Below are 49,938 nucleotides of genomic sequence, written 5' to 3'. Positions count from 1 at the left end.
CATAACCCAAAGGTCGCAGGTTCAAATCCTGCCCCCGCAACCAAATGGTCCCGTGGTGTAGCGGTTAACATGCCTGCCTGTCACGCAGGAGATCGCCGGTTCGATCCCGGTCGGGACCGCCATTTTTACTTAACAAAGTGGGTCAGTAGCTCAGTCGGTAGAGCATTAGATTGAAGCTCTAAGTGTCGGCGGTTCGATTCCGTCCTGACCCACCATTTTTTATTAATATTTGTGCCGGAGTAGCTCAGTTGGTAGAGCAACTGACTTGTAATCAGTAGGTCGAGGGTTCGACTCCTTTCTCCGGCACCACTAGGTGGGGTAGCGAAGTGGCTAAACGCGGCGGACTGTAAATCCGCTCCTTCGGGTTCGGCAGTTCGAATCTGCCCCCCACCACCAGTTTTTAGGGGCATAGTTTAACGGTAGAACAGAGGTCTCCAACACCTCCGATGTGGGTTCGATTCCTACTGCCCCTGCCAATTTTTAATTTTATGATGGCGGTCGTGGCGAAGTGGTTAACGCACCGGATTGTGATTCCGGCACTCGGGGGTTCAATTCCCCTCGTCCGCCCCATGTTTTCATTTCATTAAGTGAACTTATAAATAATAAAGTGGCGGTCGTGGCGAAGTGGTTAACGCACCGGATTGTGATTCCGGCACTCGGGGGTTCAATTCCCCTCGTCCGCCCCATCTTTTACTAGTGGGGTATAGCCAAGCGGTAAGGCAACGGGTTTTGATCCCGTCATGCCCTGGTTCGAATCCAGGTACCCCAGCTTTAAGCGGAAGTAGTTCAGTGGTAGAACGCCACCTTGCCAAGGTGGAGGTCGCGAGTTCGAACCTCGTCTTCCGCTCCAATATTTGGCGGCATAGCCAAGTGGTAAGGCATGGGTCTGCAACACCCTTATCACCGGTTCGAGTCCGGTTGCCGCCTCCATAATATTTTGCCGGCGTGGCGGAATTGGCAGACGCGCGGGACTCAAAATCCCGTTCCTTCACGGGAGTGTCGGTTCGACCCCGACCGCCGGTATCACGAAAGAGCCTGCCTGCTCTTTCAAAAACCTCTTAACTGTGAGAAATCATAGTTAAGAGGTTTTTTTATTGAGTTTAGGTTAAACTGAAAATTCCGGTTTATTAAGAATTTGTAAATTGATTATATAGATAGTGTTAATATCTCGAGAAATAAGCTATTATAATTTAGCTGAGAAATTATGTTGCGAAAATAGTGGAGGTAGAGAGAATGGCTTTCAAAAAGAAAGATAAGTTTGCATTGCAGTTGAGTGACATTGCGTTGAATTTAAAAGAAAGTGCAGCTTATTTTGCTGAGTATAAATTAAAAGCTAGTAATGACTTGATCATTTTTTCAAACACTATGAAGGATTATGAAACAAAAGGAGATTCTTTTGTACATTCCATAATCCAAGATCTTAACAACGCATTTATTACGCCAATTGAACGAGAAGATATATTGGCTTTAGCAATGAGTATGGATGATGTATTAGATGGTTTAGAACACACAGCTGCACGATTTGATATGTATTCAATAGTAGAAGCAGATGAATACATGCTTGAATTTGTTGAAGCAATTCGATTGAGCACGATTGAGATAGAAATGGCAGTCGAACTAATGGTTTCTAAGAAGCTGCCTCAGATGAGATCTCATGCCATTAAAATTAAAGATTACGAATCTAAATGTGATGCCGTTCTGCGTCGATCCATAAAAAATCTGTTTCAAACTGAAAAAGATCCGATTCGAATTATTCAATACAAGGACATATATGAAGAGTTAGAAGAAATTGCTGATCATTGTCAGCAAGTCGCGAATACATTCGAATCAATTATTATGAAAAACGCCTAAGGAGCAAAATGACTAATGGATATGGTATTGCTGTTAACAGTTTTGATTGTCATTTTTGCTATAATATTTGACTTTATCAATGGGTTTCATGATACGGCAAATTCGATAGCTACTGCGGTTTCTACAAAAGCACTAACACCGAGACGTGCAATTATGCTTGCGGCCATTATGAATTTTGTCGGTGCTATGGCTTTTACGGGTGTTGCTAAAACAATAACCAAGGATATCGTCGATCCTTTTGCGCTCGATAATGGCTCTGTCGTTATTCTAGCAGCTTTATTAGCGGCTATTACGTGGAATTTGTTGACTTGGTACTATGGAATTCCAAGTAGCTCCTCACACGCGCTAATTGGTTCAATAGCTGGAGCAGCTATTGCAGGGGCTGGCTTTGCAGCTCTTAATTACAGTGGCTTTCTAGCAATTTTGCAAGCTTTAATCTTTTCACCAATTCTTGCTTTGGTCGTGGGCTATCTCATGTATAGTGTTTTTAAAATAGTATTCAAAGATCATAATTTAACAAAAACAAATAAGAATTTTAGATTAATTCAAATTGCCACTGCTGCATTGCAGTCATTTTCCCATGGGACGAATGATGCGCAAAAAGCGATGGGGATTATTACGTTGGCATTGATTGTGAATAATTATCAAAGCTCTGATGATATCCAATTATGGGTACAAGCTACATGTGCCCTAGCGATGGCGTTAGGGACTTCGGTTGGCGGTTGGCGAATTATTAAAACGGTGGGCGGGAAAATCATGAAAATTCGTCCAGTTAATGGTGTAGCAGCTGATTTGACAGGTGCAGCAGTAATTTTTGGTGCTACTCTGATTCACTTGCCAGTTAGTACAACTCACGTTATTTCGTCTTCTATAATGGGAGTTGGGGCAGCGCATCGTGTTAAAGGCGTTCAGTGGGGTACAGCCAAGACTATGTTAATCACTTGGGTGATTACAATGCCAATATCGGCGATGTTAGCCGCTGTCTTCTACTTTCTTCTTAATCTGGTTTTGTAAAAAAGATAAACACCTATTTTTGCAAAATTATTTGTTATACGAATAAAGTATTGGCGAGCGAAATGAGATGTGCTATAATAATTCTTGTCCGCTAAAGAAATACTTGCCGGCGTGGCGGAATTGGCAGACGCGCGGGACTCAAAATCCCGTTCCTTCACCGGAGTGTCGGTTCGACCCCGACCGCCGGTATACCGCAAGATTAGATGACAGGCCCTAACATTATTGTTGGGCTTTTCTTTTTGGAATTTTTAAGATGGATTGCTGAGGATAAGTAGCAGTAAATAGATTCTTAAAGAACTAGTAAAAAGACCACCGCAAAAGCTAAAGCTTTTGCGGTGGTCTTTTGGTTAACGTTAAATAATTCCTTGAAATCGAAGGATAATTTCCGCGATGACTGCTGAGCCAAGAAATGTTCCGAGCAGAACCACCATGCCAATTACGATAGTTTTCCAACCTAATTGCATAAAGTCGAACCATGAACGGCCAATGGATACGCCGGCATAAGCTAAGATAGGCGTAGCAATTGCTAATAAAGTAACTTCTGTCGTGTAAGTGACAATTTGTGCTGCTCCCGGCATACCCGGAATTGTCAATATTAGACCGATAATGCCGATGTAAGCGATGCTAGGCAACTTGAATGGTAGTAGGCGGTGAATAACCAATCCGGCCAGGCTAATGCCTATTAGGATGGCTATTCCGGGAAGCGCATCCCAAGGAAGTATATCATAGCCAATCCAATTACCAATCAGCATGATCACACCAATAATCATAAAGACCAGTATCCATTCTTTAAGACTTTTTATCATAATCTACGCTTCCTTTCGCTGCTTTTTTCTCTTTGTTTTTAGAGAGAATCTCATACAGTTTAACCGTTAAGGGCAAACCAATAAAAATACTCATGTATAGACCTGTTACTGAGGAAATTAAGTTGCTGACTCCTGAAAAGGCAGTCAAGGTTTCACTCATCTCAGGAAATGCGGCAATTAAAGGACCTAGAGAAGCCGCTGCCATACTGCCGCTGCCCACACCTGTCGCCATGGCGAAAGAAATCGGATGCAGGGGCGTCACGGTAGCTAAAAAGCCTGATATCAACCCAATAAAAATCGATCCGAAGACGGTACCAAAAATATACATAGCCATAACGCCGCGTCCTTCGGGAGAGGATAAACCATATTTATCGGTAATCAGAGCAAGGTTGGCTTCTCGTCCGATAGAATGCGTCATACCGATGCTTTCTCTCTTGAGTCCTAGAAATACAGCTAAAGGAAGAGCTAATAAGATCGTGCCAAGGTTACCAAATTCCTGTAACAATAGAGCAGGACCGGCTTCGATGATTTGAGGCAGAGCGGGTCCTGCTTGGACACCGAATTTAGCTATCAGTACAGAAACTGAGAGAAATACTAAAGGTTCTGCGTTAATCGATTGTTTATCGGTTACCAGTGGAGTGAAATACAATCCGAGACCAATCACAACTGCATAAAGCATCGGCAACAATAGAATGGTCCCAGGTCCAACTGGAATAGCGAATGTACCAATCGACTCAGTCACGGCTACAATCGCTAAAACGATGACATGTAGCCGCCAATCTTTCCACAATTTAAAAGCTTGTTCGCCCATGTAACATCTACTCCTTTTATGTGGGAGAACTGGCTCTCCGTTAGTGATTAGCTTGCGTTAATAGCAGACTGGTATTTTTTCGCATAGTTAAGTGCCGCTGTGCCTAATGCTTTTGCGGCTATCAGCAAAGAACGTTCATCAATATCAAATTTTGGATGGTGATGTGGGTAAGCATCAGTGTTGTCTGGGCTCTGTGCACCTGTAAAAAAGAACGTTCCTTTTATATGTTGAAGGTAATACGAGAAATCTTCGCCACCCATGACAGGTGGTGTTTCTCTAACTTCTTCTACTCCAGGGACAGAGGATGCGAGAGCTGCTAGAAAATTTGTTTCCTCTTCGTGATTGACTGTTGTTGGATAACCGCGTGTATAGGTATATTCATAGTCTGCTCCTGAAACGAGACAAGTTCCTGCAATGACGCGTTCAATTTCTTCTTCGATAAAACTACGAATGTCTTCTTTGAATGTCCGTACAGTTCCAGTCATTTCAGCCGTGTCCGCGATAACATTATAGGGATTTTTAGCTTCGAAATTACAAATTGAGATAACAGCAGATTCCAATGGATTGATTCGGCGGCTGACGATTTGTTGCAAGTTATTAATCAGTTGTCCCCCAATGACAATGCTGTCTTTTGTATCGTGAGGGCTTGCAGCATGCCCACCTCTTCCAAGGATTTTAATGTCAAAGCGATCTGGAGCGGCTTGAAGAGGACCTGAGCGATAACCAATTTCTCCAAGAGGCATTTGTGCTTGTAAATGCGTACCAAAAATAACATCGACGCCATCGAGACAGCCGTCTTCAATCATGGCGATGGCTCCGCCGGGTGGTAGTTCTTCTGCGTGCTGATGCAAAAAGACAATGGTACCTTCAATTTCTGATTGCATACTATTTAATGCTTTCGCTAGACCGAGTAGACTCGCCGTATGGCCATCATGGCCACAAGCATGCATGACACCGTCATTTTTAGATTTAAAAGGCACGTCTGTTTGTTCTTGAATCGGTAGGGCGTCAAAGTCCGCGCGCAAAGCAACAGTTGGACCAGGTTTGTCACCTTTTAAGTAGGCCAGCACACCGTTACCACCAACATTTCTGCGGACTTCGTGACCTAATTTTTCGTGGAAAAGAGCAATATATTCGGCTGTTTCCACCTCCTCAAAAGATAGTTCTGGGTATTCATGAAGATGGCGCCGAATATCGACAATCTCGTCGTACAGTTTATCGAGCTTAGTGAATAGTTGATCCAAAAAAAACCCTCCTTTAGAATAATAGTCTTATCCTATCATAATTTTCAGTGAATTTTAAGGTGCTTTTGCGGAAAATAAAAAGTATTCAGTTATATTAACTTCCATTCTTGGTGTAAAAAGTATATTTAGGATTAATAAGGACTATCTATGAGAACGACTGTTGAATATGTTAGTAGTATAACTATAAAGAATACTTGGATTGATGTGTTTATGCAGTTGAAATAGCAAAATCAACTGGATAAACAAAATGAAGAGTAGAAAGAGTAAGTTGCTTTACTTAATAATAAGGATCGAATTTAATAAGGAATTATTTCTTTAATTTAAGAACAACTTTTCAAACGCTGCTTTTGAGTTTTTTATCGTAAATGTGTATGCTAAAACCTAATCAGTGATTCTGCACTACAAAGGAGAATTTGATGAAATCTATACATAGTAACATTTTAGAATTTAGAGGAAGTCATTACGATTTTGGATTCAAGCAAGGAGAGCTGTTAAAGAATAGTATAATATTGGAGAATCGACAAAAGCAGTGGAAAGCAAAAAGACCACGATTTAAAATAGATGTGGCAGAAACGGCAGAAGCTTATTGTAAATTTGCTCCTCGGATCTGGCATGAGTTAGTGGGTCTGCAGGAAAGTCTCGGCTTGCCGATGGAGGAAGTGCTGCGCGATTTTGGTGGATACCGAATCGATGCCATGCCATCTGGCTGTTCGATCGTGACAGGCACAGATTTTATGGTTCGAAATTATGATTTTCACCCGCAGACCTATGAAGGACGTTTTAGTTTGTTTCAACCAACTGATGGTGGATTTGCGACGATTGGTCCAACATCACGAATTATCGGACGGATGGACGGCATGAATGAAAAAGGACTTGCCATGGGCTATAATTTTACACACCGAAAAAAGCCAGGAGACGGCTTTGTGTGTTATTTAATCGGGCGGATTATTCTAGAAACTTGTGCAACAATTGAAGAAGCGGTGGAACTGTTAAAACAGCTTCCTCACCGTGGGTCGTTCAGCTATATTGTCACAGATACAAGCGGAAGAACACGCATCATCGAAGCAAGCCCTCGCTCGGTTGATGTCCGCATCAGTAACGCATGCACCAATCATTTTGAAATTCAGCAGCACGAAAACCGCAATTATTTAAAGGATTCGTTTGACCGTTTAGAAGTTATTCAAAGTCAGCAAAGCCAAACGGCAGACGCATTGAAAGCATTTCGTTTATTTAACGACACAGGCAAAGGTGTATTTTCGAAGCTTTACAAGAGCTGGGCGGGGACGATTCACACATCTCTTTATTTGCCAAAAGACAAAGAAGTTTGGTTTGCACTCGGTGGAAATCAACAGCCAACCGTTTTTGATTTTGCAGGCTGGCTACGCGGAGAAAATTTGAACATTCAGCAAATCCATGGAGTAGTAGATACGGATATTGGCTTTGCACATGTCGACAAACAATTCAGCTAAACAAAACAGGCGCCAGCAATTTAGTTGCTGGCACCTGTTTTTTATAGTTCTGCCATATGAGCAAATGGAAAATGTGTGTCAATATTCCCATTGATCCGTTTGGCGTATAGTCGCTCACCTTGTAACCATTTATCGAAATCGAGCATCAGTGGCAAACGGTCAGGACCAATGGCAAATCCAATTTCGAGACTATGCGGAAAGTAAGAAGCGGTATGCAAGGTTCCTGAAGCGGTGCTGTACTTTGTTGAAAAGACACCTTGATTCGAGTCGTTTAATAGACGAAATGCACTATAGGCATCGATTTTATTTTGTTGTTGCTTTAACATAGCGTCTTCTCTTCTGCGAGAATCATCAATTTGGTACCGATTTTCTTCTACGAGCAATTCAAAATGATTGGTCGATACAGCGGAGTCACGAACGACGACAAAACGAGGCGATGCTTCAACGACCACTGATCTTCCTGTACGATCAAGTAAGACATAACTAAACGAACGACGATGAGGCAGTTCTTCTAATAACTCGACTGCATCATCAATGGTAGCGCAATTTTCCAAAATCAACCGGCCAATCATATTGCAAATAAAACCATCTTCAGAGTTGCGTCGATTGATAAAGTTATACCCCATAACAAGCCCTTTTTCATTCATACCATCCGTGCGACCGGTTATTTGCATCGTCGGGCCAATCGTGGCAAATCCACCATCAGTTGGTTGATACAAAGCAAGTCGACCTTCATAGCCTTGTGGGGAACTATCGTAATTGCGAACCATAAAGTCGGATTCGGTATAAATCGAACAGCCACTTCGTGTGTATTCTAAATAATAGCCGCCGAATTCTCGAATGGCATCATGCAACGACCAATTTAACGCATCAGCAAGGCCGTTAATTTCTTCCCACACACGTGGTGCTAACGTTTGCAAGATGTTTTTAGCGCGTTGTTCATCTATAATCAAATGGCGACTGGAAGCTGTTCGTTGTTTTTGGCGGTTGGCAAGAATTACGGACTTTTTCAATAATTCTCCTTGCATTTGACCAAAATCGTAATGGCTTCCACGAAACTGAACGATGTCACTGTGTACTCGTTTCACGTATTGACCCCTCTTTTACTAATTAATGTAAGAAGAGTTTACTGCATTTATAGGCAAATAGAAAAGAATATGCCTATGGACTACTAGTTGTGTTGTACTAGTTGTCAATGAGTGATCTCGTCGTGCAGTTAACTTATCTGTAGGAAAGACTTTTTTACAATAAAAAAATAACTAGGCTTAGTTTGTTATATATTGTATGATATTCCAGTAGGTAAAAGTAATCATTAAAAAGGGGGTTAATATGAGTAAAAAAACAGGGGTTCTATTATTTTTATCAGGTCTTTTAGCTTTGACGGTATCAACGGAAACAACATTTGCAAATACACAATATTCACAGGCAGTTAAACAATTATCAACCTTTCAAAAGAAATTGCCTGTTGAACAAAAACTACTGAAATCTTCGACTATTCAGTAACTAGAATCACAGCTACAAAAAGAGTTGTTGATTCAGAAACACTCGGTTCCACAAGCTAATACATCTACAGTTAACCGCGCAGCTTCAGATTACCTGATAGAGCAAGAACCAAATGATGACTTTGATTTCGCTAATCAATTATCTTATTCAAAACCCACGGTAGGACAATTACTACCTGATTATGATTTGGATTTTTACAAAGTGATCGTTCCAAGCGACGGTATGTTGGCTGTTGGTGGGGGAACAACGTCTTATGAAATCGACCTTTTGTTCATGGCAACTGAAAAAGATTTTAAAGACACGGGAAAGCTTAGCTATTTAGCTAGTGATTATGACGGTAATGTAGAAATTCAAGTTTATCAAGCTAAGGCAGGCACTTATTATATTCCAGTAATTGATGCAGATGATTACAGCAATGGCTCATCAGATCTATATATTATGGCTACATCCTTTATAGATAACGTTGCCCCATCTAAACCGACTGTTAACGCAATTGACAATAACGATTTGGTTATTACTGGGAAAGCTGAAGCAAATTCCACAGTTACAATAAAAAATGGCAGTAAGGTTATAGCTACAACAAAAGCTACAACAAAAGGCGTATTTTCCTCTAAAATAGCTGCTCAAAAAGCTGGTGTGAAATTGAATATTACAGCGGAAGACAGTGCAAAAAACAAAAGTTCAAATGCAACAGTAACGGTAGCAGATAAGACAGCCCCAGCAAAACCAATAATCAATAAAATTACTAGTAAGGACTTAAAAATAACCGGTAAAGTAGAAGCAAATGCTACAGTTACAGCAAAAGTAGGGAAAACAGTGTTAGGTTCAGTGAAAGCTGATGCAAAGGGTAATTATTCTGTGAAGATAAAAGCGCAGAAAACAGGTACAACAATTGAAGTAACGGCAAAAGATAAAGCCGGGAACATTAGCAATAAGACTACAAAAGTAGTTGTTAAAAAATAAGTAGAATAAGAAAAAGACCGACAACTTTCAAAATTGAAAGTGTCGGTCTTTTGTATTTTTACTAGATAACATAAAACTCGGCATTTCCGCCGTTAATACCGGTAAACATATTCGAAGCGGCGGTAAGCAGCTGCAAAGCCGTATCTTTTTGCATAGAAGGACGCAGATAAAAAATATGTACTGCATTTTTTGTCTGTTCTGTAACAGCCGTCCGTTTAGAATCGACATAAGGGCTACCGAAAGCGCCTTCGTCGTCTTTGGATACGAGAATACCAGTCAATGTATTGGTGCGGTTATTTAAGCCTTCATAGCGGTCTGTGCTGGTTCCAACCGTAATTTCAATATCGCCTGAAATTTTATCAGCATCGTAAAGACCTAGTGGAATTTCGTATTGGAGCGACAAAAAGCTATTCATGTCGACAGCAGAATCGACGACTGATAAATAATTTTGCTTTTTAATACGACGGTATAATGCTTCAGCAGACGGTCGGTAACGACTTGGATCGGCTCCTAATGCTTTCCATATTAGTTGCCATTCGAGCAAACCAGGAAAATCGGTAAAGTCTTTATCTTCTAACTCGAAATACAATTGCTCTTGAAAAAGTTGCAAACGGCCTTTTAACATTTGAGGTGAATCGGAAACGGTGATATTGTTATAAAGAATGATGCCAATTTTAAAATCGCCTAGAATCTCGTTTATTTGAGGATCGATTGTCAGCTTCATTGCAATCTTCCTTTCGCGTATGGGTTTTTATTATCGTATCATAGAATTGAGTGAGGGGTTACGACATGAATCTTGATCAATTTCAAAAAGAGCTTGTTGCGTATGCCTCGGACATCGGAATTGATAAAATCGGCTTTGCATCGGCAGAACCTTTTTATAGCTTAAAGCATCAATTGATTCGTCAGCAGCAGTTAAATTACCAGTCAGGCTTTGAAGAATCAGATGTGGAAAAACGTACGAGGCCGGAGCTGTTGCTAAATGAAGCCGTTAGTATTGTTGCGATTGCCATTGCTTATCCATCAAAGATGGAAGATGCACCGCAAGGAGTAAAAGGCGCAAGGCGAGGCATGTTTTCTCGTTCCTCTTGGGGCAAGGATTACCATGCCGCTCTCAGAGAGCGGCTGACGCTGTTAGAAGCGTTCATTGCGTCGCGTTACCCAGAAGCACGAATGCGATCGATGGTGGACACAGGAGAACTATCTGACCGGGCAGTAGCAGAACGAGCTGGCATTGGCTGGAGTGCTAAAAACACGAACATTATCACGCCAGAATTTGGTTCGTACGTGTATCTGGGTGAGATGATTACCAATATCCCGTTTCGTTTTGATGAGCCAATGGAAGATCAATGCGGGGACTGTCGGTTGTGTATCGACACGTGCCCAACAGGAGCGATTGTCGAAGGCGGCCAATTAAACGCTCAGCGTTGCATTTCGTTTTTGACGCAAACAAAAGGATTTTTACCGGATGAGTTTCGTAGCAAAATTGGCAATCGGCTATATGGCTGTGACACGTGTCAGACGGTATGTCCGAAAAACAAGCGAAAAGCCAATCAAATTCATGCAGAGTTTGAGCCAGATCCAGAAATTGCGAAACCCTTATTGCTGCCATTATTAACAATTTCTAATCGTGAGTTTAAAGATAAGTTTGGTTATGTGTCCGGATCGTGGCGAGGCAAAAAACCGATTCAGCGAAATGCTATTTTGGCGTTAGCACATTTTAAAGAAACAGCTGCTATACCTGTTTTGATTCAATTGCTCGACAGTGATGAGCGACCGGTCATTCGAGGAACTGCGGCTTGGGCAATTGGTAAAATTGGCACTGATGAAGGATTAGAAGCATTAAAGCGCGTGCAACAGCTAGAAAAAGATGGTGAAGTGCAAGAAGAAATTCAAAAAGGATTGGCATTTTTTGCTGAAAGATTGAAAGGATAAGTGACAGATTTGGCTATTCATATTGTGTTGTACCAACCGCTGATTCCAGCAAATACAGGGAATATCGCGCGTTCATGCGCCGGGACAGGAGTTAAGTTGCATTTAATCCGGCCGCTCGGTTTCTCGACAGACGATAAAATGCTTAAACGCGCCGGGCTGGACTACTGGGAACATGTCGATATTTATTATTATGACGGGTTGCAGGAGTTGTTTGACAGTTACCAAGACGGGGTGTTCTACTATATTACGAAGTTCGGCGCAAAGCCGCATACTTCATACGATTTTTCCGATAGAGGAAAAGATCATTTCTTCGTTTTTGGACAAGAAACTAAAGGATTGCCGAAAGAACTGATCGAGCAAAACCCAGATCATTGCTTGCGAATTCCAATGAACGATCATATTCGTTCACTTAATTTGTCGAATACGGCAGCGATACTCATGTACGAAGCGTTGCGTCAACAAGATTATCCAGGCTTAGAATAAAAAAAGGACAGCGAATTTCGCTGTCCTTTTACACTATTCTCTTTCGTTTGTTCCAGGTTTGTCATCGTATCCAGCAGTAAAAATAGCTACTAAGAACGAAACACAAATACCTAAAATAAGGATTAAGTTCATAAGAATGACCTCCTTGAAATGTGCATCTTTGTTTAGTATAGCTTACAAGCGGGAAAAATGAAATATACAACATCGTTTGAAATGTGGATAATTTCTGACGGTCTCGTAAATAATGAAACCTTAGCTGTTATCGTTCGTATAAAGAAGATAGCAACTTTTATAGAAGGGATGAAGATATATGAAAATGAAGATTTCTGTTGCGTTACTTTGGATTACAGGCTTAGCTGAAGCCTTTCTAGCAATCCCGTTAATTGGCGGAGGCTTTGTCATCAGCACAGGTTACTCAGCGTTAGGTGTTATGTTCGTACTTCACGCGATTACTTTATTCTTCAGCTTCCGTGAATATTCACCAAAAGCAGGTTCGATTCTCGGAATCATTACAAGCATAATCGCATGGATTCCAGGTGTCGGTTGGGTATTCCACTTGATTACTGCAGCTGTGTTATTATTGTCAGCAACATTCACCAGAAATAGAATCTAAAAAACCGCCAATTTGGCGGTTTTTTTACATCTATCATCAATGAGGTGCGATTAATAGTTGAATCGTGAACAAAATCGCAAAGACGTAAAGAATTGGATGAACCGACTTGCCTTTGCCTTTGAAGATTTTCATTAACGGATAAGAAATAAACCCAAAAGCAATCCCCGTTGCAATACTCGATGTTAACGGCATAGCGAGTACAATCAAAAAGGCAGGGAAAGCTTCATCGAATTTTTCCCACTCAATTTGTTTGACTGCACCAATCATTAAACTGCCAACGATAATTAATGCAGGAGCTGTAATGGCAGCAACACTTGATAAAGAGCCGACTAACGGTCCAAAAAACGCTGCGAGTATGAAAAGAACGGCAACTGTTAAACTTGTAAGACCGGTGCGACCACCCGCTGCAACACCTGCCGTAGATTCAACATACGCGGTAGTTGGACTGGTTCCAACCATAGCACCGGCAGTAGCTGCGAACGAATCTGCTAGCAACGCTTGGCGCATTCTAGGCATTTTATTGTCTTTTAGTAAGCCAGCTTGTTTGGCGACACCAATCATTGTGCCAGTCGTATCAAACAACGTCACGAGTAAGAAAGAAAAGACAACGCCATAAAGACCATATTCAATGACCAATTGAAGAGCTTCTAACGGATTCCAAATCAGAATCCCTTCGGGCAATGACGGTAATTTTATAAATCCTGTTTCAAATTTTAATTGACCAGTGAAAAAGGCAACCATTCCTGTGACAATCATACCGTAAAAAATACCACCACTAATATTTAATGACATAAAGATGACAGTAATTAGTAAGCCGAGCAACGTTAAGGCGACAGGAGGAGACGTTAAATCACCTAAGCCGACCAAATTCGCCTCGTTTGCAACAATCAAGCCGCTCAGTCTCATACCGATAAACGCGATAAACAAACCAATTCCAGCAGTAATAGCATGCTTTAAGTTTTCAGGAATAGCTTGAATCAGCACTTTTCTCAAAGAAGTCAATGACAATAAAATAAAAATAAGACCCGCTACAAATACAGCTGCAAAGGCAGTTACGTAATCGATGGCCCCATTTGATCCGAGTATCATAGAAGTGAAATAAGCATTCAATCCCATGCCGGGTGCAATGGCAATGGGGTAATTAGCGGCTAAGGCCATCCATAAAGTTCCGATGGCGGCGGCGATAATCGTAGCTAAAAATACTTGATCAAACGGCACACCTGCAGCACCTAAGATGACTGGATTGACAATGACGATATAGGCCATGGTTAGGAAAGTCGTCATTCCAGCAGTCACTTCAGTCTTTATCGTCGTATTGTTTTCTTTTATATGAAACATAAAAAACTCCTCCTAAAACACGAACAATTTTACACAACATGATATATATTATTCGTTTTAATCGGAGAGTGCAAGAGCTTGCACCGAAATCCTAAAAGTCGAATTAATCTAATATTATTTGTACAATAGAAAGATGAAAGGATGATGATAGATGGAGTTAACAATCAACTCAACAAAACAATTACATAATGGTGTAGAAATGCCCCGCTTCGGCCTCGGTGTCTACAAAATGACCGACAAAGAAGCAGCAGTAGAAGCGATGATTACGGCAATTGGAGCAGGCTATACAGCAATCGATACAGCGACCATTTACGACAACGAAGCAGAAGTAGGCGAAGCGGTACGGAATTCGGGTGTTAAACGCGAGAACTTGTTTATCACTTCGAAAGTTTGGAACACGGACCAAGGCTATGATGAAACTTTGCGTGCATTTGAAGCATCGCTAAAACGTCTGGATTTTGATTATTTGGATCTGTATTTGACACATTGGGCGATTGAAGGGAAATACGTAGACACGTATCGTGCCATCCAACGTCTTTACGACGAAAAGCTCGTTCGTTCCATTGGTGTTTCAAATCACCAAGAGCATCATTTGGAGAAAATTATGGCTACGGCCAATACAAAACCAATGGTCAATCAAATTGAATTGCATCCACAACTGACACAAGTGCCATTGCGAAACTATTGCGACGCAAATGACATTGTAGTAACATCGTGGTCGCCACTTGCAAGAGGTCGTTTGCTAGAGGATCCTGTGTTAGTGGAAATCGCAAAACAGCATAATAAATCAATTGCACAGGTCATTATCCGTTGGCATTTGCAGAATGATTTAGTCGTTATTCCAAAGTCAGTAACACCCTCACGCATTCAAGAAAACGCGCAAGTATTTGATTTCGCGTTGACTCCAGAAGAAATGGGTATAATCGATGGGTTAAACCAAGATTGGCGTAGCGGAACACATCCAGATGACATTAAGGTTTAAAAGATCCTCTACTTAAGTAGAGAAAATTAAAAAGAACGAAGAAAAGGACATCCTTTTCTTCGTTCTTTTTATTGTTTTTAAAATCGCTGATTGAAATGGAAGCGTCGACGCAAGCCCACGAGAAAGCGTCCGCTGCAATGGAAATTAGTCACTACTTTTTTGTTATCTCGCAGTATCTTCAACCACTACTTTTTCATTTGTAAACGGGTGGATAAACGACATGCGGAAAGCATGAAGGTGATAAGCGCCGTCTTGAGTTGGTGGTCCGTCGTATAATGTATCTCCAACAATCGGGTGACCGATATGAGAAAGGTGTGTACGGATTTGGTGCGTGCGACCTGTTTCAAGTGTTAAATGAAGCAAAGATTTGCCTTCCATTAATTTTAACACGCGGTAATGAGTAACAGCACTTTGACCAGTTTGTGAAACCATGCGACGCGTTGGGTGATGGCGATCGCGACCAATTGCGAAATCGATTGTGCCGGATTTATTGTGAACTTTGCCTTTCACGACAGCTTCGTAATCACGAACCAATTGTTTTTGTTCTAACATACGGTCCAGCACGTTTTTAGCAACAGGGTGTTTAGCAACCATTAACAAACCGGAAGTTCCTTGATCTAAGCGGTGTACATGCTCCCCGTATGATCCGCCGTTACGAATGATGTGACCAAGAATGGCGTTAATGAACGTATCTGTTTGGCCAACTTCGTTCGGGTGAGTCGCCATACCTTTTGGTTTACGAGCCACGATAAAGTGATCGTCTTCAAAAAGTACAGGTAACTCAACATCGTGTTTTGGTTCGTAAGGTGAGTCTGCGGGAGGCAAGTCAAATTGCAAGACAGTTCCTTTTGGTAAGGGTTCTTTCCAAACTACTTCTTGGAATTTGTCATTTTTTACGCTTTTGGCCATACGCATTTGGTGAACGACTTTTTTTCCAAGGCCCCATTCGGTTCTTAGTAATTCTTCTACGGTCATACCGTCATCTTTGATTTCATAACTCCAAGTCATGTGGTTTCCTCCATTAAAAAAGGACCATGCGCCAGACACATGATCCTTTTGTCAGTTATTTTTTAACTACATCAGTGAAAAATTGTTCAATATTCTCTTTTGGCTGTGCACCGACCCAACGCGAAACTTCTTTACCCTCTTCGAAATGGATCAATGTTGGTGTGGCTTCGATCAAGTATTGTTGCCAACCTTGATCATATTCTAACAGATTGTACTGCAAAACGTCTATACTCATATCTTCAGCAACCGGCATCAAAACAGGTGTAGTCTGCTGACAGTAGCTACAAGTTGGGCTGTAAAAATAAACCGTAGTTGGCTCTCCGCTAGCAATTTGCTTTTCTAAATCAGCCGGTAAGACAATGTTCTGATAATTTTCATCGTCTAATTGATCAATAGTTGCCTGCTCTAGATCCTCTGTATCGTATGGGTTATCCGCTAATTTCTCATCATTTGCCTGATTCGTTAAAAAGATGATTCCGGCAAAAATAATAACAACAATTCCTGCGATGATTAATAACTTTTTCATGTTACTTTTCCTCCTTAAGGGACTTTAATAAATAGATACTCATTCCAGCAATTAGAATAAATGCAGTAAGCGCTAAAAAGGGAATGGTGATAAATCCGAGGAGATTGATATACTCACCGTTACATGGAACAAGTCCACAAGATGGTGCAGAATCTGCCAGGAAATCGAGCTTCTGTAAACCGTAATGATAAAGAGAAATTCCTCCTCCTATAATGGAGAACACAAGCGCAGTAGCTGCAATTCGAACATTTTTCTGTACGTAAGCAACTCCGATGACAATAACAAGCGGATACATAAAGATACGTTGAATCCAGCATAGTTCACACGGAGCAAAGTCACGAATTTCAGAAAAATAAAGCGAACCAGCCGTGGCGATAAGGGCTACAACCCACATGAAAAGCAAAACATTCTCCTGGCGTTTCGTCATTTGAGATTCCCTCTTTTCAAAAAATGATTCCATAGAATTATAATTGTTATCGGGAGACAAGTAAAATAATATCAACCTGAGCGACTATCCGATATAATAAAGTATGAAACTTTTGTGAAGGAGAGCTGTGCTGTGTCAGAACAATTTGATTTATCCCATTTTGAAAAAAGCATGATCATTCGCGAGATGACTTATGCAGATATAGATGCCATCCTGGCAATGCAGCGTCTATGCTTCCCGGGAATGGATCCTTGGAAAGAAGAACAGTTAAGAAGTCATTTGGGTGTTTTCCCACAAGGTCAGCTTATAGCTGAGTTAGATGGAACAGTCATTGGCTCCTGTTCAAGTTTATTAATCAACTTTGATGAATATGATGACCGTCATACGTGGGACGATGTAACCGACGCGGGATACATTACCAATCATAATCCAGATGGTTACAATATGTACGGCATTGAAGTGATGGTACACCCAGAATACCGCCGGATGAAAGTAGGCCAGCGTTTATATGAAGCCCGCAAAGAATTAGCCCGCGAATTAAATTTAAAATCAATTATCATCGGAGGACGTATTCCAAATTACCACAAACACGCGGATGAAATGTCACCACGTGAATATGTAGATTCGGTTTCACGTCATAAAATTTACGACCCGGTTTTGACGTTCCAATTGATGAACAACTTCCAATTAATGCGCATCAATCCGAACTACTTGCAAGACGACGTAGCTTCAGGTAAATACGCAACGTTGATGGAATGGAATAACGTCGATTACAAACCTGTTTCTAAACGTCATTTCAAAACAAGTTTGCCGGTCCGTATTTGTGTTGTCCAGTATTTGATGCGCGCCATCGAATCGTTTGATGATTTAGCGAACCAAGTAGAATATTTTGTAGATGTAGCGTCAGATGCCCATTCAGATTTTGTGGTATTCCCTGAAATCTTCACGACGCAGCTCATGTCGTTCTTAAATGAGCCATCGCCGAGCCAAGCAGTACGTAAGTTAACGGAATATACACCTCAATATATTGAATTGTTTACAGACCTTGCTGTTCGTTACAATGTCAACATTATCGGAGGATCGCATTTCGTTAAAGAAGAAGACGATGAAATTTACAATATTGCTTACTTGTTCCGCCGTGACGGATCGATCGACAAGCAATACAAAATCCATATCACACCAAACGAACGCAAATGGTGGGGAATTTCTGCAGGAGATTCGGTTCGTGTCTTCGATACGGATTGTGGGAAAATCGCTATCCAAATTTGCTACGATATTGAATTCCCAGAACTGGCGCGTATTGCGACAGATATGGGTGCCAATATTATTTTCACCCCGTTCTGTACAGAAGATCGCCAAGGCTACTTGCGCGTTCGTTATTGTGCACAAGCGCGTGCTGTAGAAAACCAAATCTACACGGTCATTTCCGGTACGGTCGGTAACTTGCCGCAAACCGAAAACATGGACATTCAATATGCACAATCGGGTATTTTTGCGCCATCCGATTTTGAGTTTGCACGTGACGGCATTGTCGGCGAAACCAATGCAAACCTTGAAATGGTGTTGATTGGAGATGTCGATTTGGAAATTTTACGTCGTCAACGTCAAAATGGAACAGTCAAGCAGTTAAAAGACCGTCGTCATGATGTCTACCGTGTAGAATACAAAAAAGACTGAACACCGCCGCTTCCGAAATGGGAGCGGCTTTTTTTTGAGATGTTTGATAAACTGGAGATTCAGCGAAAAATTTTTTAACTGATGTGCTTACTTAGTGAGGAGCTCTCGCAGGAAAGCGCAACTGGTTTGTAGAATATCTACATATAAGACTGTTTAATTTAACTCAATTTCAATATGGATGGAGGAATTTCTATGTCATGGAAAGAACGCATGAAGCGTTGGTTAGACAATGAATCACTTGATGAAGAAACGCGCCAATCATTAACTGTCTTAAAAGACGATGAAAAATTAGCAGAAGATGCGTTTTATCAAGATCTGGTTTTTGGTACCGGAGGCATGCGCGGTGAAATTGGTCCAGGGACAAACCGCATGAACGTTTATACGGTCCGTAAAGCCTCTCAAGGAATCGCGGATTACATGAAGGAAAATGGGGAACTTGCTATGGCACGGGGGATGGTCATTGCATATGACAGCCGCCGCATGTCACCTGAATTTGCAGAAGAAGCAGCACGTACATTTGCAGCAAACGGTATTCATACGTATTTGTACAGTAGCCCTAGAACGACACCTCAGTTATCGTTTAGTGTTCGATACTTGAATGCATTTATGGGAATTGTTATTACGGCGAGTCACAATCCGCCGGAATACAATGGCTATAAAGTGTACGGAGAAGATGGCGCTCAATTAAATCTAGAAGATGCCGACCGTGTCATTGACTATGTTAGCCGTGTAGAAGATGAGCTATCTATCGTCAACGAAGGATTTGACGAGTCATTACTAATCCGAATTGACGAAAAATTGGATGAAGCGTATCTTACCAATGCGTTAACTGTACAAGAACATTCAGCGAGTCCGATCCAAGCCGTTTTTACGCCACTTCACGGAGCATCGGGGGCAACGGTTAAGCGGTTATTAGATCGAGCAGGCTATGATCAAATTACTTACGTAACCGAACAGATGCAACCAGACGGTGAATTTCCAACTGTTACTTCTCCGAATCCAGAAGAAGGATCTGCATTTGAATTGGCAAAAGAATACGGCAAGAAATCCGGAGCTGATTTACTGATTGCCGTCGATCCAGACGGAGACCGTGTCGGAATTGCCGTTTGGAGCGGTAGCCAGTACGAACTACTGAGCGGCAACCAAACCGGCGCTATTTTGATTGAGTATTTGCTGAGTCAAAAACAAGCAAAAGGCACGTTACCCAAAAACGGTCGTATTTTTAAAACCATTGTCACATCAGAATTTGGTCGCGTCGTAGCAGAATCATATGGTGTCAGTTCGGAAGATGTTTTAACTGGTTTTAAATTCATCGGTGAAAAATTAAAGCACAACGATGAGAATCCGAAATTCGAATTTTTATTCGGCTACGAAGAAAGTTATGGTTATTTAATTCGTGATTTTGCAAGAGACAAAGACGCTGTCCAGTCTGTTTTATTGCTCGTTGAAGCAGCTGCTTTTTATAAAAAACAAGGGAAGAATCTTCATGACGTGTTGATCGAATTGTATAATGAGTTTGGTTGGTACCGTGAATCACTAGTATCTGTTACGAAAAAAGGCATTGATGGGGCCCGTGAAATTACTGCATTGCTGGAAGGTTTGCGTAAACACCCAGTACAGGCGATTGCCGGCATTCCTGTTGTTTCGATTGAAGATTATGAAACGCAAAACCGCATTTTTGTCAATTTGGGCACCAATGAAAAAATTGAACTGCCTCAATCTAATGTCTTGAAGTACTTCTTAGAAGATGGTTCGTGGGTATGTGTGCGTCCAAGCGGCACAGAACCGAAAGTGAAATATTATTTCGGCATCACCGCAAAAACACAGCAAGAAAGCGATGAAAAAATGGAATTGCTAAAAGAATCATTCATAGAAGAAGTAAATAGCCGCTAACGACTAAGCCCCCCTAAAAAAGGGGGCTTTTATTGTCTAACTCTGTATACACATGTGCCTTTCTAAGACAAAAGTATGAGTGAGTTGGATTGCGATCACGTATATGATAAAAGTGAGGTGATTAATGTTGGCAGAACCTTCAAATGTAACGCTGTTAAAAGAAATTGCTGAACTGTTAAATGAAGAAATGGATATGACGTGTATGTTAGATGGGGCTATTCGTAAATTGTTGAACGGCTCTGCTTTTGAAACGGCTTGGATATTTTTTATTAATGAAAAAGGCAAGCATCAATTAGTGGCTCAGGCTAATTTGCCGGCCGCTTTAGAAGAAAACAGTTGCCGTCATTTACAAAAAGGTGGCTGTTGGTGCGTTAAGCGCTATCACGATGGCGATCTTGAAAAAGCATCGAATATTATCGCTTGTCAACGTATCGAAAATGCCATGCCAGAAAATTCGCGGCTACAAGGCAGTATCACTCATCATGCGACGGTTCCTTTGCAGTCAGGAGAAGAGAAATTTGGCTTGCTGAACATTGCTGCACCCGACACTGTCGGGTTTTCAAAAGACGAATTGGCTCTGTTGGAATCAGTGGCTTTTCAAATTGGCTCTGCAATCAAACGAATTGGCTTAACAAAGCAAGAACAGGAATTGGCTCTTGTGAAAGAACGAAATCGCTTAGCGCGCGACCTCCATGATTCTGTTAACCAATTGCTGTTTTCAGTGACGTTAACTGCTCGCGGTGGTGTCGAGATGTCAGAGGATCCTGTTGTTCAAGAAACTTTTCGCGATATTCAACATTTGACGCAGGAAGCATTGAATGAAATGAGAGCGTTAATTTGGCAATTGCGGCCAAAAGGGTTAGAGAGTGGATTGCTTGATGCCATCAAAGGTTACGGAGAAATGCTCGGAATTGCAGTTGAAACAAAAGTAATGGGTGTTATTCAATTGCCATCGCGAATTGAAGAAACGTTATTCCGGATTGCGCAGGAATCGTTGAACAATGTCCGAAAACACGCGGAAGTTAATAAAGTCGAATTGTATTTATCGGTCACGGCAACGGATGTTTTGTTCGTGCTAAAAGATGAAGGGCGCGGATTCGCATTTGATCATAGAGTCCACTTGCCATCTATCGGTATTCAAAGCATACGTGAACGTGCCAAAGCAGAAGGTGGCACAGCTGATTGGTCAAGTGAGATTGGCAAGGGAACGGAAATCTTAGTGCGGATTCCGTATGGATAAGGAGTTGAAAACGTGATGAAAGTTTTAATAGCCGATGACCATCATGTGGTCCGACGAGGATTGTTATTCTTTTTGAAAACACAAAAGGATATTGAAGTGGTAGGAGAAGCGGTAAATGGCAAAGAGGCTGTAGAAATGGCTGCAGCACTTCAGCCGGATATTGTGTTAATGGATTTGGTAATGCCCATTATGGACGGCATTCAAGCAACGCGAATGATCAAAGAACAATTCCCCACTATCATCGTTTTAATGCTAACTAGTTTTTCAGATCAAGATCACGTGGTGCCTGCGATTGAAGCGGGAGCAGCAGGCTATCAATTGAAAGATATTGAACCGGATGAACTGGTTGCTTCTTTGCGCAGTTTGATGCGAGGTGAAAACACACTGCATCCAAAAGCTTCTTCTGAACTGATGAAAGCGCCAGCGGAACCGGCACCTCATACCATCAACCAGCTGACACCAAGAGAACAGGAAGTGCTGGCTGAATTGACTAAAGGCAAAAGCAATCGCGAAATCGCTTCTGCGTTATTTGTTACCGAAAAAACAGTGAAAACACATATTTCCAACATCTTTATCAAACTAATTGTTCAAGACCGGACGCAGGCGGCACTTTATGCCGTGAAGCATGGTCTGACTGAACCAGAGATAAGATAAACAGAGAGGGTTGTACTCAAAAGGTCATGAAAAACGACTTTTTTGAGTATAGCCCTTTTTTTATGCGACAAAATAGGTGGATGCATTTGCACGTACGATCTGTAATCAATGACTTTTTATATTCTCAGAAGCAATTCAAAAAAACAGGTGGAGAAAAAGAGTTTCTTTTTCTCCACCTGTTTTATGTTAGAGACTTACGGGATAGCCTCCTCTATTCTAGCGTTTTTTAACGGGTCGTTTGCGATTGTCTTTGGTTAGTTGTTTCCATTTGTTACGCTCGGCTTTTTGAGCAGCGGCATCGCTTTTTCGCTCCATATGAGCAAGCTCACGCTTTAGCTTTAAATAACTCTGGTAACGTCCGGCATCCAATTTACCATTTCGAAGTGCCTCCTGAACGCAACAACCAGGCTCGTCATGATGAGCGCAATCACGGAATCGACAGTGGAGTGCCAAATCTTCGACATCGCTAAATCCTGCTGTTACGCCTTCTGAATAGTCACCCAGCTGAAATTCACGCATGCCAGGTGTATCAATCATTAATCCGCCTGCAGGCAATAAGATCATTTCTCTGTGTGTAGTCGTATGTCGCCCTTTGCTGTCATCTTCTCGGATATCTTGAACCACCATTTGTTCATTGCCAGACAAGGCATTGATCAAAGAAGATTTCCCGACACCGGAAGAACCGAGTAAAGCTCCAGTTTTTGAATCCGTTAACTGCTTCTGTAATTCTTCGATTCCTTCACTGGTATGTGCGGATACGGCAAAAATCGGAACGCCGAACGCTACATTTTCTACTTCACGTAAATAAGGGGTAATGTCAGTGCATTGGTCTTTTTTTGTTAAGACGATAATGGGATTCGATCCAGAATCCCAAGCGGCTAACAAATAGCGTTCTAACCGCCGAATATTAAAATCATCGTTTAGTGACATCGTTAAAAACACAACATCCACATTGACCGCAATTAATTGGATATCAGATGTTTCGCCCGCCACTTTTCTAGAAAACTGAGACGTTCGTGGTAGCACATGGTGAATAATGCCTTTGTCTTCGCCCGGCATTTGCTCGACCATGACCCAATCTCCGACGCACGGAAATTCTATGCCATGGTGCTGGTGTCTGTATTTTCCAGATAATGAGCAAAGCCATTCACCATCATTAGTGACAACGCGGTATCCATTTTTATGCTCCAGTGTGACACGCCCTGGAGTGCCATTCGTCGTTGTTTTGTCTTGCCAGCCTGAATTCCAGCCGTATTGTTCAATTTTCATCAATGTTATTTCCTCCTAATTATGCAAAATAAAAAACCACGGATGCGCGCAATTCGCAGTCGTGGTCTCCGGACATAATGGAAGAAGCGTATCGTCAGCGATACACAGAGGGAGACACTATAGACTGGAATTGCGTATTCAACAATAAGATAGCCATAATGCTTCACCTCTTTCTTCAAGTTAGGTTAACGATATAGGATATTCTGTTTTTGGTCAAGAACATTTTTTAGCTTATTGGGAAATATTTTACTGTAACTTGCATAAACGAAATGACCACGCTACCATTAAGTGACTATTCCGAATTCTTGTAGTGATTAAATTTAGAAGAGGTGGAGAAATGAGAGAGCGACAAAATGTGATTATTCCAGTAAGAGTAGGCGAAGAACTTGATATAGAGACGCTTGAGCGATTTCTCCAAGAGAAAATTGAAAATCTACCAACAGGAAAACTTGAAGTTCAGCAGTTTGGTACGGGTCATTCCAATTTAACGTATGCCTTGCAAATCGGAAACTGGCAAGCTGTATTAAGAAGGCCACCGCTCGGACCTGTAGCACCTAAAGCGCATGATATGGAACGCGAATATAACATTCTATCTGCTTTACATCCAGTCTTTAAAACAGCACCAAAGCCTTTTGTTTTTTCAAATGATTTATCGATTGTTGGCAGTCCCTTTTTTGTGATGGAAAGGCGCCATGGTCATGTATTAGATAGTGATTTCCCAGAAAATAGTAGACCGACGAGAGAGTTGGGACAAAAAATTTCAGAGAAAATGGTCGATTTATTGGTCGAGCTTCATTCGTTAGATTACAAGCAAACGGCTTTGGCTGGAATGGCAAAACCGGAAGGCTTTATGCAGCGTCAAGTTGACGGCTGGATTGGACGTTATGAGCGTGCACAAACAGACGATATTGAAGGTGTAGGAAGATTAACTGAATGGATGCTCACAAACATGCCAGTATCTCAAGAACCTACGATTATTCACTATGATTTTAAATTGAACAATGCTTTATTTTCGGAAGATTTCTCAGAAATAACGGGTCTGTTTGACTGGGAAATGACGACAGTCGGAGATCCATTAGCAGATCTTGGAGCGGCTATGAGTTATTGGATTCAAGAGGGAGATCCTGACTTATTAAAAAAAGGACTCGGTAGAGCACCCGTTACTGTGCTAGAAGGCTTTTACAGTCGTCAGGAGTTTATAAAAAGCTATGGTGAAAAAAGTGGAAGAGACGTATCCGATATGAATTTTTATTTAACATTTGCTTATTTCAAATTAGCTGTGATTATTCAACAAATTTATTATCGTTACAAAAAAGGACAGACACAAGATCCGAGATTCGCACATTTCGATCAATATGTAGCGAGTCTAATGAAGCATGCATTGTCGACTGCTTTGGAAAAATAATTTTCTTTAGTTTTATGTTATTTGTGCGCATGCCAACAGATGGATTTTCTTCGGCTGTGCTAGAAGAAGGGCTGATCAACAGGTAGTGCACCCAAAAGTTAGAGTCGAACTCTAACTTTTGGGTGCACTACCTCATCTAGCCTTTTTTGTTTGTCAAAAAGCCATCAAGGGAAAAGAAAGAGGATAGATACCCACAAGAAAGGAGCATGACGATGAAGGCATTGTCTTTTTGGCTAAAAGAAAAACTGTGGATTACTCCTGCATTTTACATTGTAATTTCAATTTTTCTGTCCATCTTTTTCTATTATGTTGACTTATTGTATATTGACGAACTAAAGCCATATGTTCCAGCAATTCTTTTAACGAATGTTGACTTAGCTAAGACGATTATGGGAAGTTTATCAGGCGCTCTCCTAACGATGACGACTTTTACTTTTTCAACAATTCTCGTCGTACTAACGATGTACTCATCTCAATTTTCGCCAAGAACATTAAAGAACTTTGTTCACGATAAAATTGTTTGGCGAGTTTTAGGGATTTTTCTGAGCGGCTTTATTTACAATACTTTATCATTATTATTTATGAGAGAAGATCTCTACGAAACTGATGTCATTTCAACTTTTATCGGTATTATTATCGCTTTTTTCTGTCTTTCTACATTTGCCTATTTCATCCATTATATTGCAACAAATGTACAAGTAGGACAACTAATCAATCAATTAATTAAGGATACAGAAGATGCCATTTCCAAATTTGAAAAGTTACAAGAAAATGAAAAAGGTGAAGAAATAACGTGGAGCCCAATTGGTATCAAAGAGACGCATCAAGCTGAAAAAGAAGGATACATTCAGTATCTGTCTTTCGAAAAGCTCGGAAATTATGCACAAGAGCAAAAACTAAAAGTTGAAATTCTTGTGAGTCCAGGCGATTACGTCTATGAGGGCAAGCCGATTTTTCATGTTTATGGAGTGAATCACGCTAAACAGTCTATTAATAACTTCTATTCACTCGGTACTTCTAGAACGACAGAACAGGACCTTGATTTTGCCATTCAAAAATTAGTAGAAGTGGCGCTTCGTGCCATATCGCCGGGCATCAATGATCCAAATACAGCGAACGATATTATTATTCGGCTCGGACGTTTACTTGGCCAATTAGGTCGATTAAAAACAGGACCTTTCTTACTAGCTGAAGAGCATGTTTTATACCGCTTTCCTGCATATAAAAAAGCGTTGTATAAAACTTTCTATCAATTATCGCATTACGGCAAGGAAGACATTTCAGTTTTAATTTCTATTCTTGAGTCTTTGAAAGTGGCTGCTGAAATGGGAGCTAAACGGCATTATGTGGAGTTGTGGGAAATTCATGCTTACGTTTTAGAAGGTGTGGATATCGGGGCATTGAAAACCTTTGATCAAGAAGTTCTTCAAGAAAAAGTGGACGAGCTAGCCATAGCCACGGATCAGCATTCGTATCATCTGGTTTTGACGAAAAAAAACTGAGGACAGTGTTAGAAATCTATCAAGCAGTAAAGGAGAGGGGTTATGAAAAACAATGAGCTGTTCGAAGGCATTACTTTTTTAAAGGATTTGTCTTTAGTAGAGTTTTTCATGTTCTTCGTGTATGTGGCTTTAATCCTTATCGGGAAATTTTTGATATTATTCCTGCTGAGAAAGGTTATAGCTTCAACAGATTTCAAAAGACGGGTTTATCCGGTAATTGAAGATGTCTTAAATTGGTTGCTTCTTTACGGCGGCATCCTGTTCTTTCTTTTTTACTTCTCGAAAGAACAATGGTTGACTTCAGCTTTTTATGAAACTGAAGGCGTTGAGATCTCCGTATTACTAATCATTGTAGCTGTCCTCATTGTGACATTTGCCAGTCGCGTCACTAAAGCTTTAAATCGCTACGTCATGCCATTTGTCTACGAACAATTTAATATAGATATGGGAATGGGCTACACAATCAACCGACTGCTTTATTATGTCGTGATGTTTTTAGCATTGGCAATCAGTTTTACTACTGTCGGGCTTGACTTAACAGCGCTCGGATTTGTATTTAGTGTTCTTGGAATTGGTATAGGTTTTGGCGTTCGTAACATCGCCGCTAATTTTGTCTCAGGCATCATCATTTTGTTTGAGCGTCCGATGGAAGTTGGAGAAATGGTGGAAATCGACGGGAAAATCGGACGTATTACTAAAATTAAATTGAGGTCAACTGTTATAGAAACCTTGAAAGAAGGAACTCTCGTCGTTCCGAATCAATATTTTATCGAGCAAATTGTTAAAAATCGTTCGAGCGCACAATTGTATGCCAGGGTAGTAGTAAGTGTGGAGTATGGCAGTGATACGAAAAAAATCGAACAACTTCTCAAAGATGCAGCTCTAAAGACAATCAACTTGATGAAAGGAATACCAGAAAAAGAACCAGATGTCCGATTTATTAACTTTCGGAATTCCGCATTGGATTTTCAAGTAGAAGTACAAGTTGCCGATGTTGAAATGAAAGAAAGGCTTGAAAGTCGAATTCGTCATGCCATTGCAGAAGATTTTGTTCACAACAATGTAAAAATGGCGCAAGCACTAGACGAATAATCAAAAAAGTCCGCGGCTCTTTAAAGCCGTGGACTTTTTCGATTACAGAAAGCATTATATAAGCCTAAATGGTCTTGCCACTTGGAGTTCCTTTCATCGGTGTGGAATGCAGAATGCCGTACAAGCACAGTGAAATGAATATTCTTTTGTTCGTTTCAGTCGTCCTGACGACTAATAGGAGACGAAAAATCTGGTTCAATGTGAACAAGAATGACGCAATGAGGTTTTACTTTCTGAATTTTTCTTTCGATTTCTTCAGTGATCCAGTGACTTTCTATTACATTAAGTTTGGGTGCAACACTGACAGTCAAATCGATAAACATGACATTGCCATGATTGCGTCCTTTAAAATCACGCAATGAAATAACTCCGGGAACTCTTCTAACTAAAACAGATAAAGTTTCCACTTCATCTTCATCAAACCCATCGGTTAACGTCATGACAGATTCCTTGAAAATATCCAGAGCCGTTTTGATAATGATCAATCCGATAATAAATGCGGTAAGAACATCGAGAATTGGTGCGCCAAAAACAGCACCCATAATGCCGATACCTGCGCCAATACTGACGAGAGCATCTGACCGATTATCATAAGCTGCAGCACGGACAGCTGAACTTTTGATTTCTTGACTAAGCTTCAAGTTATAGCGATACACAACGTACATAACAATTGCAGAAAACAAAGCAATCCAAGCCGTAAACAGAGAAGGGGTTTCGGCAACAGGTTCAAAAATAGAGCGAATAGCGTTAGCCAAAACTTGTAATCCTACAGCCGCCATAATGAAAGATGCCAAAAGAGAGGCAATGGTTTCAGCGCGCAGATGACCATAATGATGATTTTCATCGGGCGGTTTCTGAGAAATTCGTAGTCCCACCAAAACGGCAATAGATGCGAGAATGTCAGTTAAATTGTTAAGACCATCGGCTTTTAATGCTTCAGAAGAACCTGAAAAGCCGAAGAAAAGCTTGATAGCACTAAGAAATACATAAGCACCAATACTGATCCAAGCCCCTTTTTCCCCTTTGCGTAAGTTTGTATACATGTCCATAATGTTTCCCGCCTCCAAGTTGCTGAAACAAAGTGAAACGACCCTCAGAGGAGGGCCGTTTCGTTATCTTTATTTATGAGTAGTAAAATAGATGTTTTGAGTTATTGCTCGCAGTAACGTGCAAAGAATAGACAGTCCAAAATAGTGAATAGCGACTTTGATTCACAGATGACCTTTTAATAGTATCAAGGTCTTTTGAAGCGTTGTCAATACTAAGAATTTCTAGAAATGCTTGAGACAGTAAAGTTGCATGAATTTAATATCAAGACATATAAGTAAACGATTATCCTCAAAAGGACTAATTTATTTAAAGGAGAGGGCTATGATAAAGAAAAAAACAACTATGCAGAAATCTTAAAAGCATCGAAGAAGTTAGGACTGACGTCTTTTGGTGGCTGGCAGCCCATATTGGTTATTTCAGAGATGAATACGTCAACAAAAGAAAATGGCTCGACGATAAAGCGTATGCAGATTTAGTAGCACGTTGTCAATTTCTCCCGGGACCGGCTAGTTCGCAGGTGGGGATTTCCATTGGCATGTCGCGTGGAAGAATGTTTGGTGGATTCTTGTCGTGGTTTGGAAATTGATGAACGGTGTATCGGGAGTGATTATTGCGGTCATTGCTATGTTTTTGCCATCTTTCCTATTGGTGATTGCAACATTGCCTTTTTGACGCATCATTCGGACAAAGTCAGGAGTACAAGCAGCATTAAAAAGGCGTGCTCGGAATTTTACTAGCTGCTTTATATGACCCTGTTTTCACTTCAGAGATTCGTGATCCTGTTGATTTTGCAATTGCAGTAATAGCCTTTACAATGTTAGTCTATTTTAAACTGACTCCTTGGATTGTCGTACTGGTAACAACAATTCTAGGTGCAATTGCTTATGCAATATAAAGTTTAGAGGAGGACGAAATAATGACGAGCAAAGAGTTGGATCGCGAAGATTTGTTAGCGGATTTTAAACAGGAGTTTTTTGTTGAAAAAGGGATGGTTTATATGGACGGCAATTCTCTTGGGTTGATGTCTAAACGATCTGAAGCAAAATTACAGATGCTGATGGATAGCTGGAAAACATTTGGAATTGATGGGTGGACAGAAGGTAACCATCCGTGGTTTACCTTAGCTGAGGAAATGAGTAAACGCATTGCCCCATTAGTCGGCGCACAAGGCAATGAAGTGATGGTAACAGGATCGATTACGTCGAATATTCATCAAATGCTGTCAACGTTGTTTCAACCGACTGCTGAACGTTTTGCAATTGTTGTCGATGACTTGAACTTTCCTTCAGATATTTATGCTGTAGAAAGCCATCTTCGTTTGCGAGGATTGGATCCGGCAAAAGCTATGAGAAAAGTTGGAAGTAAAGATGGCTACACACTTGAGCTAACCGACATTATTGAACAATTAACTGACGATGTTGCTGTTGTGCTGTTACCTTCTGTGCTTTACCGCAGTGGTCAGCTATTGCCAATGCGTGATATTGCAAAAGCGGCACATGAAAAAGGTATTTTGGTAGGCTTTGACTTAGCGCATTCAATCGGTGCCATGCCCCATCACTTGCATGACGATGGAGTGGATTTTGCTATTTGGTGTCATTACAAATACATGAATTCAGGACCAGGTGGAACAGGGGGGCTGTACATACACGAACGCCACCATCAATTGCTGCCTGGGAATGCTGGATGGTTTGGTTCTGATAAAGCTCGTCAATTCGATATGGACCATGAATTTACGAAAGCACAAGGAGCGGGTGCTTACCAAATTGGGACACCGCATATTTTCAGTATGGCACCGTTGCTTGGCAGTCTCGAGTTATTTGAAGAAGCGGGAATTGGAGAAATTCGCCAAAAATCACTGCAGCTGACTCGTTTATTGAGACAGCTTGTAGGACAACAGGTTCCTGAACTGACTGACGTTACACCTGTACAAGACGAAGCTAGAGGCGGTCACGTCGCTTTTGCTCATCCTGAGGCAGCGAGAATTTGCAAAGCACTGAAAGAAGCAAAAATCGTTCCTGATTTCCGTGCACCCAATATCATTCGATTAGCGCCTGTTGCTTTTTACACATCTTTTAGCGATGTAGAGCAAGTGGCCGATAAGCTTCAGCACATTATGGACAATGAAACATATAAAAAATTTAGCAATGAACGAAATGTGGTGGCTTGAATGGACCCACAAAAAATCATTGATATTTCGATGGAATTGAACGACACAACACCGGAATGGCCTGGAGACGTACCGTTTAGTTATGAACTATCTGTCACGATAAAGCAAAGTGGTTCAGTTAATATCGGGAAGGTGCAAACGAGTACGCATATTGGCACTCATATTGATGCTCCTTTTCATTACAATAACGAGGGGCTCAAAACACATGAACTGCCCTTAGATGTCTACTTGTCACAAGCTCAAGTGATGGATGTTAGTGGCTTGGAAAAAATCAAGGTGTCAGATTTGAAACCACTTGAAGAACAGGTCACGGCGGTGTTGCTAAAAACCGTGTCTTGGAAAGACCGTAGTAAATTTCCAGTGGAATGGCCTATTTTTGATGAAGGAATCGCACGATGGATGGCTGATCATGGTATAAGCTTACTTGGCGTTGACGTGCCGTCCGTGGATCCAGAAACTAGCAAAGAATTGCCAATGCACCGGGCTATGAATCGTCATCATCGTTTTATTTTGGAAGGCATCGTTTTGGATCATGTAGCAGAAGGGGTTTACCGACTAGCAGCATTGCCACTGAAGATTAAAGGCGGAGAAGGCAGCCCAGTCCGAGCGATTCTCTATACGTAAAAAGCAGTGTAGGCAAGTGTAAAAAAATGAAAGCAAATAAAACCTTCACCGGTTTACTGGTGAAGGTTTTATGCGTAATCTGCACGGAAATAAGGTTCCATGTTTTTTATATTCGTCGCAATTTCATCACAAATCTCTTGGTAAAGCGCCCATTGTTCTGTAGTGTCGCTAGTTCTTAACTCAGGGTTACGTATGTCCCAGCGCAGCAGTTTCTGAGTCGGCAAATCTGTTGGAATGTCACCATGTTCAAATTCTCCATCGTGTAAAGCGATGATTAAATCTGCTTCTCTTATTTCTTCTGGATTATAAGTACGTGCTTCAACTGCTGGTAAGTCCAATATAACTTCCTTCATTATTTCTAAAGGCATGTCATTAAAAGAAGGCTGAGCTTCTTTTGACCATGCAGCACTGCGAATTTCCCAATCAGGAAGCATCAGTCGATTTGCCCAAATTTCAGCCATTAATCCACGATGCTGATGAGGAGATAAAAAATAAACTGTTTGTCTTGACATAGGTCTTCCCTTCTTCCTTTTGTAAAACGCGTTTTGCTATTAGTAATGTTTACCCCGTAGAAAAGAAATCAAACTGTTAAATTTGTGATGGTAGTGTGACGTTTTTGATGAAATGCCAAAAACCCGATCCGATTAAACAAGCAATAACTTGTCCAACAAGACCGGATTTTTTGGTATGTCTTAGCAATCCATTCAGTAGTGCAAGAGGAAATGGTTATTTGACAACCAAGATAGAACAGGAAGAATCTTTGATTAACTTTTTGCTGACAGATCCAACGAAGAATTTTTGCAAACCTGCTTTCCCGCTGTTGCCAATAATGAGCAAATCAATGTTTTGCTCATCAACAAAAGCAGAAATCGTTTTGGACGCATTTCCTTCAAGGGCGAGCACCGATGCTTTTGTGTTGTGTTCATCTAATTGACGTTGGATAGATTGTTGAAGGTGCTTGGAGTATTCAACTACTGTCTCATCATAATCCTTTAGATTAGAGACGCGTTCATCGCCAATTCCAGGTGGCATGAATTGTGCATAATTGCTGTCGACGTTTGCCGAAATTACTGGAGCCGAGGCACTGCCGGCATCCATATAACCAATGCTTTCCCGGTAGTCTTCGTTCACATAGATAACAGAAAGTTTAGCACCTGGTAATACGTTTACAAATTCCATTGCCTTTTCAAATGCAATTCGACTTCCATCAGAACCATCATAAGCCACAGCAATATTTTTATACATTATCATCACCTCATCCTAATTTCTCTTAGTGTTAAATTACCCTACGTAATCAGAATGAAACATCCGTTATATTTTGGAAAAAATAAATTTTCGAAAAATCTTGACAATTCAAAATAAACTTTGCTATTCTAGAATTAACAAATAAAAGGGAATGGAGGTCATGATGATGAAAAAATTGGAAATTAACAAGCACATTAATTTAATATTGTTATCAGACCTTCCTTCGATTTTTCTCTGACTTTATTTCGGAAATAGAATGATTCAGGACATGTCTGACTAAATGTCCTGTTTTAATGAGCGTGTGCCCATAAACGAGGCGCGCGTTTTTTTGTGTGTTTTAATGCAAATGAAATGAAATCTAATGGGAGTTGTTGGATATGAAGTTGTTTCAACAGGTAGAAATGATCAATAAAGAATGACTTGAAGCTGATTATTGGAGTGGAAAAGAAAAGAGGCGTAGCTAATGTTTGACGTATTATGGAAATTAAAATGGTTTTTTAAAGAAAATTGGCTGAGGTACACGACAGCTGTCGCTTTGTTATTCGTTGCCAATATTTTAGAAATTATTCCACCTTGGTTAATTGGGAAAGCGATCGATTCAATTGCTCAAGCGCAACTGACTTCGACGCTGATGTGGCAGTACATGGCAGTATTAGCAGTAGCGATGGTATTAGCTTATTTGATCAATTTTGTTTGGCAATATCAATTATTTGGTGGGGCTTATGTTATTGAACGGCAGCTCCGTTCTAGCTTGATGGGGCATTTCTTGAAAATGACACCCACTTTTTACGAGAAAAATCGGACAGGCGATTTAATGGCACGTGCTACAAATGATTTAAAGGCCATTTCCGAGACGGCAGGATTCGGCATTTTAACGTTGGTGGATTCAACTTTGTATATGGCAACTATTATTGTCGCGATGGGAATGTTGGTTTCTTGGGAATTGACTTTTCTAGCGATGATTCCCTTGCCGATTCTAGCGGTAGTAGTACAAATACTGGGGAAGAAAATTCATGTTCGTTATATGGAAGCGCAGGAAGCTTTTGGTGACATGAATGACCGCGTATTGGAATCGGTTGGAGGAGTTCGCGTCATCCGAGCTTATGTTCAAGAGCGCGCTTCAGAACAACAATTCGCTGCTATGACCGAAGACGTGTACGAAAAGAATATGGCTGTAGAACGAATTGATGCTTTGTTTGCGCCAGTAACCAAAGTGCTGACTGCCATTAGCTATATGATTGGACTTGGCTATGGGGCATTTTTAGTTGCTGAAGGCACGATGACGCTAGGGGATTTAGTGGCTTTTAATGTTTACCTTGGCATGATTGTTTGGCCGATGTTTGCGATTGGAGAATTGATTAACATCTTGCAACGAGGCAATGCTTCATTGGACCGCGTCAACGGAACGCTGGATTATCCGGAAGATGTTACCGATCCAAAGGAGCCATCTACTACCGGTAAACCAGAGAAAATTGGTTTTAAAGACTTTAGTTTTACTTATCCGCAATCAAATTCAATCAATCTTCAAGGCATCAATCTTTCCATGAACAGTGGCCAGACGCTGGGCATTGTCGGCAAGACAGGTAGTGGGAAATCGACTTTCGTTAAGCAATTGCTGAGAGAATACCCCACTGGTCAAGGAGCCATCTTTATGAATGGAATTGAATTGAAGAAATTAACGAAAGATCAGCTGCGTAGCTGGATTGGCTACGTGCCACAAGATCATGTGTTGTTTTCGCGGACAATTCGAGAAAATATTCTTTTTGGAAAATCAAATGCTAGTGAAGAAGAGATGGTTGAAGCGCTTCGTTTAGCTTATTTTGAAAAAGATTTAGCGTTGTTGCCAAATGGGTTAAACACACTAGTTGGTGAAAAAGGAGTGGCGTTATCAGGTGGTCAAAAGCAGCGGATTTCTATTGCGCGCGCATTGATTAAAAATCCGGAGATTCTAATTTTGGATGATTCGTTGTCAGCGGTAGACGCGAAAACAGAAGCGCGCATTATCGAAAACATCCAAGCCAATCGTACTGGCAAAACGACCATCATCACAACACACCGACTTTCTGCAGTAAAGCACGCTGATTGGATTGTCGTATTAGATGACGGGAAAATTATTGAAGAAGGAACTCATAAGGAGTTGCTGGAAAAAAACGGATGGTACAACGAGCAATTCCTCCGTCAGCAAATCGAGGAGGTGTAAATATGGGAACAGGTAAACGATTAGTACAATATGCATTGCACTTTAAACGTGTTTTAGTTTGGGGATTAGGAATGCTTGCGATCGCGGTTGCTGCTGACTTGGCAGCACCGCTTATTGCCAAAGAAATTATCGATAAACACATCGCTACCTCTGGTGAAGTAATAAACTTTGAGCCGATTGCTTATTTACTGGCTTTGTTTTTTGGACTTGCTATTATCAGCGCGATTTTTCGTTATTGGCAGTCTATACTTCTCCAAAAAGGAGCCAATCGGATTATCCGAAAAATGCGAAACGATGTCTACGGCCATACACAAACGCTACCAATTCGTTATTTTGACAATTTACCAGCTGGAAAAGTAGTATCGCGCATAACAAACGATACAGAAGCAATACGGGATTTGTTTGTGACTGTATTGTCTCAATTTGCAACGAGTTTTATGTATATGGCTGGTATCTTTATCGCGTTGTTTTATCTCGACTGGAAAATGGCTGCAATGACACTTGTTTTAATCCCGTTGTTGTATATATGGATGTTGGTATACCGTAAATATGCGGCCCGCTACAATCATGTCGTGCGAGAAAAGGTCAGTGAAATGAACGCTATGATCAACGAGTCAATTCAAGGAATGACCATTATTCAAGCATTTCGTCGAGAACACAAAATGAAAGACGAATTTGAAGAACTGAACGATGAACATTACAAGTATCAGAAGAAATTATTAGTACTCGAAGGTGCCGCTTCTTATAATTTGGTTGGGGTACTGAGATCCATGACCTTTATTTTATTTGTCTGGTATTTCGGCGGAGCTTCTATGTCGGGGAGTGAAGTAGTGACAGTTGGTATGCTGTATGCTTTTATCGACTACATTATCCGGCTATTCAACCCTATCAGTGGCATTGTCAATCAGTTTGGACGCCTAGAACAAGCGTTAGTCGCGGCTCAACGAGTATTCCGTTTACTAGATCAAAGTGGTGAAGCAGTTGTCGATAAAAAAATAACTCGATATCAGGGAAATGTCAGCTTCGAGAAAGTTTGGTTTGCTTATAATGAACAAGACTATGTGCTACAGGATATTTCTTTTAAAGCAAAACAAGGCGAAACCGTAGCGTTAGTCGGTCACACAGGTTCAGGTAAAAGCTCCATCATGAATTTATTGTTTCGCTTTTACGATACTTCTAAAGGTGCGATCACCATTGATGGCATGAATATCAATGATATGCCAAGACAATCGGTTAGAGAGCATATGGGAATCGTTCTACAAGACCCTTATCTGTTCAGTGGAACAATCGAGTCAAATGTGACTCTAGGAGATGAGCGGATTACTAGAGAAATGGTGACGGATGCGTTAGCAGCAGTCGGAGGAGAGCGCGTGTTGGCTCATTTGCCGAAAGGAATTGATGAGCCAGTTGTAGAAAAAGGCAGTACGCTTTCTTCTGGACAACGACAATTGGTTTCTTTTGCTAGAGCATTAGCATTTGATCCGGCAATCTTGATTTTGGATGAAGCAACGTCTAACATCGATACAGAGACAGAAGAAATTATCCAGCATGCTATGGATGTATTAAAAAAAGGCAGAACGACGTTCATTATCGCTCATCGCTTGTCGACAATTAAAAATGCAGATCGAATACTAGTACTGGAAAAAGGTCAAATTGCGGAAACGGGTAGTCATGAAGAATTGATGAAGCTCGGCGGCATCTATTTCCAAATGTATAAAATTCAATCAGGAATGTCCAAAACCCAGACCGTTGGGTAAGGGGACATTCCCTTTTTTATGCGTTCACAGAGCTATCGCTGTTAAAATAAGTCAAGCTTCCTTATACTTAAAAGAGCGAACGAAAAAAGCACTGGAACTTTCCAGCGCTTTAATCGTATACATGATAGAGCATGAGCTCGTGGATCATCGTTTTGATAGCTTCTTCATCTTGCGGTGGATTTGAACGCCAAACGATGCTGCCATCGGGATGATACTCCCCGTTTATGCGTTCGTTCTTATAAAAGAAGGAAATGTTCCAACCTGGTAATTGATGATTTTCGAACATTGGTTTAAATTTAAAATGCTGAAGCATATGGAACCTCCTTTGCTTTCTTCTCCCTATTATAGAGGATTGCGAAGAATACACAAAGAAGAAAAAGAAATGAGTGACAACAGTGAATATTATCGTAACATTAGTTTTTATGGCGATTGTGGGTGCGTTAATTGGTGGCGTCACCAACCATTTAGCAATTAAAATGCTTTTTTGGCCGTACGAGGCAAAGTATATTGGGAAATGGCGAGTCCCACTGACACCGGGACTCATTCCGAAACGACGCGATGAACTATCTCGTCAACTGGGTCGAACAGTTGTTGAGCATCTGTTAACTCCTGAGACATTCAAAAAGAGGTTTTTTAACGAGGAAATGCACATTAAAACAGAAAAATGGATCAATCGACAGCTGCAGAAGCACTTATTTAATTCTCCAAAATCCTTCAACGACTGGCTGCAAGAAGCTGGACAAACAGAAATGGATATAAAAATAGAAGCAAAATTAGATGAGTTGGTTGATCTGCAAAAAGAGTCCTTGCAACAGTATATTGCTGGGAAAACGATTCGTGAACTCATGCCTGAAAACTGGAAAGCAGAGACAGAAGCCAAACTCTATGAAGGTGTCGAATATGCCATCAGTCAAGGAACAACTTATTTTGAATCGCCGCAAGGAAGACAAACGATCAAGTCTTTGTTGGATGAATTTTTAGAATCGCGAGGTCGCTTTGGTCATATGCTGCATTCTTTGCTTGGTGAGTCAAAACCGTTAGTAGATCGGATTCAACCGGAAATTATCAAATTTCTCAACTCCCCAAGAACCTTCGAATTGGTAGGAACATTGGCATTTAGTGAATGGGAAAAAGTACAGGACCGGAGAGTCGATGAGTTACTTAAAGAATTTGATTTTGATACAGCATTAACCGCAGTGAAACAGTATGTGCGTGAAAAAGCCGCGATTTCAACGCGTTTAAACACAACACTTGCAGAGACTTGGCCTGGAGGGTTAAAATGGACGAGTGTCAATTTTACGCCACTTGTGACAGACTTTGTCTTCGAACAAGGAGAGCATAAACTGGAAGAAACCATATTGAAAATTGATATGGAAGGTATGGTGAAAGAGCAAGTCGATTCTCTGCCGCTCAGTCGCCTAGAAGAATTGGTGCTTGGAATATCCCGGAGAGAATTTAAAATGATTACCGTATTGGGCGCTTTTTTAGGAGGATTCATCGGAATCTTCCAAGGGATTTTCGTCATGATACTAAACTAACAAAGAGGAGATGGATGAACATGACAGTAAACATTTATGACGACATCAACAAATTAGAAAGCACGTTCCGTTCAACAGACGAGTTTAAGAAATTAGAAGAGGCAGTTGCACAAGTAACTTCTGATAAAGAAGCAAATGAGTTATTTAAGACGTTCCGTGATTTGCAGATTTCTCTTCAGCAAAAACAAACACAAGGTGAAGAAATTACAGAAGAAGAAATGATGAACGCGCAAAGCACTGCACAAGCAGCTCAGCAAAACGAAAAAATTCTTGCAATGCTTGAAGCTGAAATGGGATTAAGCCAAATGATCGAAGAAGTAAACCGTGTCTTGATCAAACCGGTTCAGTCTTTATACGAAAGCATGTAATTTTCAAAAAAATAAAGGAATAATAGAAAGAGACACCGAATACATAGAAGTGAATGACAATTCATTTCTATGAAGGGGTGTCTCTTTTTATGTACGAAACGATTGAATTGACAAAACAAGGACGAATCGGCCAATTGGTTTTGAATCGTCCGAAATCAATGAATGCCATGAATGGAACGATGATGAAAGAACTAGCGGATTGCTTTGAATCTTTGTTGCAAGACAGCACAATACAGGTCCTAATTATTCGTGGCGAAGGTAGAGCATTTTCAGCGGGCGGCGATATCAAAGAGATGATGGACCCGGAACATCCAATGGATATCGATTTGGTTATGAAGGACGTCAGCCGCTTGGCAAAAGCACTTTACACGCTGCCACAAATTACAATTGCTGCTATACATGGAGCAGCAGCTGGTCTTGCTTTTAGTATGGCACTGGCCTGTGACTATGTAGTCGCAGAAGAAAATAGTAAATTGGCTATGAATTTTATCGGCATCGGGCTAGTACCAGATGGTGGCGGTCATTTCTTTATGAAAGAACGAGTAGGTGTACCAAAAGCCAAGCAGATTATTTGGTCAGGACAAGTGTTAAAAGCACACGATGCACTAGCAAAAGGATTAATCGAAGAAGTGACTGCCGAAGGAAGAGGTCTTGAAAAAGCAGAAGCTTATGCAACTGAAGCAATCTCATCACCAATCGGTGCTAAATTGGCATCTAAGCACATTCTTCATCAATGGAAAGTAAAAGAGTTAGTCAGTACGCTGGACATGGAAGCGGCAGCACAATCGGCAATGCGGAAATCAGAAGATCATTTAGAAGGCATCCAAGCATTTGTTGAAAAGCGAAAACCTGAGTTTAAAGGTCTATAAAAAGCATGGCGGAATCTCCGCCATGCTTTTTACGTTCTTATGAATGGAAAAGAATAAGTTTCCCAGCGGGTGACGCTAAGCGATGTGTTTGGTTAATCAATTCTTTTTCTTCTAACATAGCTTGACCTTTACCACGCGCTTCTTCGTCCGTCTCAGCGGTAAATGTTTCGTCTAGTAGTTGTTTGCCAGTTTGTTCAAAAGCTGTCAGTTTGTAAGTTCTCAAGCAGAATCAATCCTTTCTGAATGGATGTTCATTTTAAGTATAAAGGCTTTCCATTAAAAAGTCCTGTCATTTTTAAAACATCTTATTAAGTGCTTTGGAACATTGATCGATTCGACTGTTTACAGAAACTTTTCTGCAAAGAGTTTTTTTAATGGTTTTGTCATGGTAAAATAAGAACAAATATTCGGTAATTAAAAGGGGTTTATTTATGGAGTCGATTCGCTTTATCCACACGGCAGATTTGCATTTAGGAAGCCCTTTTATCGGCATGAGGGATTTGCAAAAAGAGCAATGGCAAAAATTAAAAGACAGTACGTTAGAAGCGTTCGATCGACTTATCAACTATGCACTAAAAACAAAACCAGATTTCGTGTTAATTGTGGGAGACATTTATGACGGGGAAGATCGCAACATTCGTGCGCAAGCGCGTTTTCAAAAAGGCATGCAACTACTTGCTAATCAAAAAATACCAGTTATTATGTGCTACGGCAATCATGATCATTTAAGTGGCAATTGGACGCGCTTTGAACTTCCGGAAAATGTTCATGCTTTTGATGACACAGTTTCTCAATTCAAACTAGCCACCGCCTCAGGGCCTGTAACGTTTACTGGATTTAGCTATGGCAAACGTCACATTAGTGAGTCCATGGTCAAGCAATACCCGGTAGCGCAAAACCAAGAGTATCATATTGGGCTACTACATGGCAGTCTCGAAGGAGACTCAACACATGCTGTTTATGCGCCTTTTAAAAAAGAACAACTACTTAGTAAGCAATACGATTATTGGGCATTAGGGCACATCCACAAGCGTCAAGAACTTGCTAATGAGCCCGCTATCGTGTATCCCGGTAATATTCAAGGACGTCACCGGAAGGAAACCGGTGTAAAAGGCTTTTATGAAGTGACTTTGTCAAAGGCAACAACACAATTAGCATTTATTCCAACGTCAGTTGTTCAATTCGACAGAGTGGCTGTTTCAGCTAAAGGCATTGTTCACATGAATGAATTGATCGAGGCTTGCCAAGACAAACTAAGTCTTTTTACTCAAGGAGCAGGAGCTGCCATTATTGAATTGGTCTTTACAGAATTGGATCAAGAAAGCTTTCAACTGCTGGCTGAAATTCCCGAAAGTGAATTATTAGAAATGCTTCGTGAGTCGATTGCTGAAATGGAATGGTTTGTTTGGATCCAATCGATTCAACTTCAGCCAGTGGAACAAGATAGTGAACTTTCTCCAATAGGAGCAACGTTGATTGAGACGATAGAGAGCTGGGAAATAGACAATTGGAAAGCTATTTTGAAGGATTTGTACAGACATCCAAAAAGTAGCCGGTTTTTAGAAGCTGTAGACGATCAAACCGTCGGAGAACTTCAATTAGCTACCGCCCAAAAAATTCGGCGTAGGATGCAGGCGGGAGAGTGACAACATGAGAATCGAAAAATTAACAATCTATGGTTTTGGCAAACATGAAAACCGAACCATCGAATTAGGAAATCAATTGGTTTTATTTTATGGTCCCAATGAAGCGGGGAAAACAACAATTCAGCAATTTATCATTCAACTTCTTTTTGGCTTTCCTACACGCAATCAAACGCAATTACGGTACGAGCCAAAAACTGGCGGAAAATATGGGGGCAAACTATATTTGACGGACCCGTATTATGGAAAGCTTGTAATCGAACGAACAAAAGGAAAATCCGCTGGAGACGTCATAGTAGAATTTGAAGACGGTCACAGAGGTGGTGATACCGAGTTGAAACAAATCTTGCGAAACTACGATCGCGCTTCTTTTGAAGCAATTTTTTCATTTTCGATTCATGAATTGCAAGGCCTAGATCAACTCAGTGAATCAGAACTGAGCCGAACTTTACTAGCTTCAGGGACAACAGGTATTGATGCCTTGACAGATTTAGAAAATCAGCTTGAAAAACAAATGGCTGAGCTATTTAAAAAAAATGGTCGCAAACCACAAATAAATGCCTTGGTTGAAGAGCTTCGTGACATCGAAGAACAGCTAAAGGAACTTCGACACCGTGCAGAGCTCTATAGTCCTGCTACTGAGCGATTACAAGCAATTGAACAGCGTTTAAAGGTCATTGAAGAAGTAGAAGCAGAAATGGATCAAGAGCTTAAAGAAATCCACAGATGGCAACAAGCCGCGCCATTAGTAGCAGACCAGCATAGATTGACTAAGCAATTAGACAATCTTGCCATTACGCAATTCCCAGCAGAAGGCAGAAGGCAAATGGATCGGTTAGTGGATAAGCTAACTCAAACAAAAGCCGATATGGAGTATTTAACCAACCAACGTCACCTACTAACCACTGCAGATAAAGCCGATTCTTTAGACGCGATTGAGAATTTATTGAATCGTGAATCAGACTGGCACCAATTAAATCTACAACTAGTTCAAAAGCGTAATGAAACAATCGAGTTATCAGAAGAACGCGAAGAACTATTATCGTTACTTGGACTTACGGAACAACAAGCGATGGCGGTTGATGTTTCGTTAAATCACGAAGAGCAATTGCTTGAGAGGTTGAAGGAGTTGGATGTAGAAGAAGAAAACCAACGCTTTAACCAACGTAATTTGCAAGAAGAGAAAAACAAATTGGTACGGGCAGAACAAGATTTATCGGCGTTTTTAGTTCAAGAACCAACTGCAAAAGAACGACTCATTGCAGAAGAATGGCCAGAGATTTCAGCACAATTAGCAGAAGCTAAAGCTGCTTCGAAGTTTCAAAAAAGCGACACTGGACAAGACCAAATCGTTCGTTTTGCATTGTTTGGACTGGGGTTACTCGTAGCAGCTTATGGATTTATCCAATCGACTGCTTTACTTATTGTGATTGGACTTGTCGCAATGGCTGCAGGTGTATGGCTTTTTGTGAAAATGCGAAAACCCAATGAGCTGCCTGCAAATTACGCCGCTCTGATTAAAAAATACAGTGGAAAAGAATGGCAGTACGAAACACTCATCACAAAAGTAGCCGAGTTTGATCGGCAGTTAGACAGCTTGATGAATCGTGTAGAGACAGTCAAAAAGAACATAACCAGTTATATAGCTGTCGATTCAACCGCTGTAGCACAAGAGGCTTATCAGCAACTCTTGCTTGAAATTGGTTTGAAACCAGATGCTAGTCGAACGATGATACTGGAGCTTTTTAGTAAGTTGCGAAAAGTTCATGCAAATTATTCGCGTATATTACGAATTCAAGATGAAATAGACAAATTAGCAATGCAACAACAAGAGTGGATGGATAAAGCGCAGCAAGCATGTGGCAAAGAGCTCGCAATAGCAGGCTTGATTGCCACGCTGCGTTCTGAACAATCAGTGCGACAGCAAAAGAAAGATCAATGGAATAAGCAACAAAGTGAAACCCATGACTTGTTAGAAAAAATCGAGCGGTTGCAAGCATTCCAAGAGCAACTTGAAAAAGAACAGCAAGTGCTAATTGCCTATGCGTTAGCAGAAGATGTCTTTGATTTTTACCGGTTGGCCGATCAATGGGATCAGAAAAAACGAGTGGAAAAAGAACTTGAATTGGTCGAAGGGCAATTGCAAGCTATTGGAGAAATTGAATTGCCAGGAGACTGGGAGTCGGATCATACACAGCAAGCAATTGAGCAACGACAAGAAAAAATGACAGAGCTTAAAGCCCAGCGAAATAAATTATTAAACGAACAAGCAGACAAGCAACACTTGACTCAGATGTTAGTAACGGATACTTCTTACGAAGAAAAGTTACAGCATTTTGAAGAGAAAAAAGCCGAATTTATTGATTTGGCGAAGCAGTGGTCCATCAACAAAGCAATTGTTGAAGCAATCAACCAAACGATGAGTGAACTAAAAGAAAAAAAACTACCTGCTGTACTAGCTAACGCTCAGCTTTATTTTAGTAAATTGACAAATGGTGCTTATACCGAATTAGCCATGAATCGAACCGGCTATTTTGAAGCTAAGCGTCAAGACGGGACACGTTTTCCAATTTCAGAACTTAGTCAGGCAACAAAAGAACAAGCGTATTTAGCATTGAGGTTGTCGTTGGCTGTATCTATGAAAAAAAGCCATCCGTTTCCGATCATTATGGACGATGCTTTTGTTCATTTTGATCGCAGTCGACTGCAGCAAATGATAAACTTAGTGACAGAGCTGCAAAAAGAGCACCAGTTCATCTATTTTACTTGCCACGACAGCATGCAACAGGCTTGGCCTAATGCGCAAATTATTAACGTGGCCATTACCGAAAGGAGCGTTCATTCATGACTAAAGGAATTACACAGTATGCAGTCGGCGAGACAGTCGATGAATTCTTATTGATCAAACAGTCTGTAAAAGGAGTTACGACTACCGGAAACCCATTTATTTCGCTCGTGTTACAAGACAAAAGCGGAGACATTGAAGCAAAATTATGGGATACAAAAGATGAGCAGGAAAAAACATTCGCTGCTGAAACAATCGTCCGTGTCGGTGGTGAAATCCATAATTACAGAGGGAAAAACCAATTGCGGATTAAAAGCATTCGTCCAGCAAAACCAGATGAACATCAGTCAATATCAGACTTGATGCCATCTTCGGAAAAGTCGACAGATGAATTGTTAGAAGAAGTAACGAAGTATTTGTTCGAAATGGAGAATCCCCAAATCCAACGAATGACACGTTACTTGCTGAAGAAATATCAGCAGCAATTCTTAACTTATCCTGCAGCAACACGTAATCATCATGACTATGTGTCTGGTCTGGCAGATCATGTGGTGTCCATGTTGAAGCTAGGTAAAGCACTGGTCGACATTTATCCAGGATTGAACAAAGATTTACTGTTTGCAGGAATTATTCTTCATGACATCGGCAAAGTGATCGAACTTTCTGGACCCATTGCAACTACATATACAGTAGAAGGCAATTTGATTGGACATATTTCCATTATGGTAACAGAAGTAGCAAAAGCTGCAGAAGAGTTGGAAATTGAAGGCGAAGAAGTTATGCTACTGCAACACATCATTCTTTCTCACCACGGCAAAGAGGAGTGGGGAAGCCCGAAAAAACCAATGCTGAAAGAAGCAGAAATTCTTCATTATATCGATAATATCGATGCGAAAATGATGATGCTGGACCGTGTTCTTGGGAAAACAAAAGAAGGAGAGTTTTCTGAACGCGTCTTTGCATTGGATAACCGCTCATTTTACAAACCGAAAATTTAATGAAGAACTGAGTCTCCAGCGAAAAATAGACACAGACAAGTTAGCTATCTTGTCTGTGTCTATTTGTATGCAAAAAAGAACCGTTGCTAAAAGTCAGTTGCCAAACTTTTAGAACGGTTCTTTTAAAGTAACTTCTATTATTCAGTTGGAGCAGCAGGCGTTTGAGGATTTAAAATATCATCTAGTGCCCCTTTAAGATCTTCGTCCTGGATTTCTACATTTGCGTCTTTCATCAACTCAGCGACTTTTGGAAGCAAAGTGGATTGATCTGCTTTAGCTATAGCCAAATCAGAACGAATCTTATCTTTTTGGTCTTCTAGTGCCGGTTGATCTTCTACTTTACGTGTTTCAAGAACTTGAATGATATGGAAGCCGAATTCAGATGCGACAGGTTCACTAATTTCGTCAATTTCAAGCTCGTAAGCGACTTTTTCGAACTCAGGAACCATTGCCCCTGGACCGAACCAATCAACGTTACCGCCATTTTCAGCAGAACCGGTATCTGTCGAATTTTCTTTAGCTAATTTCGCGAAATCAGCGCCTTCATCCAATTGCTTTTTAAGAGAGTTAGCGGTTTCTTCATCAGCAACAAGAATGTGACGTGCATTTAATTCAGTGCCTTGGCGATCGTATTGTGTCTGTATTTCTTTATCCGTCACTTCGATGCCTTCAGTCAATGCTTTTTCTTGTAATAAATTCAAACGGATTACTTTTTTGTAGCTTTCTTCTGTTTGGTTGTTCTGGGTTAGAAATTGGTCAAAGCTTTCTCCAAGTTCTTCTTTGTTGCTGTCGTATTCTGCCGTTACTTCTTTGTCAGTCACTTCGAAGTTTTCAGCAAGTACTTTTTCAATTAGTAAAATTTGAACTGCTTGTTCACCAATCGATGTTTTCATTTCTTCATAAAGCTCGTCTTTTGTAATATCACCAGCATCAGAAGTTACAATTGTTTTGTCATCCCCGCTATCGCTACACGCAGATAAAGCCAGTACAGATGCTGCCAAAGTAAATGTTAAAAAAGATTTTTTCATTAGATTTCGCTCCCAACTTTCTATCTAGATGCAGTAGTTACTATACTATAAACGTATTACGGTTTGCAAAGTTTCAAAAAAAAGTCACTTGCCAAAGAGGCAAGTGAGTTAAGGTGTAAATTCTACACCTACATACAACGATACCAATAGTATTGTAATTAATATATTTATCGTTCGGAATATCTTTTGATGATTTTCTTCTGGAATTTCTCGAGAAGTTACAAGTGCCAATGTCATCCGGTTGATCTGGAAAAGATAAAACACAGAGAACATAACAATAAATGCGATAATCATGGATTTCCTCCCCTCTGACTTTACTTCCTAGTATAACAAAGACCGGAAGAAAAAGCAGATATCAGCTAACTACTGGAGGGATCAGGATTTCAAAGCCGGTGTCTGTTTCTTCTATTAATGCATACTTTGGCGAACGGGCTAAGTTACGAAGGTAAATAATGTCCGTCAAGCACAGCGCACAATGATACGCCAAAAGCATAGCGAAGTAATGGCTAAATTCAGGCATTGCAATACTTAAGCTAATAATAGCCGTATTTAGTACAAGAAAAGGTGTACCCAATGAAAGCAAAAACCGTATTTTGGGAACCGGTTCATTGACATGGAGTGAAAAAGCGGGACACACTTTCATTTGTTTTCGAATTATGAATTTCAATGATTTATGGCAGCCGATCAAAGGCAAGAAATGCAAAATCTTGTGAAGCGGATAAATAGCGAGCAAAGACACTATAAAAAATAGAAAATATTGATCGGATAGAGGCGTGGCATAGACGATTGCAAGCCCAATGTAAGAAGCCATAAAAACAGCGACTCCAAAAAGCGCAGAGATCATGAAAAGCCGGTCAAATCCGTATTGTTTTTTTAAGTTAATTGTTTTCCAGCAGTGCATGTGTGCATCCCCTATTTACTAAATTCATTTTTGATTCGATACATACAATACAATGATTTATAAGGAAATGCAACCATAATTTTTTTTTATGAAATGACTTGTTATTGCTGGCTTTCTTGATGCTTGATAACATGGTTTTCTTCGCTAAATCGATTCTCAATATTTTTGAAGGAAGCTTCGAAGATTTCCATGAAGTCTTCGCCATAAATATTGCGTATAACAGCCATGATGTCCATGAATTCAGGGAACTTTCCGTAGAGTTCGCGTAAAGGTAGAGAGCCTTCAATGACGGAGTGAGGAGTTTCATGATAGTTCTCAATCATCTCCTGCATTAATTTTTCGCCTTTCTCAGTTAGCTGGACATACGTATTGCGTTTATCCGTATCGCGTTTTGAAAAAGACAGCAGTTCACGTTCTTCTAATTTTTTGGAGAAGTTAAAAGCAGTGGAAACATGCATCACACCAAATTTTGCGACATCTGAAATCGAAGCGCCTTTTAAATGATAGGAAATCCAAAGAATGTGATGTTCATTAATATTCAAATCATAAGGTTTTATCCACATTTGCCAATCTTTTTCTACCGCTTTCCATAGAGCTTTCGACAATTGACCAATGCGTTGACTAAACAGCATAGCTTCTTTCATGGTATATTCCTTCTCGTTCACACAGGCACCAACTTTCCTCCAAAATCTTTTCTTTATTATAGCAGTAAAGCAAACGTAATTAAAGTAAGAATAGTAAAATAATTTACAGTGGGAAGATCTACGAGTTTGTTTAGTTTTTTGGAATAAAAAGACAACGTGGCAAAAGAAATCAAACAGGCAAACGTAAAAGATAACTCAGTCTCCAAAAATCACTGCGATGGATTTTTGTTAAATAGTAGATTTACAATGAGCTTTCTAAGTTATAAACAGACCATCAAAAAAAACAACCGCCGGAAGGCAGTTGTTTTAAGCGCTTTGTGTATCATCGTCAACTTTTTCTGATTTGGGTTGGTCATCATTTTTTATAACTTTTTTATCTTTGCTAATGGCTTTTTGCAATTCTTCGATTGAATTTTGGATGGCCATGATTTCAAGTTGAAGATGTTCTTTAGCAGGAGCGGTACTCTCTGTCCATGTTTCCAGTGAAGCTTTTAATCCATCGACTGCTTCAGGAAGCTGAGATTTAGCTTCTTCTGTTAAATGATTGATCGACTCTTTTAAGCTATTCACTTTATCTTTTAGTTCGGTCAAATATTCTTTCCATTCAGCTGACGTTGATTTCACTGTAGAGCGAAATTCCTGTCCTGATTGTGGAGTAGAGAATAAAGCTGTTGCAGCTCCAGCTGCTACCCCTGTAGCAAGTCCTAAGAAAAATCTTGATGCTTTCATATTTGAAACGCCCCTTTCTTCCTATAAACTTCTTTTCCTCTATTATACCTAATTAAAACATATAGATGAACGACTATTCAATAAAAAGAGCTTTTCACTGTTGTTACTAGTGAAAAGCTCTTTTGTTAGGCGGCTTGCGAAACCGCCGTTTCGAATTTTGAACGCTTGACCAATGTAATCACAATCGGGTAAATAAAAGCGAAAGCGATTCCGTTTAACAAAACTGCAGGCAGCACTACTGTGACAAACAACAAACTAAAAGGAATGTTGGCGCCAATAACGAAAATAGCAGCAGAAAGGAAAATCGTTCCCGATAATACAGTTCCCATTGCAACAAGGGCAATCGTAACAGGTAACTTTGCAACGAATTTTTTCAATAGCATGACCAAAGCAAGGAACACAAACGCTGTGATAAATTTATCGATAATATTCGGGAAAAAGCCGCCTGGGAATGTCGAGAATAGACCTGATAAGACACCGGTCGTTACTGCTAATAAGAAGACATTTTTTACATTTGGGAACAACAGAATTCCGACAAACATCATTGTCAACATAAAGTCGGGCTTCATCCCGCCGTTGATGCCTGGAATCACTACATAAAGTGTGGCTCCGACACTGACCAACAGCGCCATTAAAACTAGATTTTTCGTATTCATTTCTCATCTCTCCTCAGCTATGTGCTAGTTTCTTTTTCCCGGACGTGCCCTCATGACCGCCGGCGAAAAACTTAACCTGATTTTATCCTGTTTACTTCAGAAAATCAAGCTTCAGCGTTTAACTTTTCTTTTACGCTTTCTGCCAGTTCTTGTATACGTTCAGAAGTGAATTCTTTTTCCTTGGTCATCCACTTGGCACCGAAACCATCACTTTGACCATAGCGTGGGATAAAGTGTAAGTGGAAGTGGAAAACACTTTGTCCGGCTTTTGCGCCATTATTGTTTAGCAGGTTCATGCCTTCAGGTTGAAAGGTTTCATTGATAGCTTTAGCAATTTTAGGAGCTACGGAAAACAAGTTGGCTGCTTCTTCTGGGGTCATGTCGTATACGAATTCACGATGTGTTTTCGGAATAAGTAAAGTATGGCCTTTTGACAAGGGCATAATATCCATAAAAGCGAAGACGTGCTCATCTTCATAAATTTTTACGCTAGGGATTTCGCCTGCAATAATTTTGCAGAAAATACAATTTGTCATTGGGGATCATCCTTTCCATTTTCACCATGTTACCATAATTGCCATATGACAAAAGAAATCGAGAGTCAGTTTTGATACAATAGTTTAATAGAAAGAAAGAGGTGTTTCGATGGCTATTTTGGAAGTTGATGCGTTAACAGGGGGGTATACACGTAAACCCGTTTTACAAGAAGTGACGTTTTCGATAGGAAAAGGAGAACTTGTGGGCTTGATTGGCTTGAACGGAGCAGGCAAGAGTACCACCATCAAACATATTATCGGTTTGATGCAACCAAAATCAGGGCAGATCCGCTTGAATGGCAAAACTTTTGAAGAAGATATGGACACGTATCGATCTGCTTTTTCCTATATTCCGGAGACTCCAGTGTTATATGAAGAATTAACATTGCGTGAACATCTTGAACTGACAGCGATGGCTTATAATATCGATGCTAAGCTGTTTGAAAAACGTTCTGCAGAATTGTTGAAGGAATTTCGAATGGAAAAGCGCCTAAA

At 40.6% G+C, this 49,938-nt stretch carries 50 protein-coding genes, 12 tRNA genes and 1 pseudogene (1 of these 63 running past the window's edge); 41 read left to right on the top strand and 22 right to left on the bottom strand.

The window, feature by feature from the left end:
• Positions 1-46 precede the first annotated feature (46 nt).
• The 14 genes from FQ085_RS12635 to FQ085_RS12570 all read left to right on the top strand — a co-directional run bounded on the left by FQ085_RS12635 (position 47) and on the right by FQ085_RS12570 (position 3,054).
• Positions 47-122 (top strand) — tRNA-Asp (locus FQ085_RS12635).
• Between the two features lie 17 nt (positions 123-139).
• Positions 140-215 (top strand) — tRNA-Phe (locus tag FQ085_RS12630).
• An 18-nt stretch (positions 216-233) separates the two neighbouring features.
• A tRNA-Thr gene (locus FQ085_RS12625) sits at positions 234-309 on the top strand.
• 3 nt (positions 310-312) lie between these two features.
• Positions 313-396, top strand: a tRNA-Tyr gene (locus FQ085_RS12620).
• A gap of 6 nt (positions 397-402) precedes the next feature.
• A tRNA-Trp gene (locus FQ085_RS12615) sits at positions 403-476 on the top strand.
• An 18-nt stretch (positions 477-494) separates the two neighbouring features.
• Positions 495-570: transfer RNA gene (locus tag FQ085_RS12610), tRNA-His, on the top strand.
• 40 nt (positions 571-610) lie between these two features.
• Positions 611-686, top strand: a tRNA-His gene (locus FQ085_RS12605).
• 11 nt (positions 687-697) lie between these two features.
• A tRNA-Gln gene (locus FQ085_RS12600) sits at positions 698-769 on the top strand.
• Between the two features lie 6 nt (positions 770-775).
• Positions 776-850: transfer RNA gene (locus FQ085_RS12595), tRNA-Gly, on the top strand.
• 6 nt (positions 851-856) lie between these two features.
• A tRNA-Cys gene (locus tag FQ085_RS12590) sits at positions 857-930 on the top strand.
• Positions 931-939: 9 nt separating this feature from the next.
• Positions 940-1,023: transfer RNA gene (locus FQ085_RS12585), tRNA-Leu, on the top strand.
• Between the two features lie 210 nt (positions 1,024-1,233).
• Positions 1,234-1,851, top strand: a complete 618-nt coding sequence (locus FQ085_RS12580) for a DUF47 domain-containing protein (RefSeq protein ID WP_149456742.1) — start codon at positions 1,234-1,236, stop codon at positions 1,849-1,851.
• Positions 1,852-1,866: 15 nt separating this feature from the next.
• Positions 1,867-2,865, top strand: a complete 999-nt coding sequence (locus FQ085_RS12575) for an inorganic phosphate transporter (RefSeq protein WP_058385987.1) — start codon at positions 1,867-1,869, stop codon at positions 2,863-2,865.
• 105 nt (positions 2,866-2,970) lie between these two features.
• Positions 2,971-3,054, top strand: a tRNA-Leu gene (locus tag FQ085_RS12570).
• Positions 3,055-3,218: 164 nt separating this feature from the next.
• Here FQ085_RS12570 and FQ085_RS12565 read toward each other — a convergent pair.
• From FQ085_RS12565 to FQ085_RS12555, 3 genes are read right to left on the bottom strand one after another with little or no spacing between them, the layout of a single operon-like run.
• Positions 3,219-3,671, bottom strand: a complete 453-nt coding sequence (locus FQ085_RS12565; protein WP_058385986.1) for a hypothetical protein — start codon at positions 3,669-3,671, stop codon at positions 3,219-3,221.
• Positions 3,655-4,482, bottom strand: coding sequence for a DUF3100 domain-containing protein (locus FQ085_RS12560; protein WP_058385985.1), 828 nt, complete (start codon positions 4,480-4,482; stop codon positions 3,655-3,657). The genes FQ085_RS12565 and FQ085_RS12560 overlap by 17 nt, the downstream gene beginning before the upstream one ends.
• Before the next feature lie 47 nt (positions 4,483-4,529).
• Positions 4,530-5,726, bottom strand: coding sequence for a M20 family metallopeptidase (locus FQ085_RS12555; RefSeq protein ID WP_149456741.1), 1,197 nt, complete (start codon positions 5,724-5,726; stop codon positions 4,530-4,532).
• A gap of 416 nt (positions 5,727-6,142) precedes the next feature.
• Here FQ085_RS12555 and FQ085_RS12550 point away from each other — a divergent pair, with 416 nt between their 5' ends.
• Positions 6,143-7,195, top strand: a complete 1,053-nt coding sequence (locus FQ085_RS12550) for a C45 family autoproteolytic acyltransferase/hydrolase (protein WP_149456740.1) — start codon at positions 6,143-6,145, stop codon at positions 7,193-7,195.
• 41 nt (positions 7,196-7,236) lie between these two features.
• Here the strand turns inward: FQ085_RS12550 and FQ085_RS12545 are convergent, their stop codons facing one another.
• Positions 7,237-8,283 carry a C45 family autoproteolytic acyltransferase/hydrolase gene (locus tag FQ085_RS12545; protein ID WP_058385982.1) on the bottom strand — a complete coding sequence of 349 codons (1,047 nt, stop codon included), beginning with the start codon at positions 8,281-8,283 and terminating at the stop codon, positions 7,237-7,239.
• 241 nt (positions 8,284-8,524) lie between these two features.
• Here FQ085_RS12545 and FQ085_RS18105 point away from each other — a divergent pair, with 241 nt between their 5' ends.
• The gene (locus FQ085_RS18105) at positions 8,525-8,698 is read left to right on the top strand and encodes a hypothetical protein (RefSeq protein WP_188074748.1); all 174 of its coding nucleotides are present in this window, start codon (positions 8,525-8,527) and stop codon (positions 8,696-8,698) included.
• A gap of 27 nt (positions 8,699-8,725) precedes the next feature.
• A complete protein-coding gene (locus FQ085_RS12540; protein ID WP_149456739.1) occupies positions 8,726-9,661 on the top strand; it encodes an Ig-like domain-containing protein in 936 nt (311 codons plus the stop codon).
• 61 nt (positions 9,662-9,722) lie between these two features.
• Here the strand turns inward: FQ085_RS12540 and FQ085_RS12535 are convergent, their stop codons facing one another.
• On the bottom strand, positions 9,723-10,385 hold the full coding sequence (locus tag FQ085_RS12535) for a B3/B4 domain-containing protein (RefSeq protein ID WP_058385980.1): 663 nt from the start codon (positions 10,383-10,385) through the stop codon (positions 9,723-9,725).
• A 65-nt stretch (positions 10,386-10,450) separates the two neighbouring features.
• Between FQ085_RS12535 and queG the strand changes: the two genes are divergently transcribed.
• The 3 genes from queG to FQ085_RS12520 all read left to right on the top strand — a co-directional run bounded on the left by queG (position 10,451) and on the right by FQ085_RS12520 (position 12,692).
• Complete coding sequence (queG, locus tag FQ085_RS12530; protein ID WP_058385979.1) at positions 10,451-11,596, top strand: tRNA epoxyqueuosine(34) reductase QueG; 1,146 nt, start codon at positions 10,451-10,453, stop codon at positions 11,594-11,596.
• Positions 11,597-11,605: 9 nt separating this feature from the next.
• A complete protein-coding gene (trmL, locus tag FQ085_RS12525; RefSeq protein WP_058386941.1) occupies positions 11,606-12,079 on the top strand; it encodes a tRNA (uridine(34)/cytosine(34)/5-carboxymethylaminomethyluridine(34)-2'-O)-methyltransferase TrmL in 474 nt (157 codons plus the stop codon).
• Between the two features lie 310 nt (positions 12,080-12,389).
• On the top strand, positions 12,390-12,692 hold the full coding sequence (locus FQ085_RS12520) for a hypothetical protein (RefSeq protein WP_078080221.1): 303 nt from the start codon (positions 12,390-12,392) through the stop codon (positions 12,690-12,692).
• A gap of 36 nt (positions 12,693-12,728) precedes the next feature.
• On the opposite strand, the gene FQ085_RS12515 is transcribed toward FQ085_RS12520, so the two are convergent.
• The gene (locus FQ085_RS12515) at positions 12,729-14,030 is read right to left on the bottom strand and encodes an NCS2 family permease (protein ID WP_149456738.1); all 1,302 of its coding nucleotides are present in this window, start codon (positions 14,028-14,030) and stop codon (positions 12,729-12,731) included.
• Between the two features lie 151 nt (positions 14,031-14,181).
• On the opposite strand from FQ085_RS12515, the gene FQ085_RS12510 reads away from it, so the two are divergent.
• The gene (locus tag FQ085_RS12510) at positions 14,182-15,012 is read left to right on the top strand and encodes an aldo/keto reductase (RefSeq protein WP_149456737.1); all 831 of its coding nucleotides are present in this window, start codon (positions 14,182-14,184) and stop codon (positions 15,010-15,012) included.
• Positions 15,013-15,174: 162 nt separating this feature from the next.
• Here FQ085_RS12510 and FQ085_RS12505 read toward each other — a convergent pair whose 3' ends face one another.
• Genes FQ085_RS12505 through FQ085_RS12495 form a run of 3 tightly spaced genes read right to left on the bottom strand, consistent with a single transcriptional unit; the run spans position 15,175 to position 16,973 of the window.
• The gene (locus FQ085_RS12505; RefSeq protein WP_071153654.1) at positions 15,175-16,020 is read right to left on the bottom strand and encodes an RluA family pseudouridine synthase; all 846 of its coding nucleotides are present in this window, start codon (positions 16,018-16,020) and stop codon (positions 15,175-15,177) included.
• Positions 16,021-16,075: 55 nt separating this feature from the next.
• Positions 16,076-16,546, bottom strand: coding sequence for a thioredoxin family protein (locus FQ085_RS12500; protein ID WP_058385975.1), 471 nt, complete (start codon positions 16,544-16,546; stop codon positions 16,076-16,078).
• Position 16,547: 1 nt separating this feature from the next.
• Positions 16,548-16,973, bottom strand: a complete 426-nt coding sequence (locus FQ085_RS12495; RefSeq protein WP_149456736.1) for a disulfide oxidoreductase — start codon at positions 16,971-16,973, stop codon at positions 16,548-16,550.
• 132 nt (positions 16,974-17,105) lie between these two features.
• On the opposite strand from FQ085_RS12495, the gene FQ085_RS12490 reads away from it, so the two are divergent.
• The 4 genes from FQ085_RS12490 (at position 17,106) to FQ085_RS12475 (ending at position 22,437) form a co-directional block, all read left to right on the top strand.
• The gene (locus FQ085_RS12490) at positions 17,106-18,650 is read left to right on the top strand and encodes a carbon-nitrogen hydrolase family protein (protein WP_058385973.1); all 1,545 of its coding nucleotides are present in this window, start codon (positions 17,106-17,108) and stop codon (positions 18,648-18,650) included.
• A 192-nt stretch (positions 18,651-18,842) separates the two neighbouring features.
• Entirely contained in the window at positions 18,843-20,543 is a 1,701-nt protein-coding gene (locus FQ085_RS12485) for a phospho-sugar mutase (RefSeq protein WP_149456735.1), read from the top strand.
• A 124-nt stretch (positions 20,544-20,667) separates the two neighbouring features.
• Positions 20,668-21,783, top strand: coding sequence for a GAF domain-containing sensor histidine kinase (locus FQ085_RS12480; protein WP_071153656.1), 1,116 nt, complete (start codon positions 20,668-20,670; stop codon positions 21,781-21,783).
• 12 nt (positions 21,784-21,795) lie between these two features.
• The gene (locus FQ085_RS12475; protein WP_149456734.1) at positions 21,796-22,437 is read left to right on the top strand and encodes a response regulator; all 642 of its coding nucleotides are present in this window, start codon (positions 21,796-21,798) and stop codon (positions 22,435-22,437) included.
• 216 nt (positions 22,438-22,653) lie between these two features.
• Here FQ085_RS12475 and rsgA read toward each other — a convergent pair whose 3' ends face one another.
• Positions 22,654-23,706, bottom strand: coding sequence for a ribosome small subunit-dependent GTPase A (rsgA, locus tag FQ085_RS12470; protein ID WP_149456748.1), 1,053 nt, complete (start codon positions 23,704-23,706; stop codon positions 22,654-22,656).
• A gap of 337 nt (positions 23,707-24,043) precedes the next feature.
• Here rsgA and FQ085_RS12465 point away from each other — a divergent pair, with 337 nt between their 5' ends.
• The 3 genes from FQ085_RS12465 to FQ085_RS12455 all read left to right on the top strand — a co-directional run bounded on the left by FQ085_RS12465 (position 24,044) and on the right by FQ085_RS12455 (position 27,705).
• The gene (locus tag FQ085_RS12465; RefSeq protein ID WP_058385968.1) at positions 24,044-25,111 is read left to right on the top strand and encodes a phosphotransferase family protein; all 1,068 of its coding nucleotides are present in this window, start codon (positions 24,044-24,046) and stop codon (positions 25,109-25,111) included.
• A 212-nt stretch (positions 25,112-25,323) separates the two neighbouring features.
• Positions 25,324-26,613, top strand: a complete 1,290-nt coding sequence (locus FQ085_RS12460) for a DUF2254 domain-containing protein (protein ID WP_149456733.1) — start codon at positions 25,324-25,326, stop codon at positions 26,611-26,613.
• Positions 26,614-26,655: 42 nt separating this feature from the next.
• Positions 26,656-27,705 carry a mechanosensitive ion channel family protein gene (locus tag FQ085_RS12455; protein ID WP_078080225.1) on the top strand — a complete coding sequence of 350 codons (1,050 nt, stop codon included), beginning with the start codon at positions 26,656-26,658 and terminating at the stop codon, positions 27,703-27,705.
• Positions 27,706-27,860: 155 nt separating this feature from the next.
• On the opposite strand, the gene FQ085_RS12450 is transcribed toward FQ085_RS12455, so the two are convergent.
• Positions 27,861-28,754, bottom strand: coding sequence for a cation diffusion facilitator family transporter (locus tag FQ085_RS12450; RefSeq protein WP_071153658.1), 894 nt, complete (start codon positions 28,752-28,754; stop codon positions 27,861-27,863).
• A gap of 351 nt (positions 28,755-29,105) precedes the next feature.
• On the opposite strand from FQ085_RS12450, the pseudogene FQ085_RS18465 reads away from it, so the two are divergent.
• The 4 genes and pseudogenes from FQ085_RS18465 to FQ085_RS12435 all read left to right on the top strand — a co-directional run.
• A pseudogene (locus FQ085_RS18465) lies at positions 29,106-29,335 on the top strand (chromate transporter); the annotation flags it as partial.
• Between the two features lie 138 nt (positions 29,336-29,473).
• On the top strand, positions 29,474-29,650 hold the full coding sequence (locus FQ085_RS18460; RefSeq protein ID WP_410477407.1) for a hypothetical protein: 177 nt from the start codon (positions 29,474-29,476) through the stop codon (positions 29,648-29,650).
• Positions 29,651-29,671: 21 nt separating this feature from the next.
• Positions 29,672-30,922, top strand: a complete 1,251-nt coding sequence (gene kynU, locus FQ085_RS12440; RefSeq protein ID WP_149456732.1) for a kynureninase — start codon at positions 29,672-29,674, stop codon at positions 30,920-30,922.
• Entirely contained in the window at positions 30,923-31,546 is a 624-nt protein-coding gene (locus FQ085_RS12435) for a cyclase family protein (protein ID WP_149456731.1), read from the top strand.
• A 68-nt stretch (positions 31,547-31,614) separates the two neighbouring features.
• On the opposite strand, the gene FQ085_RS12430 is transcribed toward FQ085_RS12435, so the two are convergent.
• Both FQ085_RS12430 and FQ085_RS12425 read right to left on the bottom strand, forming a co-directional pair.
• A complete protein-coding gene (locus FQ085_RS12430) occupies positions 31,615-32,058 on the bottom strand; it encodes an arsenate-mycothiol transferase ArsC (RefSeq protein WP_149456730.1) in 444 nt (147 codons plus the stop codon).
• Between the two features lie 214 nt (positions 32,059-32,272).
• On the bottom strand, positions 32,273-32,791 hold the full coding sequence (locus FQ085_RS12425) for a universal stress protein (RefSeq protein WP_149456729.1): 519 nt from the start codon (positions 32,789-32,791) through the stop codon (positions 32,273-32,275).
• A gap of 463 nt (positions 32,792-33,254) precedes the next feature.
• On the opposite strand from FQ085_RS12425, the gene FQ085_RS12420 reads away from it, so the two are divergent.
• Together FQ085_RS12420 and FQ085_RS12415 are read left to right on the top strand one after the other, a co-directional pair.
• Positions 33,255-34,991 carry an ABC transporter ATP-binding protein gene (locus FQ085_RS12420; protein WP_149456728.1) on the top strand — a complete coding sequence of 579 codons (1,737 nt, stop codon included), beginning with the start codon at positions 33,255-33,257 and terminating at the stop codon, positions 34,989-34,991.
• Positions 34,992-34,993: 2 nt separating this feature from the next.
• Positions 34,994-36,748, top strand: a complete 1,755-nt coding sequence (locus FQ085_RS12415) for an ABC transporter ATP-binding protein (protein ID WP_071153662.1) — start codon at positions 34,994-34,996, stop codon at positions 36,746-36,748.
• A 109-nt stretch (positions 36,749-36,857) separates the two neighbouring features.
• Here FQ085_RS12415 and FQ085_RS12410 read toward each other — a convergent pair whose 3' ends face one another.
• Entirely contained in the window at positions 36,858-37,061 is a 204-nt protein-coding gene (locus FQ085_RS12410; protein WP_058385958.1) for a YheE family protein, read from the bottom strand.
• Between the two features lie 109 nt (positions 37,062-37,170).
• On the opposite strand from FQ085_RS12410, the gene FQ085_RS12405 reads away from it, so the two are divergent.
• The 3 genes from FQ085_RS12405 to FQ085_RS12395 all read left to right on the top strand — a co-directional run bounded on the left by FQ085_RS12405 (position 37,171) and on the right by FQ085_RS12395 (position 39,523).
• Entirely contained in the window at positions 37,171-38,286 is a 1,116-nt protein-coding gene (locus tag FQ085_RS12405) for a DUF445 domain-containing protein (protein ID WP_078080819.1), read from the top strand.
• A 20-nt stretch (positions 38,287-38,306) separates the two neighbouring features.
• Positions 38,307-38,654 carry a YlbF family regulator gene (locus FQ085_RS12400; protein ID WP_058386939.1) on the top strand — a complete coding sequence of 116 codons (348 nt, stop codon included), beginning with the start codon at positions 38,307-38,309 and terminating at the stop codon, positions 38,652-38,654.
• 89 nt (positions 38,655-38,743) lie between these two features.
• Positions 38,744-39,523: an enoyl-CoA hydratase gene (locus FQ085_RS12395; RefSeq protein WP_149456727.1), complete on the top strand. Its 780-nt coding sequence runs from the start codon at positions 38,744-38,746 to the stop codon at positions 39,521-39,523.
• A gap of 37 nt (positions 39,524-39,560) precedes the next feature.
• Here FQ085_RS12395 and FQ085_RS12390 read toward each other — a convergent pair whose 3' ends face one another.
• Complete coding sequence (locus FQ085_RS12390) at positions 39,561-39,746, bottom strand: YhzD family protein (RefSeq protein WP_058385955.1); 186 nt, start codon at positions 39,744-39,746, stop codon at positions 39,561-39,563.
• Positions 39,747-39,954: 208 nt separating this feature from the next.
• Here FQ085_RS12390 and FQ085_RS12385 point away from each other — a divergent pair, with 208 nt between their 5' ends.
• The 3 genes from FQ085_RS12385 to yhaM are packed head-to-tail and all read left to right on the top strand — an operon-like array spanning position 39,955 to position 44,949.
• The gene (locus FQ085_RS12385) at positions 39,955-41,169 is read left to right on the top strand and encodes a metallophosphoesterase family protein (RefSeq protein ID WP_149456726.1); all 1,215 of its coding nucleotides are present in this window, start codon (positions 39,955-39,957) and stop codon (positions 41,167-41,169) included.
• Between the two features lie 4 nt (positions 41,170-41,173).
• Positions 41,174-44,014, top strand: a complete 2,841-nt coding sequence (locus FQ085_RS12380) for an ATP-binding protein (protein ID WP_058385953.1) — start codon at positions 41,174-41,176, stop codon at positions 44,012-44,014.
• Positions 44,011-44,949, top strand: a complete 939-nt coding sequence (gene yhaM, locus FQ085_RS12375) for a 3'-5' exoribonuclease YhaM (RefSeq protein ID WP_058385952.1) — start codon at positions 44,011-44,013, stop codon at positions 44,947-44,949. The genes FQ085_RS12380 and yhaM overlap by 4 nt, the downstream gene beginning before the upstream one ends.
• Positions 44,950-45,086: 137 nt before the next feature.
• Here yhaM and FQ085_RS12370 read toward each other — a convergent pair whose 3' ends face one another.
• The 7 genes from FQ085_RS12370 to FQ085_RS12340 form a co-directional block, all read right to left on the bottom strand.
• Positions 45,087-45,977 (bottom strand): peptidylprolyl isomerase, encoded by an 891-nt coding sequence (locus tag FQ085_RS12370; RefSeq protein WP_058385951.1) that lies wholly within the window; start codon positions 45,975-45,977, stop codon positions 45,087-45,089.
• 108 nt (positions 45,978-46,085) lie between these two features.
• Positions 46,086-46,271 carry a hypothetical protein gene (locus tag FQ085_RS12365; protein WP_006828367.1) on the bottom strand — a complete coding sequence of 62 codons (186 nt, stop codon included), beginning with the start codon at positions 46,269-46,271 and terminating at the stop codon, positions 46,086-46,088.
• 61 nt (positions 46,272-46,332) lie between these two features.
• Entirely contained in the window at positions 46,333-46,878 is a 546-nt protein-coding gene (locus FQ085_RS12360) for a DUF3267 domain-containing protein (RefSeq protein ID WP_058385950.1), read from the bottom strand.
• Between the two features lie 101 nt (positions 46,879-46,979).
• Positions 46,980-47,543: an HTH-type transcriptional regulator Hpr gene (locus FQ085_RS12355; protein ID WP_078080228.1), complete on the bottom strand. Its 564-nt coding sequence runs from the start codon at positions 47,541-47,543 to the stop codon at positions 46,980-46,982.
• 285 nt (positions 47,544-47,828) lie between these two features.
• Positions 47,829-48,251 (bottom strand): YtxH domain-containing protein, encoded by a 423-nt coding sequence (locus FQ085_RS12350; protein ID WP_058385948.1) that lies wholly within the window; start codon positions 48,249-48,251, stop codon positions 47,829-47,831.
• Between the two features lie 125 nt (positions 48,252-48,376).
• Positions 48,377-48,907, bottom strand: a complete 531-nt coding sequence (locus FQ085_RS12345) for a tryptophan transporter (RefSeq protein WP_058385947.1) — start codon at positions 48,905-48,907, stop codon at positions 48,377-48,379.
• Between the two features lie 104 nt (positions 48,908-49,011).
• Positions 49,012-49,443: an HIT family protein gene (locus FQ085_RS12340; RefSeq protein ID WP_058385946.1), complete on the bottom strand. Its 432-nt coding sequence runs from the start codon at positions 49,441-49,443 to the stop codon at positions 49,012-49,014.
• A gap of 109 nt (positions 49,444-49,552) precedes the next feature.
• Between FQ085_RS12340 and FQ085_RS12335 the strand changes: the two genes are divergently transcribed.
• A protein-coding gene (locus tag FQ085_RS12335) for an ABC transporter ATP-binding protein (protein WP_058385945.1) crosses the window boundary here: on the top strand, positions 49,553-49,938 show its 5' portion. The gene runs 364 nt beyond the window's last position; 386 of the gene's 750 nt are visible here — the first part of the coding sequence; it begins with the start codon at positions 49,553-49,555; its stop codon lies off the right edge, out of view.

This window comes from Planococcus sp. ANT_H30, assembly GCF_008369335.1.
Lineage (GTDB): Bacteria > Bacillota > Bacilli > Bacillales_A > Planococcaceae > Planococcus > Planococcus kocurii.
This window is presented reverse-complemented; position numbering and strand designations above follow the sequence as displayed.

Coding starts and splice junctions, on each gene's coding strand:
- FQ085_RS12580 (WP_149456742.1), top strand. CDS start 1,234: ATGGCTTTCAAAAAGAAAGATAAGTTTGCATTGCAGTTGAGTGACATT.
- FQ085_RS12575 (WP_058385987.1), top strand. CDS start 1,867: ATGGATATGGTATTGCTGTTAACAGTTTTGATTGTCATTTTTGCTATA.
- FQ085_RS12565 (WP_058385986.1), bottom strand. CDS start 3,671: ATGATAAAAAGTCTTAAAGAATGGATACTGGTCTTTATGATTATTGGT.
- FQ085_RS12560 (WP_058385985.1), bottom strand. CDS start 4,482: ATGGGCGAACAAGCTTTTAAATTGTGGAAAGATTGGCGGCTACATGTC.
- FQ085_RS12550 (WP_149456740.1), top strand. CDS start 6,143: ATGAAATCTATACATAGTAACATTTTAGAATTTAGAGGAAGTCATTAC.
- FQ085_RS18105 (WP_188074748.1), top strand. CDS start 8,525: ATGAGTAAAAAAACAGGGGTTCTATTATTTTTATCAGGTCTTTTAGCT.
- FQ085_RS12535 (WP_058385980.1), bottom strand. CDS start 10,385: ATGAAGCTGACAATCGATCCTCAAATAAACGAGATTCTAGGCGATTTT.
- queG (WP_058385979.1), top strand. CDS start 10,451: ATGAATCTTGATCAATTTCAAAAAGAGCTTGTTGCGTATGCCTCGGAC.
- FQ085_RS12520 (WP_078080221.1), top strand. CDS start 12,390: ATGAAAATGAAGATTTCTGTTGCGTTACTTTGGATTACAGGCTTAGCT.
- FQ085_RS12515 (WP_149456738.1), bottom strand. CDS start 14,030: ATGTTTCATATAAAAGAAAACAATACGACGATAAAGACTGAAGTGACT.
- FQ085_RS12510 (WP_149456737.1), top strand. CDS start 14,182: ATGGAGTTAACAATCAACTCAACAAAACAATTACATAATGGTGTAGAA.
- FQ085_RS12505 (WP_071153654.1), bottom strand. CDS start 16,020: ATGACTTGGAGTTATGAAATCAAAGATGACGGTATGACCGTAGAAGAA.
- FQ085_RS12500 (WP_058385975.1), bottom strand. CDS start 16,546: ATGAAAAAGTTATTAATCATCGCAGGAATTGTTGTTATTATTTTTGCC.
- FQ085_RS12495 (WP_149456736.1), bottom strand. CDS start 16,973: ATGACGAAACGCCAGGAGAATGTTTTGCTTTTCATGTGGGTTGTAGCC.
- FQ085_RS12485 (WP_149456735.1), top strand. CDS start 18,843: ATGTCATGGAAAGAACGCATGAAGCGTTGGTTAGACAATGAATCACTT.
- FQ085_RS12480 (WP_071153656.1), top strand. CDS start 20,668: ATGTTGGCAGAACCTTCAAATGTAACGCTGTTAAAAGAAATTGCTGAA.
- rsgA (WP_149456748.1), bottom strand. CDS start 23,706: ATGAAAATTGAACAATACGGCTGGAATTCAGGCTGGCAAGACAAAACA.
- FQ085_RS12465 (WP_058385968.1), top strand. CDS start 24,044: ATGAGAGAGCGACAAAATGTGATTATTCCAGTAAGAGTAGGCGAAGAA.
- FQ085_RS12460 (WP_149456733.1), top strand. CDS start 25,324: ATGAAGGCATTGTCTTTTTGGCTAAAAGAAAAACTGTGGATTACTCCT.
- FQ085_RS12455 (WP_078080225.1), top strand. CDS start 26,656: ATGAAAAACAATGAGCTGTTCGAAGGCATTACTTTTTTAAAGGATTTG.
- FQ085_RS12450 (WP_071153658.1), bottom strand. CDS start 28,754: ATGGACATGTATACAAACTTACGCAAAGGGGAAAAAGGGGCTTGGATC.
- kynU (WP_149456732.1), top strand. CDS start 29,672: ATGACGAGCAAAGAGTTGGATCGCGAAGATTTGTTAGCGGATTTTAAA.
- FQ085_RS12435 (WP_149456731.1), top strand. CDS start 30,923: ATGGACCCACAAAAAATCATTGATATTTCGATGGAATTGAACGACACA.
- FQ085_RS12430 (WP_149456730.1), bottom strand. CDS start 32,058: ATGTCAAGACAAACAGTTTATTTTTTATCTCCTCATCAGCATCGTGGA.
- FQ085_RS12425 (WP_149456729.1), bottom strand. CDS start 32,791: ATGTATAAAAATATTGCTGTGGCTTATGATGGTTCTGATGGAAGTCGA.
- FQ085_RS12420 (WP_149456728.1), top strand. CDS start 33,255: ATGTTTGACGTATTATGGAAATTAAAATGGTTTTTTAAAGAAAATTGG.
- FQ085_RS12415 (WP_071153662.1), top strand. CDS start 34,994: ATGGGAACAGGTAAACGATTAGTACAATATGCATTGCACTTTAAACGT.
- FQ085_RS12410 (WP_058385958.1), bottom strand. CDS start 37,061: ATGCTTCAGCATTTTAAATTTAAACCAATGTTCGAAAATCATCAATTA.
- FQ085_RS12405 (WP_078080819.1), top strand. CDS start 37,171: ATGGCGATTGTGGGTGCGTTAATTGGTGGCGTCACCAACCATTTAGCA.
- FQ085_RS12400 (WP_058386939.1), top strand. CDS start 38,307: ATGACAGTAAACATTTATGACGACATCAACAAATTAGAAAGCACGTTC.
- FQ085_RS12395 (WP_149456727.1), top strand. CDS start 38,744: ATGTACGAAACGATTGAATTGACAAAACAAGGACGAATCGGCCAATTG.
- FQ085_RS12385 (WP_149456726.1), top strand. CDS start 39,955: ATGGAGTCGATTCGCTTTATCCACACGGCAGATTTGCATTTAGGAAGC.
- FQ085_RS12380 (WP_058385953.1), top strand. CDS start 41,174: ATGAGAATCGAAAAATTAACAATCTATGGTTTTGGCAAACATGAAAAC.
- yhaM (WP_058385952.1), top strand. CDS start 44,011: ATGACTAAAGGAATTACACAGTATGCAGTCGGCGAGACAGTCGATGAA.
- FQ085_RS12370 (WP_058385951.1), bottom strand. CDS start 45,977: ATGAAAAAATCTTTTTTAACATTTACTTTGGCAGCATCTGTACTGGCT.
- FQ085_RS12365 (WP_006828367.1), bottom strand. CDS start 46,271: ATGATTATCGCATTTATTGTTATGTTCTCTGTGTTTTATCTTTTCCAG.
- FQ085_RS12360 (WP_058385950.1), bottom strand. CDS start 46,878: ATGCACTGCTGGAAAACAATTAACTTAAAAAAACAATACGGATTTGAC.
- FQ085_RS12350 (WP_058385948.1), bottom strand. CDS start 48,251: ATGAAAGCATCAAGATTTTTCTTAGGACTTGCTACAGGGGTAGCAGCT.
- FQ085_RS12345 (WP_058385947.1), bottom strand. CDS start 48,907: ATGAATACGAAAAATCTAGTTTTAATGGCGCTGTTGGTCAGTGTCGGA.
- FQ085_RS12340 (WP_058385946.1), bottom strand. CDS start 49,443: ATGACAAATTGTATTTTCTGCAAAATTATTGCAGGCGAAATCCCTAGC.